Source organism: Aquabacter sediminis (genome assembly GCF_028863665.1).
In the GTDB taxonomy this organism is placed as follows: domain Bacteria; phylum Pseudomonadota; class Alphaproteobacteria; order Rhizobiales; family Xanthobacteraceae; genus L1I39.
Genome location: NZ_JARBFX010000003.1, coordinates 457,024 through 512,424, shown reverse-complemented (window position 1 = coordinate 512,424; position 55,401 = coordinate 457,024). Strand labels below are relative to the sequence as shown.

General features: G+C 67.3%; 53 protein-coding genes (2 of these 53 cut by a window edge). 30 read left to right on the top strand and 23 right to left on the bottom strand.

The window, feature by feature from the left end; all coding sequences use genetic code 11:
• Positions 1-588 carry the 3' portion of a methylated-DNA--[protein]-cysteine S-methyltransferase gene (locus tag PV781_RS08025; RefSeq protein ID WP_425532370.1) on the top strand. The gene continues 393 nt to the left of window position 1, outside the view, so only the last 588 of its 981 coding nucleotides appear in the window; its start codon lies off the left edge, out of view; its stop codon occupies positions 586-588.
• Between the two features lie 10 nt (positions 589-598).
• On the opposite strand, the gene PV781_RS08020 is transcribed toward PV781_RS08025, so the two are convergent.
• The 4 genes from PV781_RS08020 to PV781_RS08005 all read right to left on the bottom strand — a co-directional run bounded on the left by PV781_RS08020 (position 599) and on the right by PV781_RS08005 (position 5,344).
• Positions 599-1,666: an esterase-like activity of phytase family protein gene (locus PV781_RS08020; protein WP_274775105.1), complete on the bottom strand. Its 1,068-nt coding sequence runs from the start codon at positions 1,664-1,666 to the stop codon at positions 599-601.
• Positions 1,667-1,671: 5 nt separating this feature from the next.
• Positions 1,672-3,576, bottom strand: a complete 1,905-nt coding sequence (gene cobT / locus PV781_RS08015; protein WP_274775104.1) for a cobaltochelatase subunit CobT — start codon at positions 3,574-3,576, stop codon at positions 1,672-1,674.
• 68 nt (positions 3,577-3,644) lie between these two features.
• Positions 3,645-4,628, bottom strand: coding sequence for a cobaltochelatase subunit CobS (gene cobS, locus PV781_RS08010; protein ID WP_209103279.1), 984 nt, complete (start codon positions 4,626-4,628; stop codon positions 3,645-3,647).
• Between the two features lie 125 nt (positions 4,629-4,753).
• Positions 4,754-5,344, bottom strand: a complete 591-nt coding sequence (locus PV781_RS08005) for a J domain-containing protein (protein ID WP_274775103.1) — start codon at positions 5,342-5,344, stop codon at positions 4,754-4,756.
• A gap of 290 nt (positions 5,345-5,634) precedes the next feature.
• Here PV781_RS08005 and PV781_RS08000 point away from each other — a divergent pair, with 290 nt between their 5' ends.
• From PV781_RS08000 to PV781_RS07990, 3 genes are read left to right on the top strand one after another with little or no spacing between them, the layout of a single operon-like run.
• A complete protein-coding gene (locus tag PV781_RS08000) occupies positions 5,635-5,916 on the top strand; it encodes a BolA family protein (RefSeq protein WP_274775102.1) in 282 nt (93 codons plus the stop codon).
• 11 nt (positions 5,917-5,927) lie between these two features.
• The gene (gene queC / locus PV781_RS07995) at positions 5,928-6,644 is read left to right on the top strand and encodes a 7-cyano-7-deazaguanine synthase QueC (protein ID WP_274775101.1); all 717 of its coding nucleotides are present in this window, start codon (positions 5,928-5,930) and stop codon (positions 6,642-6,644) included.
• On the top strand, positions 6,644-6,985 hold the full coding sequence (locus PV781_RS07990) for a lysozyme inhibitor LprI family protein (RefSeq protein WP_274775100.1): 342 nt from the start codon (positions 6,644-6,646) through the stop codon (positions 6,983-6,985). Before queC ends, PV781_RS07990 begins: the two co-directional genes overlap by 1 nt.
• Here the strand turns inward: PV781_RS07990 and PV781_RS07985 are convergent.
• The 3 genes from PV781_RS07985 to PV781_RS07975 all read right to left on the bottom strand — a co-directional run bounded on the left by PV781_RS07985 (position 6,964) and on the right by PV781_RS07975 (position 9,528).
• Positions 6,964-7,974: a sensor domain-containing diguanylate cyclase gene (locus PV781_RS07985; RefSeq protein ID WP_274775099.1), complete on the bottom strand. Its 1,011-nt coding sequence runs from the start codon at positions 7,972-7,974 to the stop codon at positions 6,964-6,966. The genes PV781_RS07990 and PV781_RS07985 overlap by 22 nt on opposite strands.
• A gap of 92 nt (positions 7,975-8,066) precedes the next feature.
• Complete coding sequence (locus PV781_RS07980; protein ID WP_274775098.1) at positions 8,067-8,588, bottom strand: GNAT family N-acetyltransferase; 522 nt, start codon at positions 8,586-8,588, stop codon at positions 8,067-8,069.
• Between the two features lie 151 nt (positions 8,589-8,739).
• Entirely contained in the window at positions 8,740-9,528 is a 789-nt protein-coding gene (locus PV781_RS07975) for a Bax inhibitor-1/YccA family protein (protein ID WP_274775097.1), read from the bottom strand.
• A gap of 319 nt (positions 9,529-9,847) precedes the next feature.
• Between PV781_RS07975 and PV781_RS07970 the strand changes: the two genes are divergently transcribed.
• Positions 9,848-10,564, top strand: a complete 717-nt coding sequence (locus PV781_RS07970) for a hypothetical protein (protein WP_274775096.1) — start codon at positions 9,848-9,850, stop codon at positions 10,562-10,564.
• On the opposite strand, the gene PV781_RS07965 is transcribed toward PV781_RS07970, so the two are convergent.
• The gene (locus tag PV781_RS07965) at positions 10,558-11,175 is read right to left on the bottom strand and encodes an arylesterase (RefSeq protein ID WP_274775095.1); all 618 of its coding nucleotides are present in this window, start codon (positions 11,173-11,175) and stop codon (positions 10,558-10,560) included. The two genes, PV781_RS07970 and PV781_RS07965, sit on opposite strands and share 7 nt — an antisense overlap.
• A gap of 145 nt (positions 11,176-11,320) precedes the next feature.
• Here PV781_RS07965 and PV781_RS07960 point away from each other — a divergent pair, with 145 nt between their 5' ends.
• Both PV781_RS07960 and PV781_RS07955 read left to right on the top strand, forming a co-directional pair.
• Positions 11,321-12,025, top strand: coding sequence for an ABC transporter ATP-binding protein (locus PV781_RS07960; RefSeq protein WP_274775094.1), 705 nt, complete (start codon positions 11,321-11,323; stop codon positions 12,023-12,025).
• Positions 12,022-14,613 carry an ABC transporter permease gene (locus PV781_RS07955; RefSeq protein ID WP_274775093.1) on the top strand — a complete coding sequence of 864 codons (2,592 nt, stop codon included), beginning with the start codon at positions 12,022-12,024 and terminating at the stop codon, positions 14,611-14,613. The genes PV781_RS07960 and PV781_RS07955 overlap by 4 nt, the downstream gene beginning before the upstream one ends.
• Positions 14,614-14,704: 91 nt before the next feature.
• On the opposite strand, the gene PV781_RS07950 is transcribed toward PV781_RS07955, so the two are convergent.
• The gene (locus PV781_RS07950) at positions 14,705-15,928 is read right to left on the bottom strand and encodes a hypothetical protein (RefSeq protein WP_274775092.1); all 1,224 of its coding nucleotides are present in this window, start codon (positions 15,926-15,928) and stop codon (positions 14,705-14,707) included.
• 243 nt (positions 15,929-16,171) lie between these two features.
• On the opposite strand from PV781_RS07950, the gene PV781_RS07945 reads away from it, so the two are divergent.
• The 7 genes from PV781_RS07945 (at position 16,172) to PV781_RS07915 (ending at position 22,576) form a co-directional block, all read left to right on the top strand.
• Complete coding sequence (locus PV781_RS07945; protein WP_274775091.1) at positions 16,172-16,480, top strand: hypothetical protein; 309 nt, start codon at positions 16,172-16,174, stop codon at positions 16,478-16,480.
• 97 nt (positions 16,481-16,577) lie between these two features.
• The gene (locus tag PV781_RS07940) at positions 16,578-17,192 is read left to right on the top strand and encodes a histidine phosphatase family protein (RefSeq protein WP_274775090.1); all 615 of its coding nucleotides are present in this window, start codon (positions 16,578-16,580) and stop codon (positions 17,190-17,192) included.
• Between the two features lie 92 nt (positions 17,193-17,284).
• Positions 17,285-18,622 carry a DUF3422 family protein gene (locus PV781_RS07935; RefSeq protein ID WP_274775089.1) on the top strand — a complete coding sequence of 446 codons (1,338 nt, stop codon included), beginning with the start codon at positions 17,285-17,287 and terminating at the stop codon, positions 18,620-18,622.
• Positions 18,623-18,765: 143 nt separating this feature from the next.
• Positions 18,766-19,602, top strand: coding sequence for an alpha/beta hydrolase (locus tag PV781_RS07930; protein WP_274775088.1), 837 nt, complete (start codon positions 18,766-18,768; stop codon positions 19,600-19,602).
• Entirely contained in the window at positions 19,583-20,608 is a 1,026-nt protein-coding gene (locus tag PV781_RS07925; RefSeq protein ID WP_274775087.1) for a hypothetical protein, read from the top strand. The genes PV781_RS07930 and PV781_RS07925 overlap by 20 nt, the downstream gene beginning before the upstream one ends.
• A 160-nt stretch (positions 20,609-20,768) precedes the next feature.
• The gene (locus PV781_RS07920) at positions 20,769-21,803 is read left to right on the top strand and encodes a class I SAM-dependent methyltransferase (protein ID WP_274775086.1); all 1,035 of its coding nucleotides are present in this window, start codon (positions 20,769-20,771) and stop codon (positions 21,801-21,803) included.
• A gap of 110 nt (positions 21,804-21,913) precedes the next feature.
• Positions 21,914-22,576 (top strand): MBL fold metallo-hydrolase, encoded by a 663-nt coding sequence (locus PV781_RS07915; RefSeq protein ID WP_274775085.1) that lies wholly within the window; start codon positions 21,914-21,916, stop codon positions 22,574-22,576.
• A gap of 5 nt (positions 22,577-22,581) precedes the next feature.
• On the opposite strand, the gene PV781_RS07910 is transcribed toward PV781_RS07915, so the two are convergent.
• The 3 genes from PV781_RS07910 to PV781_RS07900 all read right to left on the bottom strand — a co-directional run bounded on the left by PV781_RS07910 (position 22,582) and on the right by PV781_RS07900 (position 26,286).
• Positions 22,582-23,364, bottom strand: a complete 783-nt coding sequence (locus PV781_RS07910; protein ID WP_274775084.1) for an SOS response-associated peptidase — start codon at positions 23,362-23,364, stop codon at positions 22,582-22,584.
• Between the two features lie 15 nt (positions 23,365-23,379).
• The gene (locus PV781_RS07905) at positions 23,380-25,032 is read right to left on the bottom strand and encodes a sensor domain-containing diguanylate cyclase (protein ID WP_274775083.1); all 1,653 of its coding nucleotides are present in this window, start codon (positions 25,030-25,032) and stop codon (positions 23,380-23,382) included.
• A 144-nt stretch (positions 25,033-25,176) separates the two neighbouring features.
• A complete protein-coding gene (locus tag PV781_RS07900) occupies positions 25,177-26,286 on the bottom strand; it encodes a site-2 protease family protein (RefSeq protein WP_274775082.1) in 1,110 nt (369 codons plus the stop codon).
• A gap of 137 nt (positions 26,287-26,423) precedes the next feature.
• On the opposite strand from PV781_RS07900, the gene PV781_RS07895 reads away from it, so the two are divergent.
• Both PV781_RS07895 and PV781_RS07890 read left to right on the top strand, forming a co-directional pair.
• A complete protein-coding gene (locus PV781_RS07895; RefSeq protein ID WP_274775081.1) occupies positions 26,424-26,870 on the top strand; it encodes a MarR family winged helix-turn-helix transcriptional regulator in 447 nt (148 codons plus the stop codon).
• Positions 26,871-26,872: 2 nt separating this feature from the next.
• Positions 26,873-28,189 (top strand): multidrug effflux MFS transporter, encoded by a 1,317-nt coding sequence (locus PV781_RS07890; protein ID WP_274775080.1) that lies wholly within the window; start codon positions 26,873-26,875, stop codon positions 28,187-28,189.
• Between the two features lie 88 nt (positions 28,190-28,277).
• Here PV781_RS07890 and PV781_RS07885 read toward each other — a convergent pair whose 3' ends face one another.
• Both PV781_RS07885 and PV781_RS07880 read right to left on the bottom strand, forming a co-directional pair.
• The gene (locus PV781_RS07885) at positions 28,278-29,507 is read right to left on the bottom strand and encodes an argininosuccinate synthase (protein WP_274775079.1); all 1,230 of its coding nucleotides are present in this window, start codon (positions 29,505-29,507) and stop codon (positions 28,278-28,280) included.
• Between the two features lie 41 nt (positions 29,508-29,548).
• Entirely contained in the window at positions 29,549-30,379 is an 831-nt protein-coding gene (locus PV781_RS07880) for a phosphatase PAP2 family protein (RefSeq protein WP_274775078.1), read from the bottom strand.
• Positions 30,380-30,543: 164 nt separating this feature from the next.
• On the opposite strand from PV781_RS07880, the gene PV781_RS07875 reads away from it, so the two are divergent.
• A complete protein-coding gene (locus tag PV781_RS07875; protein ID WP_274775182.1) occupies positions 30,544-31,176 on the top strand; it encodes a 2-hydroxychromene-2-carboxylate isomerase in 633 nt (210 codons plus the stop codon).
• Positions 31,177-31,195: 19 nt separating this feature from the next.
• Here the strand turns inward: PV781_RS07875 and PV781_RS07870 are convergent, their stop codons facing one another.
• The gene (locus tag PV781_RS07870) at positions 31,196-31,711 is read right to left on the bottom strand and encodes a hypothetical protein (protein WP_274775077.1); all 516 of its coding nucleotides are present in this window, start codon (positions 31,709-31,711) and stop codon (positions 31,196-31,198) included.
• 7 nt (positions 31,712-31,718) lie between these two features.
• Complete coding sequence (locus tag PV781_RS07865; protein WP_274775076.1) at positions 31,719-32,123, bottom strand: VOC family protein; 405 nt, start codon at positions 32,121-32,123, stop codon at positions 31,719-31,721.
• A gap of 86 nt (positions 32,124-32,209) precedes the next feature.
• On the opposite strand from PV781_RS07865, the gene PV781_RS07860 reads away from it, so the two are divergent.
• Positions 32,210-32,986: a DUF1217 domain-containing protein gene (locus PV781_RS07860; RefSeq protein WP_274775075.1), complete on the top strand. Its 777-nt coding sequence runs from the start codon at positions 32,210-32,212 to the stop codon at positions 32,984-32,986.
• Between the two features lie 12 nt (positions 32,987-32,998).
• On the opposite strand, the gene rlmN is transcribed toward PV781_RS07860, so the two are convergent.
• Together rlmN and PV781_RS07850 are read right to left on the bottom strand one after the other, a co-directional pair.
• Entirely contained in the window at positions 32,999-34,207 is a 1,209-nt protein-coding gene (rlmN, locus tag PV781_RS07855) for a dual-specificity RNA methyltransferase RlmN (RefSeq protein ID WP_274775074.1), read from the bottom strand.
• 122 nt (positions 34,208-34,329) lie between these two features.
• Positions 34,330-34,851 carry an invasion associated locus B family protein gene (locus PV781_RS07850; RefSeq protein ID WP_274775073.1) on the bottom strand — a complete coding sequence of 174 codons (522 nt, stop codon included), beginning with the start codon at positions 34,849-34,851 and terminating at the stop codon, positions 34,330-34,332.
• A gap of 202 nt (positions 34,852-35,053) precedes the next feature.
• On the opposite strand from PV781_RS07850, the gene PV781_RS07845 reads away from it, so the two are divergent.
• Positions 35,054-36,034 (top strand): NADPH:quinone oxidoreductase family protein, encoded by a 981-nt coding sequence (locus tag PV781_RS07845; protein ID WP_274775072.1) that lies wholly within the window; start codon positions 35,054-35,056, stop codon positions 36,032-36,034.
• Between the two features lie 16 nt (positions 36,035-36,050).
• On the opposite strand, the gene PV781_RS07840 is transcribed toward PV781_RS07845, so the two are convergent.
• The 3 genes from PV781_RS07840 to PV781_RS07830 form a co-directional block, all read right to left on the bottom strand.
• Complete coding sequence (locus tag PV781_RS07840) at positions 36,051-36,449, bottom strand: YkvA family protein (protein WP_425532372.1); 399 nt, start codon at positions 36,447-36,449, stop codon at positions 36,051-36,053.
• 47 nt (positions 36,450-36,496) lie between these two features.
• Positions 36,497-37,027 (bottom strand): RNA 2',3'-cyclic phosphodiesterase, encoded by a 531-nt coding sequence (thpR, locus tag PV781_RS07835; protein WP_274775070.1) that lies wholly within the window; start codon positions 37,025-37,027, stop codon positions 36,497-36,499.
• Between the two features lie 103 nt (positions 37,028-37,130).
• The gene (locus PV781_RS07830; RefSeq protein WP_274775069.1) at positions 37,131-37,763 is read right to left on the bottom strand and encodes a GyrI-like domain-containing protein; all 633 of its coding nucleotides are present in this window, start codon (positions 37,761-37,763) and stop codon (positions 37,131-37,133) included.
• 233 nt (positions 37,764-37,996) lie between these two features.
• Here PV781_RS07830 and dapF point away from each other — a divergent pair, with 233 nt between their 5' ends.
• Genes dapF through ftsY form a run of 3 tightly spaced genes read left to right on the top strand, consistent with a single transcriptional unit; the run spans position 37,997 to position 41,117 of the window.
• A complete protein-coding gene (dapF, locus tag PV781_RS07825) occupies positions 37,997-38,848 on the top strand; it encodes a diaminopimelate epimerase (RefSeq protein ID WP_274775068.1) in 852 nt (283 codons plus the stop codon).
• The gene (gene mtaB, locus PV781_RS07820; protein ID WP_274775067.1) at positions 38,845-40,140 is read left to right on the top strand and encodes a tRNA (N(6)-L-threonylcarbamoyladenosine(37)-C(2))-methylthiotransferase MtaB; all 1,296 of its coding nucleotides are present in this window, start codon (positions 38,845-38,847) and stop codon (positions 40,138-40,140) included. The genes dapF and mtaB overlap by 4 nt, the downstream gene beginning before the upstream one ends.
• Before the next feature lie 32 nt (positions 40,141-40,172).
• The gene (gene ftsY, locus PV781_RS07815) at positions 40,173-41,117 is read left to right on the top strand and encodes a signal recognition particle-docking protein FtsY (protein WP_274775066.1); all 945 of its coding nucleotides are present in this window, start codon (positions 40,173-40,175) and stop codon (positions 41,115-41,117) included.
• Between the two features lie 32 nt (positions 41,118-41,149).
• Here the strand turns inward: ftsY and PV781_RS07810 are convergent, their stop codons facing one another.
• Positions 41,150-44,362, bottom strand: a complete 3,213-nt coding sequence (locus PV781_RS07810; protein WP_274775065.1) for a glycosyltransferase family 2 protein — start codon at positions 44,360-44,362, stop codon at positions 41,150-41,152.
• A gap of 115 nt (positions 44,363-44,477) precedes the next feature.
• Between PV781_RS07810 and mgtA the strand changes: the two genes are divergently transcribed.
• A complete protein-coding gene (gene mgtA, locus PV781_RS07805; RefSeq protein ID WP_425532369.1) occupies positions 44,478-46,997 on the top strand; it encodes a magnesium-translocating P-type ATPase in 2,520 nt (839 codons plus the stop codon).
• A gap of 34 nt (positions 46,998-47,031) precedes the next feature.
• Here mgtA and PV781_RS07800 read toward each other — a convergent pair whose 3' ends face one another.
• On the bottom strand, positions 47,032-47,532 hold the full coding sequence (locus PV781_RS07800) for an invasion associated locus B family protein (RefSeq protein WP_274775064.1): 501 nt from the start codon (positions 47,530-47,532) through the stop codon (positions 47,032-47,034).
• A 223-nt stretch (positions 47,533-47,755) separates the two neighbouring features.
• On the opposite strand from PV781_RS07800, the gene PV781_RS07795 reads away from it, so the two are divergent.
• The 7 genes from PV781_RS07795 to PV781_RS07765 all read left to right on the top strand — a co-directional run.
• Positions 47,756-48,106, top strand: coding sequence for a DUF971 domain-containing protein (locus PV781_RS07795; protein ID WP_274775063.1), 351 nt, complete (start codon positions 47,756-47,758; stop codon positions 48,104-48,106).
• Complete coding sequence (locus PV781_RS07790) at positions 48,103-49,839, top strand: fumarate reductase/succinate dehydrogenase flavoprotein subunit (RefSeq protein WP_274775062.1); 1,737 nt, start codon at positions 48,103-48,105, stop codon at positions 49,837-49,839. The genes PV781_RS07795 and PV781_RS07790 overlap by 4 nt, the downstream gene beginning before the upstream one ends.
• A 25-nt stretch (positions 49,840-49,864) precedes the next feature.
• A complete protein-coding gene (locus tag PV781_RS07785; protein ID WP_024277657.1) occupies positions 49,865-50,098 on the top strand; it encodes a 4Fe-4S dicluster domain-containing protein in 234 nt (77 codons plus the stop codon).
• Positions 50,099-50,108: 10 nt separating this feature from the next.
• Positions 50,109-51,071, top strand: a complete 963-nt coding sequence (locus tag PV781_RS07780; protein WP_274775061.1) for a HEAT repeat domain-containing protein — start codon at positions 50,109-50,111, stop codon at positions 51,069-51,071.
• Between the two features lie 1,335 nt (positions 51,072-52,406).
• A complete protein-coding gene (locus PV781_RS07775) occupies positions 52,407-53,183 on the top strand; it encodes a Crp/Fnr family transcriptional regulator (RefSeq protein ID WP_274775060.1) in 777 nt (258 codons plus the stop codon).
• A 200-nt stretch (positions 53,184-53,383) separates the two neighbouring features.
• Positions 53,384-54,844 (top strand): ABC transporter substrate-binding protein, encoded by a 1,461-nt coding sequence (locus PV781_RS07770; RefSeq protein ID WP_274775059.1) that lies wholly within the window; start codon positions 53,384-53,386, stop codon positions 54,842-54,844.
• 4 nt (positions 54,845-54,848) lie between these two features.
• Positions 54,849-55,401, top strand: partial view of an ABC transporter permease gene (locus tag PV781_RS07765; protein WP_274775058.1) — the 5' portion only. It continues 434 nt past the right edge of the window; the window shows 553 of its 987 coding nt (coding positions 1-553); its start codon is at positions 54,849-54,851; the stop codon falls past the right edge of the window.

Genomic DNA, 55,401 nt, shown 5'->3' with positions numbered 1-55,401 from the left:
AAGACGGGCGGCCAAGGGCTCGTCATTCGCTACGGCTTCCATCCCTCGCCCTTCGGCCGGGCGCTGGCCATGTCCACCGCGCGGGGCCTGTGCGGCCTCGCCTTCGCGGATCTGGGCGAGGAGGTGGAGGCGCTCGCCGACATGCGCCGCCGCTGGCCCAATGCGGATTATGTCGAGGACCCCGCCGCCACCGCGCCCCTGGTCCGACGCATATTCGATCCGGCCACCTGGAGGGAGGACCAGCCGCTGCGCATCGTCTTCATCGGCACCGATTTCGAGGTGCGGGTATGGGAGACGCTGCTGCGCATTCCCATGGGCCGGGCCACCACCTATTCCACCATAGCCGGCCATGTGGGCCGCCCCGCTGCCGCGCGGGCGGTGGGCGCTGCGGTGGGCAAGAATCCCATCTCGTTCGTGGTGCCCTGCCATCGCGTCTTGGGCAAGAGCGGGGACCTGACCGGCTATCATTGGGGCCTCACCCGCAAGCGCGCCATATTGGGCTGGGAGGCGGGGCAGGTGCAGGATCCGCGCTGCGGCCTCCTGACGCCCGAGAGCCCTCAGGCCCGCCTTCCCCTCTTCGGCAAGTAAGAGGCGACGCTCACGCCAGGGCGAAGCGCAGGAGCACGGTGCGCTGGAGCGGGCTGAAATTGTCGTCGGAGATCAGGGTCAGGAGCGTCTCCCCCGACGGCCCGGTGGTCACCGACAGGCATTCCATATTGTCGATCTCGAACCCCATGTCGGCGCGGATCAGCACCTCGCCGTCAATGGTGGCGCCAGGGCGCACCGCCTCCATGTCGAAGCGGCGGATCTGCATGGACACCCCGTCGGCGGGCGAATAGTGGCGCTCCAGCAGATAGAGCCGGCCGTCAGGGCCGACGTCCGCATCGGTGGCGTTGAATTTCCAGCTCTTCTTGATGAGGAAGCGGCCCGGCCGCGGCCCGCCGATGAGGAAGCCCGGCAAGTCGGGATTGGACGTGGTCCCGGCCTCGCCAATGGCGATGAGGGTGCCCGCGCGGGGACCTGATGGGATTACGGCAAGGCTCTCCACGCCGCGGTTGTTGGCAAGCGCTTTCACGCCCTCCGGCACATGAACGCTGACGCCGCGCTGGCCGAGCGGATCGGGGCCGGGAAAGCGCCAGACCTCGTTGACGCCCTCGATGCCCACATAGATGCCGTCCGGCCCGATGGCGAGGGATTCAGTGTCGCCCCGTCCGCTCTCGGCGAGCGGTTTTCCGGTCTCGTCCAGCATGGCGGCGGCACGGACATGCGAGAGGCCAACGGGACGCACGCCGTCGGTGTCCAGGCGCCCGGACACGAAAAGGCCGGCATCGGTAAGGGACAGGAACCGCTCCGGCCGCCCCTCGATCCGCAAGCCCGAGAGGCCGCCGAAGCCGGGAAAGCCAGAGGTCAGACGCAGGCCTCCCACAAAGGCGAGGGCGCCAAAGCGCCTCTCATCTCCGCCCGGCCGGAAACGGTCGATGGGGATGCAGGACACGTCGATGGAAACGGGCGTCGTCGGGAGGACGGTGGGCTTGGCGAAGGCCCGGGCCAAGGTGAGGGCCAGGGGCGGGGCCACCAGCCCGGCCGCAGCAAGGCCCAGGAGAAAACGCCGCCGCCCCGGCGCGGGCGCACCGGGGCGGGGCAGGTTGGGGAAAAGACGCGCCATGCGCGTCAGTGCAGCTTCCGCCGGGCGCCGCCGGTGGCGCGCGCCGGAGCGGGGCCATTCTCGGAGAACAGCTCCGCCAGCTTCTCGGTCATGACGCCGCCCAGCTCCTCGGCATCCACGATGGTTACGGCGCGCCGGTAATAGCGCGTCACATCATGGCCGATGCCGATGGCGATCAGTTCCACCGGCGAGCGGTTCTCAATCTCGGCGATGACATGGCGCAGGTGCCGCTCCAGGTAATTGCCGGGGTTTACGGAGAGGGTGGAATCATCCACCGGCGCGCCGTCGGAGATCATCATCAGGATCTTGCGGGCCTCGGGCCGGCCGAGCAGGCGCTCATGGGCCCAGGCGAGCGCCTCGCCGTCGATATTCTCCTTCAGGAGACCCTCACGCATCATCAGGCCCAGATTGCGCCGGGCCCGGCGCCAAGGCGCGTCCGCCGCCTTGTAGATGATGTGCCTGAGGTCATTCAGCCGCCCCGGATTGGCCGGCTTGCCGGCGGCAAGCCAAGCCTCGCGGGACTGGCCGCCCTTCCAGGCGCGCGTCGTGAAGCCCAGCACCTCAACCTTCACGCCGCAGCGCTCAAGCGTGCGGGCGAGAATGTCGGCACAGGTGGCGGCCACCGTGATGGGGCGACCGCGCATGGAGCCGGAATTGTCGATCACCAGGGTGACGACGGTGTCGCGGAACTGGGTGTCTTTCTCTCGCTTGAAGGAGAGGGCGGCGGTGGGGTCGGTCACGACGCGGGACAGGCGGGCGGGATCGAGGACGCCCTCCTCCAGGTCGAACTCCCAGGCGCGGTTCTGCTGCGCCAGGAGGCGCCTCTGAAGGCGGTTCGCAAGCCGCGAGACCACGCCCTGGAGATTTGACAATTGCTTGTCCAGGTAGGAGCGCAGGCGCGTCAGCTCCTCGGCGTCGCAGAGGTCTTCCGCATGGACCTCCTCGTCGAACTTCACCGTGAAGGCGCGATAGTCAGGCCCCTTTGAATCCGCGTTCTGGGGCTGGCGGGGCTGCCACGGCTCGGCCGCCTCGTCCGCATCGCCCATGTCGCTTTCGTCGGGCATCTCGGCGGGCGGGCCGGCCTCGCTCTCCATGGCGCTTTCGGGCAGTTCGTCCTCGGAGAGCTCGGCTTCCACCTCGGTGGCGCCCTCCTGGCTCTCATCCTCGGACTGCTCGCCCTCCTCGCCCGCCTTGTCGTCGCGGCCGCTGGATTCGTCCTCGCTTTCCTGGTCCTCGTCGCTTTCCAGGTTGCTTTCCTCGCCCATCTCAAGGGAGGAGAGCAGGTCGCGGGTGATGCGGCCGAAGGCTTTCTGGTCTTCCAGGCTGCCCGCGAGGCGGGAGAGGTCGCCCTCGGCGCGGCTCTCGATATAGTCGCGCCACAGCTCGACGATCTTGCGCGCGGCGGGGGGCGGGGCCTGCCCGGTCAGGCGCTCGCGCACGAGGAGCGCGACAGCATCCTCGATGGGCGCGTCGGCGCGGTCGGTGATGTCGGCGAAGGGACCGCGGTGATAGCGGTCGGAGAGCATGGCAGTCAGGTTGCGCTGAACGCCCAACATGCGGTTGGAGCCAACCGCCTCCACCCGCGCCTGCTCCACGGCGTCGAACACGGCGCGGGCGACATCGCCGGTGGGCACCATGCGGCGGTGGACCCCGGGATCATGGCAGGCGAGACGCAAGGCGAGCGAATCCGCGTGCCCTCGCAGGATGGCCGCATCCTGCTGGCTGAGGCGGCGCGGCGGCTCGGGCAGGCGTACCTTGTCGGGGCCGAGGGAGGGACGCTCGGAGGCGAAGGTGACATCGAACTCGGAGACGCCGGCAATGGCCTTGAAGCACCCCGCCACCGCCCGCTTGAAGGGCTCGACGGGCGCCTCCTTGGGCGCGGACTTGGCGGTCTTGTTGGACGGGGCCATCGCGAACAACCTTTGAACGGAGTGGGCCGCGCCTGCTTTCTGCGGGCGCGGCCGGTCCGGCGGACGGATCAGGAGAGGGCGACGTTCACCGCGCTCTCGGGCAGTTCCTGGCCGAAGCAGCGCTGGTAGAATTCCGCCACGATGGACCGCTCCAGCTCGTCGCACTTGTTGAGGAAGGTGACCCGGAGCGCGAAGCCGATATCCTTGAAGATATTGGCATTCTCGGACCAGGTGATAACGGTGCGCGGGCTCATCACAGTGGACAGGTCGCCATTGATGAAGGCCTGCCGGGTGAGGTCGGCGAGGCGCACCATGCGGTTGACGATGTCGCGGCCCTCGGGGTTGCGATAGTGCTTGGCCTTGGCCAACACGATCTCAACCTCCTTGTCATGGGGCAGGTAATTCAGGGTGGTGACGATGGACCAGCGGTCCATCTGGCCCTGATTGATCTGCTGGGTGCCGTGGTAGAGGCCCGACGTATCGCCGAGGCCCACCGTGTTGGCGGTGGCGAACAGGCGGAAAGACGGGTGGGGGCGGATGACCCGGTTCTGGTCGAGCAGGGTCAGGCGGCCGGAGACTTCGAGGACGCGCTGAATCACGAACATCACGTCCGGGCGACCGGCGTCATATTCGTCGAACACCAGCGCGATGTTGTTCTGCAACGCCCAGGGCAGGATGCCGTCGCGGAATTCCGTGACCTGCATGCCGTCCTTCACCACGATGGCGTCCTTGCCGATCAGGTCGATGCGGCTGATGTGGCTGTCGAGGTTGATGCGGACGCAGGGCCAGTTCAGGCGGGCGGCGATCTGCTCCACATGGGTGGACTTGCCGGTGCCGTGATAGCCGGTGACCATGACGCGGCGGTTGTAGGCAAAGCCCGCGAGGACCGCCAAGGTGGTCTGCCGGTCGAACAGATAATCGGGGTCGAGATCAGGCACGTGGGGGTCGGCCTCGGAAAAGGCCGGGACTTCCATGTCGATGTCGATGCCGAACACCTGGCGCACCGACACCTTCATGTCAGGGGTCGGGGCAATGGTCTCGGTGCCGCTCATAACGCCTCCGTCTGCGCAACGCTCCTGCGTGCGTTCCTTGTTGTCGGTCGGTGCGGAACCTTAAAGGTTTTCCGCTGGTGCAAAAACCGTTCGCATCGCACCCAATGTCGCGGGTGCGGTGTTCGTCAGCAGAAACCCGCCTGACGCAAGGTGTTGTAGGCCTGGATGACGTTGCGCAGCCGGTCCTCGGTGGACCGGTCGCCGCCATTGGCGTCGGGGTGGTGCTTCTTTACCAGTTCCTTGAAGCGCGTCTTGATCTCTTCCGCGCTGGCGGAAAGCTCAAGTCCCAGCTGCTCAAGCGCGCGGCGTTCCGCGGTGCGAATGGCCCGGCTCTCGGTGACCGGCTGCTCGAATCGCTCGAACCCGCCCATCTCGCCGCCAAAGCCGAAGGGGTCGCGATAGCTCTCGGTCTTCTCCTCGGGCCCGCGCGTGCCCATCTTCCAGGTGGGGCGATGGCCGGTCAGCGCGTCCTTCTGGTAGGCGTAGACGGCCGCGTCGCTCATGCCCGCGAAATAGTTGTAGGACTGGTTGTATTCCTTCACGTGGTCGAGGCAGTAGTGAAAATACTCCCCCTCCGCCTGGCGGCCCTTGGGCGCCCGGTGCGTGCCTTCGCGGTCGCACCCCGGCCATTGGCACGTGGGCAGGAGCCGGCGGCGCTGCCGGTCCACTTCGGGCTTGACCCGAATGCGATCAAAGAGAGGCGAGTGAATTTTCATGGCGAAGAGTATGGCCGCCGCACTGCGCTGCGGCAAGAAATCGCGAGTGAATTTGAAGCTTGGCTGACACCCGGTCCGACGCCTGAGGCGCCGCTGTCCGGGGCTGCCGCAGCGGGACACGGCTCGGAGGATGCCGCCGCTCCCATATAAGGTCACTCGCGCCTTTGCGCCATGGCCTGTGTGCAGGTCCGTGCATGCAGGTCCGTGCGTGCAGGACTGTGCGCGCGGTTCGATGCGCGCGAGTGCGCGTGGCATTGACGCTCGCGGTCGCCGGGCGCTACCCATAGGCCATGTCCAATTCCAATCTCGACGACATCCGCCGCGCCCTCACCGAGGGCCTGTCGCCTCTCGACCTCCACATTGAGGACGAGAGTGCCCTCCATGCCGGGCATGCGGGCGCAGCGGCGCGCTGGGATGGCGGCGTCACCCATCTGAAGGTGCGCGTGGTATCGGAGGCCTTCGCGGGCAAGAGCCGGGTGGATCGTCATCGCCTCGTGAACGCGCTCTTGTCGTCCGAGATGGCCAAGGGCCTCCACGCTCTCGCCATCGAAGCGAAGGCGCCGGGCGAGTGATGGCGGACGGCGTGCCTCATCCGTCGGGGGAGGGCGCGCTCGTCCTCTTCTCCGGCGGGCAGGATTCCACCACCACCTTGGCCTGGGCACTGGAGCGCTTCGGGCGGGTGGAAACGGTGGGCTTCGATTATGGCCAGCGCCACCGCATCGAGCTGGACTGCCGATCCTCCATCCGCACAGCCCTTACCGATCTGAATCCCGACTGGGCGGCGCGGCTCGGCGAGGACCACGTCCTTGGCCTGGACGCGCTCGGCCTCGTCTCCGAGACGGCCCTGACGCGGGCCACCGCCATCGAGATGGAGGCGAGCGGCCTGCCCAACACCTTCGTGCCGGGCCGCAACATCATTTTCCTGACCTTCGCTGCCGCACTCGCCTATCGGCGGGGCCTGCGCCACATCATAGGCGGCATGTGCGAGACCGATTTCTCCGGCTATCCGGATTGTCGGGACGACACCATCAAGGCACTGCAGGTGGCGCTGAACCTTGGCATGGACAAGCGGTTCGTGCTCCACACGCCGCTCATGTGGATCGACAAGGCGGAGACCTGGCGCCTCGCTGAAAGGCTGGGCGGGCCGGCCCTGGTGGAGGCCATCGTCGAGAAGACGCACACCTGTTATCTGGGCGAGCGTGGCGCGCGGCACGACTGGGGCTTTGGATGCGGCACCTGCCCCGCCTGCAGCCTGCGCGCCCAGGGTTATGCCCGTTACCGGGCCGAGGAGGTGGTGTGATGCGCCGCCTGCTTCCTGTCGTGCTCCTTTCGCTCGCCGGGCTTCCCGCCGCGCAGGCCGCGAGCTTCGACTGCACCCGCGCGCAGGCGGCGGACGAAAAGGCCGTGTGCGCGACCATGGCACTGTCCGACCTTGACGTGAGGATGGCCACGCTGTTCGAGGTGGCCGGGCATCTGGTGGGCATGGGCCAGCGTGGCCAACTCCAGGATGATCAGCGCCAGTTTCTGAAGGACCGTGCGTCCTGCGGCAGCGACACCGCCTGTCTCACACGGGCCTATGACGCCCGCATCAAGGCCATCAACCAGGTCCTCCAGTCCATCTATTCCCGCGGCCCGTTCTGAACCTCATCCGGGTGTGGCGGGCATTCCGCGTCGATGGAGACCACTTGGTTTCGTCCGTTCGCCTTTGCCGCATAGACGGCCTGGTCGGCCCTTGCGATGGCCAGCGTCACGTCCGCGTCAGTGTCCCGCAGCCGCGCGAGGCCGATGGAGACGGTCACTTCCGTCGGCTCGCCGCCCAGCGCCACCCGGTTGTCCGCAACGGCCCGCCGCATGGCCTCGGCCCGGGACATGGCGTCCGCGGCGTCGGTGCGAGGCAGCAGCGCCACGAATTCCTCGCCCCCATAGCGCGAGAGCAGTTCACCGGGTCTCAAGACAGATTGCATGGCCGCGCTTGCTGCCGCCAGGACGATGTCGCCCTGGGAGTGGCCGAAGCGATCATTGATCGTCTTGAAGTGGTCAAGGTCGATCATCAGGACGTGCAGCGGCGAACGCAGCGCCACAGCCTGTCGCCGCGCCTCCTCCGCCACCTGGAGGAAACTGCGGCGGTTGACGATGCCCAGCAGCGGGTCGAGGCTGGCGAGGCGCATGAGCTCTTCGTTCGCCGCTCGCAATTCCTGGGTCCGCTCCTCCACCCGGCTTTCCATCTCCAGCAGCAGGCGCTTCTGCTCGGTGACGTCGGTGAAGGTGAAGACATAGCCGCCTTCGCCCACGGGATTCCCGCTCACCGAAATGTACATGCCGTTGGGCCGCCGCCGGTCCAGCCGATAACGCTGGCGCTGGCGGATGGCCCGCTCGCGCAGGGCGATCAATTCTTCCGGGTCGCCTCCCCCATACTCGCCCCGATAGGCCAGATGGTGGTGGAAGTGGAGCGTATGGCAGCCGGGTCGCACCAGGTCGTCCGGCAGGCTGAACATGCGGGCAAACTGCGGATTGGCAAAAGCGATGCGCCCGTCATCTCCCAAAATAAGCACGCCCTGGTCGATCTGGCTCAAGGCGCCCAGAACGAGGTCAACGGTGAGCGTGCGGGCTTGAAGGGCGATGTCGGGCAATGGCGCCGCCGGGGTGAACAGACCAGTCCTGCGCACCGGAAGATGCGCTCAGACCATCGCACGTTTTCAGCGCCTGTCCAGTGGAGGGGAGGTCATCCACCCGGCAAGGTGGCGTCTCCGGCACCCAGTTCGCGCTGCATCAGCACGGTGTCGATCCAGCGTCCGAACTTGAATCCGGTGGCCGGCAGCACGCCGATGTGGCGGAAGCCGCATGCGCGATGGAGGGCGATGGAGCCGGCATTGGCGCTGTCGCCGATCACAGCCACCATCTGGCGGAAGCCCAGGGCTTCGCATTCGGCCAAAAGAGCCTCCATCAGGGCGCGCCCGACGCCGCGCTTATGGGCGGCGGGGGCCACATAGACCGAATTCTCCAATGTCCAGCGATAGGCGATCCGCGGCCGGAAAGCGCCCGCATAGGCATAGCCCAGCACCTCTTCGCCATCCTCGGCGACGAAATAGGGGAAGCCCCCGTCCTTCAGCGCCTGGTAGCGGCGCATCATTTCGGCAAGGTCGGGAGGCTCCAGCTCAAAGGAAGCGGTGCCGTGGCGCACGGCATCGTCATAGATGGCGGCGATGCCGGCGACATGGTCGGGAAGGGCGGGACGGATCTTCATGGGGCGGTCTTTGCGGGGACGAAACGCCCCCTTTTAGACCGATGGCCGCGCGGTGCGGAAGCGCGCGGCTACCATTGCCCTCATCAGAGAGCCCAAACGAAAAGGGCCCCGGCAGTCGCCGGGGCCCGATGGTGCGCAGAGCGGAAACCGGTCAGTTGCTGTTCCGGTTGCCGAAGAGCTGGAGCAGCATCATGAACAGGTTGATGAAGTCCAGGTAGAGGGTCAGGGCGCCCATGATGGCCTTCTTGCCGGACACCACGCTGTCGTCGCCCTCGAAATACATCTCCTTGATGCGCTGGGTGTCGTAGGCGGTGAGGCCAGCGAACACCAGCACGCCCACCACGGACACGATGAACTGAAGCATCGTGGAGCCGAGGAAGATGTTCACCAGCGAGGCGATGATGATGCCGAACAGGCCCATCATCAGGAACGAGCCCATGCCGGACAGGTCCCGCTGCGTGGTGTAACCCCACAGGCTCAGCGCGCCGAACGAGGCGGCCGTGATGAAGAACACCCGGACGATGCTCTCATGGGTGTAGACCAGGAAGATGGTGGCCAGCGACACGCCCACCAGACCCGCATAGATCCAAAAGGTCGCCTGCGCCGCGCCCACGCTCATGTTCTGGATGCGGAAGCTCAGGAAGAACACCGCGGCCAGGGGCGCGAGCATCACCACCCACTTGAGGGGGCTCACAAACAGGGCATAGCCGAACTGGGTCAGCATGATGCCACCGGCCACGCGGCCGACCGCCAGGCTGGGGTCGGACGTGACCGAGAGCATGAAGACGCCCAAAGCAGCAAGGCCCGTGATGGCAAGGCCCAGCGTCATGTAGTTGTAGACACTGAGCATATAAGACCGCAGGCCCTGGTCGATCGCGGCCTGCGAGCGTGTCGCCGTCGCGCCGAACCGCCCGGCGACGTTGCGATCATAATCGGACATCGTCTCTCTCCATTGGACCGAGGGGACGCAGCGATACCGCGCCCAGCCTCGGCTCGTGCCAAATATGGTGAGTTCCGAAATGCGGGGCAAGTGCACACGTGATGAAATTTCCGCAACGTAACGTAGGGACAGCCTCGCTTCCGTTGTGTCATGCTGTGCCCGTGGGGATTTCCTCCGCTGGTGGAAGGACATGCGGCGCAGTCAGGGGCGTCGTCGTCTGGCATCGGCCTGCGTCGTGCTGTGTGGCGTCGCGGGATGCCTTTTTGCGTCCGCGCAACCGGCCCGCGCAGGCGCCTGGACCTTGCGGGAATCAGAAGGGATGGCCTTCCTCCAGGCGACGGCCACCTGGTCCGACCATGCCTTTGACGGCGCCTCCAGCCTGTTCGCCGCCCAGACCTACGACAAGGTGACCACCCAGCTTTTCCTCGAATATGGCGCTGCCGACTGGCTTACCCTCATGGTTGCCCCCGAGGTCGTGCGCATCTCCGTCGGGGCACCCACCGACCAGTCCTATTTCGGCCCGGGCTACACGGATGTGGGCCTGCGCATGCGGCTCGCGGAGGGACACACCTTAGGGTCGGATTTTGTCGTCTCTGCCCAGGTGGTGGCGCGCTTTCCAGGCGCCAAGCCCTCCGAGGGCGAGGCGGTCATCGGCTATGTGAACGGCGAACTGGACCTGCGCCTGCTGGCTGGGATCTCCTTTGACCTCTGGGGCTATTCCAGCTTTGTGGACCTGGAGGTGGCCCAGCGCCAGCGCTACGGCGCGCCGCCCAACGAGTTCCGCTTCGACGCCACCTTGGGCGTGCGCGTCGCGCCGAAATGGCTGGCTTTGTTCCAGTCCTTCAACGTGATCTCGGAGGGGGCCGGAGACGGTCCCGTCTTCGACCTCTCCTATGAATATTACAAGCTGCAGATCGGCGGAATGTATGAGCTCAACCCCAGCGTCTCGCTCATGGCAGCGGTCGTCTCGACTTATTATGCCCGCAACGCCCCGCAGGAGAATGGCATCGTGCTGGGGGCACTGGTCCGCTATTGACCGGCTGGCTTGTCCTTTGCCCGCGCCAGCAGCTTCTCCACGTCCGGCAGGATGGCGGCGACGATCCGGTCGACGCCCGCCGCAGTGGGGTGGAGCCCATCCGGCTGGTTCAGGGAGCGGTCCCCGGCGACACCCTCCAGGAAGAAGGGATAATAGATGACCGGATAGGTGCGGGCGAGGTCCGGGAAGACCTTGTCGAACCGCGCCTGGTAGTCCGCGCCGAGATTGGGGGCGGCCCGCATGCCGGCGAGCAGAACCGGGAGGCCGCGCTTCTGCAGGCGGGAGAGGATTTCGGAGAGGGCCTTGCGGGTGACTTCCGGGTCGGTGCCCCGCAGCATGTCGTTGGCGCCCAGTTCCAGGATCACCGCATCGGCGTCCTTCGGCACGCTCCAGTCGAGCCGCGCGAGACCGCCCGAGGTGGTATCTCCGGACACGCCGGCATTGATGATGGCCACGTCATAGCCCTTGGCTTTCAGCGCCGCCTCCAGCTTGGAGGCGAAGCTGTCGGCCTTGGGCAGGCCGAAGCCGGCGGTGAGGCTGTCGCCGAGCGCCACGACGCGCAGCGTGCGCGCCTCCGCTGTGGCAATTGACGCGATCGTGAACGCAGCCATGGCCAGGATCAGCCCTTTCCGTGACGAAATGGACGGGCCATATGCCCGAATGTGTGCGGCGCACCGATGAAGCGCGCGGTGCATCCAGTCGAAGCGTCCGGCCGATAGCGACGATCCGGGCGGCACCGCAAAGCGTAAGGACCTCATGGACAGCCTTTCTTCTCCGCCCGCCATCGCCCTTCGCAACGTGGATCTGTCGCTGGGGGAGGGAGCCGCGCGGGTTCACGTGCTCAAGGATTTATCACTGACCATAGAAACGGGCGAAACCGTGGGTCTGGTGGGGCCGTCAGGTTCCGGCAAGTCGACGCTCCTCATGGTCATGGCCGGCCTGGAACGGGCCGACCGGGGCTCCGTCCGGGTGGCGGGAACCGAGTTGGTGGGCCTCAACGAGGATCGCCTCGCGCGGTTCCGTGGTGGCCATGTGGGTATCGTCTTCCAGTCCTTCCACCTCATCCCCACCATGACCGCCATCGAGAATGTGGCCGTGCCGCTGGAATTGGCGGGCCGTCCGGACGCGTTCGAGCGTGCCGCCGCAGAGCTGGAGGCGGTCGGCCTTGGCGGTCGGCTCACGCACTATCCGTCCCAGTTGTCGGGCGGCGAGCAGCAGCGGGTAGCGGTTGCCCGCGCGCTCGCGCCCCATCCTGCCCTCCTGGTGGCGGACGAGCCCACCGGCAATCTGGACGAGGCCACCGGCCGGCAGATCATGGATCTGCTGTTCGCCGCCCATCGGGCGCGGGGCACCACGCTGGTGCTCGTCACCCATGATCCCGCCCTCGCCACCCGCTGCAGCCGCGTTGTGCGGTTGCGGTCGGGGCATATCGAAGCCGACCAGGCGCGCGTGCCGGCATGAACGCGCCCGCGCCTCGCTTGCCGGTCTCGGCCCGGCCCGCTGGCCCCACCCGGACCTCGGCCTTCCCCGTCCCCTTCCGCCTCGCCGCCCGTGAATTGCGCGGTGCCCGGCGAGGCTTTGGCGTGTTTCTCGCGTGCCTCGTCCTGGGGGTGATGGCCATTGCCGGCATCGGCTCGTTCGCCCGCGCCCTCACCGAGGGGCTGGCCGGGCAAGGCCAGGCCATTCTGGGCGGGGACGCGGCCTTTGCCCTGGTGCAGCGGGAGGCGACGCCGGAGGAATTGGCCGTCCTCGGCTCGGCCGGGCAGGTCGCCCGCATCGCCTCGCTTCGCGCCATGGCCCGTGCTCCGTCGGGGGATGCGACGCTGGTGGAGTTGAAGGCCGTCGACGGGGCCTATCCGCTCTTCGGCACGCTGGAGACCCATCCCGCCGCACCGCTGGCGGAGCTTCTCGCCGTACGAGGGAGCGTTGCCGGCGCCGTGGCCGACGAGACCTTGATGGCCCGGCTGGACCTCAAGCCGGGAGACCGGCTGAAAGTGGGTGAGGCGGACCTGGAGATCCGGGGCGTCATCGCCGATGAACCCGACCGCCTCTCCTCCGGTGTCGGCTTCGGCCCACGGCTTCTCACCTCCATGGCGGGCCTGGAGGCCACCCATCTCATCCAGCCCGGCAGCCTGGTGCGATGGACCTATCGTGTGAAGCTGAATGATCCCTCGCCCTCGGCCCTCGCGGCCTTTGCCGAGCGCGTGAAGCAGGAGGTTCCGCACGCCGGCTTCGAGGTGCGCACCCGTGATGCGGCGGCCCCGCAGCTGGAGCGGAACGTGCGGCGCATCGCCCAGTATCTGACCCTGGTGGGCCTCACCGCCCTGCTGGTGGGAGGCGTGGGCGTCGCCAATGCGGTGGCGAGCCACTTGGCCACGAAGCGCGCATCCATTGCCACGCTCAAGGCGCTGGGCGCCAGCCGGGGCGTGATCTTCGCCACCTATTTCGCGCAGGTCTCCGCCCTTGCGGCCATTGGCATTGGCGGCGGGCTCATTCTGGGGGCGGCCTTGCCCTTCGCGGCCAGCGCGGCCATTTCCGGCTTCATCCCTTTCCCGCTCGCCCCGAAGCTGGACCCGCTGGCGCTCGTCCTCGCGGCCCTCTATGGCGCCCTCGTTACGCTGGCCTTCACCCTGTGGCCGCTTGCGCGGGCGCAGGAAGCCCCGGTGTCGGTTCTCTTCCGGGACGTGCCGGGTGCTGGCCGCCGCCGGCCGCCGCGTCTCTATATGGTGCTGTGCGCTGCAACGGTGTTGGCCCTTGCCGCCCTTGCGGTCGCCACCGCCGAGGACAAGCGGGCCGCTCTGATCTTCATTGGCGCGGCAGCCGGTGTGTTCGCCCTTCTGAGGCTTGTGGCCTCCGCCATCATGGCGACGGCAAAACGCCTGCCGCGTCCGCGCGGCACCATGGCGCGCCTTGCCCTTGCCAATATCCACCGCCCAGGCGCCCTCACGCCCACGGTGGTGCTGTCGCTGGGGCTCGGCCTGTCGCTCCTGACCACCATCGCTCTCATCGACCGCAGCCTCACCTCGGAGATCACCGGCACGCTCGCCGAAAAGGCGCCGAGCTTCTTCTTCGTGGACGTGCCCAACAGCGAAGAGGAGGCCGTCAAAAGCTTCCTGGCGGCGCAGGCGCCCGGATCGAACTATCGCTCCGTGCCCATGCTGCGCGGGCGCATCACGGCCCTGAAGGACGTGCCCGTTGAGCAGGCCAAGCCCTCCGCCGATGCCGCCTGGGTGCTCCAGAGCGACCGTGGCATTTCCTTCTCCAACGAGGTGCCGGAAGGTTCCAAGTTGGTTGAGGGCCGCTGGTGGCCGGAAAGCGAGACCGCGCCGCTTGTGTCCTTTGAACGCAAGCTGGCCCAGGGGCTCGGCCTCGCCATCGGCGACACCGTCACCGTCAATGTGCTCGGCCGGGACATCACCGCCCGGATCGCCAATCTGCGGGATGTGAACTGGCAGCGGCTCGGCATCAATTTCGTCATGGTGTTCTCGCCGGCCACCTTCGCCGGCGCGCCCTATACGGTGCTGGCGACGCTGACCTATCCCGATGGCGCCACCACCGCGCAGGAGACGGCGCTCCTCAAGGCCATGGCGGCGACGTTTCCCGGCGTGACGACGGTGCGCGTCAAGGAAGCATTGGACGAGGCGAACAAGATGGTGGGCGACATCGCCTTCGGCATCCGCATCGCCAGCCTGGTCACCTTGCTCACCTCCGTGCTGGTGCTGGCGGGCGCGCTGGCGGCGGGCCATCAGCATCGCGTCTATGACGCGGTGATCCTGAAGACCCTCGGCGCGACCCGCCCCCGCCTGATGGGCGCCTATGCCCTGGAATATGCGGCACTGGGTCTTGTCACGGCGGCCTTCTCCATCGCGGCGGGCAGCGCGGCGGCCTATGGGGTGGCCACGCAGGTGATGAATATCGGCTTCACCTTCTCCCCGGTGGCGGCGGGCGTGGTGATCGTTGTGGCCCTGGCTTTCACACTTGGCTTCGGCCTGATCGGGACCTGGCGGGCCCTGAGCGAACCGCCGGTGCGCGTGCTCCGGCACCTGTGAGCGCGTCGCGCTGCGAAGGGCAAGCCGGGCCCATTGGGGTCCGGCGCAGGGCGGAAAAAGCTGGGGGCCTCGATGTCCCAAGCACGGCCTGTCAGCGACGGCGCGGCTTGTCCTTTTCCTTCACCGTGCCGATGACCAGTTCGTCCACCTCCAGGCGGCGAACCTGGGCGCGGCCCACGGCGAGGCGCCCAATGGCGAGGGCGCCAATGGCCAAGGCGCCGATGGCCAGCGCCCCAAGCGCCAATGCACCAGCTTGTGCGGCGCCGATTTCCACCCCCCCGATGCGCAGGCGCTTCTGCCCACGCATGGCCGAAGCGCGGGCAGGCCGCGCCTTTGCCTTCGGGGGCGCGCGCACGGCCGGGGGCTCAGGCGGATTGGCCGGGACAGACTGGGGCGCGGGGACAGCGGGCGCAGTCCGTTCGGAAAGTGTGGCGTCGAGCGCGATCACCGCTTGCGTCGTCTCTGCCTTCCTCTCGCCGTGCAGGGCTCCTTCTTCGTCGACCTCCCCCAGGGGAGGTAACACCGCGGTGGCCGGGCCATCCTCCGTCGTCTCGGCGGTGCCCGCGGCCTCCAGACTGTGCGGACTGTCGGCCGGCTGGCCTGCGGGCTCATCCTCCGAGGGCAAAGCGTGCATGCGCACGTAATCCTTGTTGGCAGACCCATCCGGTTCCGTCACCGGAGCGGATACCTCGACCTGTGACTCCTCAGCTTCAGCCACAGCGGAGGCGGTTCCTTTGCCTGAAACCTCCTCCTCGCCTGCGCTGCCGTCGGGCGGCGCCTGCGCAGGCACAGCGTTTGTTCCTGCGGTCACGACCCGAGGCTCGGCCATGTCACCCGGCGTCACGAGCTCAGCGGAAGGGCTGGCCGCCGCAGGAGCCGCCAGGGCCGCGGACGAAGGCTCCGCTTCCCCCGCAGTGGCGGGCTCGGACTGAGGCTCTTCCTGATCGGCATCGGGAGGCGCGGCCGCTTCAACGGGGGCCGGGGCGGCCTTGGCTCGCTTTCTGCGCCGGGGCGGGGAGGGGGGCTCATCCTCAACAGGCTCTGCCGGCGCGGACGACAGGGCCGGGTCTTCCGTCTCGACGGCAGCGACGGGCGTTTCCACTTCGTGATGCGGCGCATCGGCGAGGACCGGTGCCGCCTCATTCATCTGCGCTGTGCCCTCGACGGGCGCTGCAGCGGCATCGTCGAAGGGAAGGAGCAGGGGCGCCGGCTTGCGGCGGCGGCGCTTCGGCGGAACGGAGGGGTCTTCAGCCATGTTCGTCCGCCTTTGCGATGCGCAGCGCTCGCGCCGAATGAAGAAGAGAGGCGCCGACACAGCCGGCACGCTCCCGGGACTCCGGCAGTGGCCGCGCGAGGCTGGCCGAATGCGGGCAATCGGAGGATCTCGACAGGTCGGCCAACTGGCCGGAGGGGAAGCAGAGGGGTCGCGGCGACATGAGGGAATCCCGTTGACGCCAATGTGAGCGACCACAGGCCCCGGAGCAAGGCTGGAGCCCGTTCCCCTTGGGAACCGCTGCCGGTCTGCCTCCGTTCTGATGCCAGAAAGGGAGATATGATCATGAAGACACGCATGATTTTCGTGGCCCTTGGCATCGCCGCGCTCACGGCTTCCCCCGTTGCGGCCCAGGGCGTGGTGCGCGGCGCCCAGCAAGGCGCGGCGACGGGGCAGGATGTGGCGGGGCCAGTCGGCGGGGCCGTGGGCGGCGTCGTCGGAGGTGTCGCAGGTGGCGTCGCTGGCGGCGTGAAGGGTGTGTTGGGCGTTCCCCAGAACACGTCCTATTCCACTGGCAAGGCCAAGCCCAAGACCCATCGCGTAACCGATCCGCATGGCGGCCCGGCCCACGACCCGACGCCCCGCACCCGATGAGAAGCCCTGGCGGCGCGGCGGCATCCGCGCCGCCAGGCTGCGAGACAAGTGTCATCGGCAAAGTCTAGGTTAAGCTCGCCATTGAGGGGAGTTTGCCTTGACCACCTTGATCCTGACCCGCCACGGGCTCGTGCCCGGCATTCATCCCGAACGGTTCCGCGGCCGGGTGGAAGTGGCGCTCTCGCCTGCGGGCGAGCGCCAGGCGGATGCCTTGGCCGCTCGCATTGCCACCGCCTTCCGGCCGGTGGCCGTCTATACCAGTCCCCTCGGTCGCTGCATCGCCACCGGAGCCGCCATCGCGGCGGCGTGCGGCATCGATGCCCATGCCCGTCCTGAATTTAGCGACATTGATTACGGCGCATGGCAGTGGAAAACCCACGAGGAGGCGGAGGCCGAGGACGGGGAGACCTATGCGCTCTGGCGCAGCGCCCCCCATCTGGTGCGCTTTCCCGGCGGAGAGTCGCTACAGGATGTGCTGGTGCGCGCGTCGGACCTCCTGCGCTATGTTCTCGCCCATCACGCTGGCGACAGCGTGGTGCTCGTCGGCCATGACAGCGTCAACCGCGTGCTGCTCTGCCATCTCCTTGGGCTGCCCCTGAGCGCCTATTGGCGCTTCAAGCAGGATCCCTGCACGATGAATGTGATCGAATGGACGGGCACCGAGGCTTGCCTCGTTCGCTGCAATGACACGGCGCACCTCCAACCCTCCTAGCCGCGACATCTTCTCACGCGTCGGCGCCCGCGCTTGCCAGTGCCGCTTGAGCATGTCAGCCCTTCTGCGGGGAGAGCAACAAGGGGGTGGTCATGGCGGAGGCCGCGGATCTCGGCATTGGCGAGGGGCGGGCGATGGCGGCGCATCCGCTGCGGGCGGCGGTGCTTGCCGAGCTTCATGCACGGCCCTTCTTTCCCGCCAGCACGCCGCGCCGTTACCTGCATGTGGCTTTTCTCACAGACGCGGCCCATCCGCACTCCGCCCGGGAGGGCGTGGAGGCCTTCTGCGCCGAGCGCGGCGTCGCCGGTCCCGCTCCCGGCGCCAAGCATCACAGGGTGGAACTGGGGGGGGCGATCCTGCGCTGGGAGAACCATGCGGAGTTCTCCACCTATACCTGGGATCTGCCTTCCACGGAGCTGGCGCCCGGCCTGCTGCCGTTCCAACCGCCAGCCCTTGCCCTTGCGAGCCCGCTCACCCAGATTCCCCAGCCCGGTCCGCTCCTGGTTGCTGTCGATCTGCACCTCGTCACAGACACGGCTGAGGATTTCCATCTCGAGGCGGTCTTCGATCCGGCGAGCCTTGCCCGCTCAGACGTGAATGACGGCGCCGCCGAGATCGCCACCGACTTCAAGCCCGATCCGTCGGGTTTTGTCCGCATCCTGGTGCGGGACCGGGGGCTGGGGACAGAGGCGGCGGGGGCGTTGGTCCAGCGCGTCCTGGAGATCGAGACTTATCGTCTGCTCGCCTTGCTCGGCCTGCCGGAGGCGCAGCGGCTTGGCCCGGACATCACCCGCATCGAGGCGCAGCTGGCCCGTATGACGGGCGAGATGCGTCATTCCGAAGGTCTGGCCGGCAATGCGCGGATGCTGGACGAACTGGTGGTGCTCGCCGCCGAGCTTGAGGCCGGAGCGACCGCTTCGCTGTTCCGGTTCGGCGCCAGTCGGGCGTATCATGACATCGTCAAGCTGCGGCTTGCCACCGTGCGGGAGCAACCCATTCCAGGCTTTCCCACCTGGCAGCAATTTCTTGATCGGCGGATGGCACCGGCCATGCGGACGTGCGCCGCAGTGGAGGCGCGGCAGGCGGACATATCGGCCAAGCTGGCCCGCGCCGCCGACCTGCTGCGCACCCGTGTGAACGTGGAGGTGGAGCAGCAGAACCGGGATCTGCTGGTGTCCATGAACGAGCGCACGCGTCTGCAACTGCGCCTGCAGCGCACCGTGGAAGGCCTCTCGGTCGCCGCCATCAGCTATTATGTGGCAAGTCTCGTCCATCTGACCGCGGAGGGCATTCACCAGAGCGGCATCGACCACCAACTGGGCTTTGCCCTCAATCCCGGCTTTGTGACGGCTCTGGCTGTGCCTGTTGCTGTCCTCTTCGTGTGGAACGTGGTGCGCCGGATCCGGCGCGCCCATGGCGATCACGACTGAAGATCCGGGTGCGGCACGCCGGAACGTTCGCGTGACATGGAGCATTCAAACCGGCCGCCCCGTTGGGCGGCATCTTCAGCAGGCATGGACGCGCACCAGGCGCATAAGCGCCGTCCGGCGTGCCTGTGACAGGAGGACAGGTCTTGGATTTTGAAGCCGAATACAACAACCGTGCCCGCGTTCCGAACTGGGCGGACATTTTCGCCGATTGGCATGCCCGATCGGCCCGCCTGCGGGGCGAGGCGGTGGCAGCGGACCTTGGCATCCCCTATGGGCCAACCGCGCGCCAGATCCTCGACATCATCTGGCCTGATACGGCGCGGGATGCGCCCGTGGTGCTGTTCATCCATGGGGGCTATTGGCAGTACATGCATCCCCGTGACCTGACCTTCGCCGCCGAGGGGCTGCTGAAGAATGGCATCGGCGTCGCGCTCGCCGGCTATGATCTTGCACCCGACGTGCCCCTCGACACCATCGTCAGCCAGGCGCGCAGCGCGGCCGTCTGCCTCACCCACCGCATCCGCCGCCGCTTCGCCGTGACCGGCCATTCGGCGGGTGGACATCTGGCCGCATGCCTCACCGCCACCTCCTGGAGCGACATCGATCCCCGCGTGCCGGACGACATCGTCCCCGCCGGCGCCGGCATCTCCGGCGTCTATGAGGTGGAGCCCCTGGTTCAAACCAGCCTCAATGACCGCCTGCACCTGACCGCCGACGAGGCCCGCAGGCTCTCCCCGGCTCTGTGGCCGGTGCCGAAGGGGCGGCGGTTCGAGACCTTCACCGGAGGACTGGAAAGCGCCGAATTCCTCCGCCAGGGACGGGACCTGGCGTCCGGCTGGGCCGCGCAGGGGGCCGCGACGGTGGCCCATGTGGTGGAGGGCACCAACCATTTCACCTTGGTGGAACAATTGGCGGACCCCGCTTCGCCCCTGGTCGCCTGTCTTGCCGACATGGCCCGAAATGCCGCCGCTCAGGCTTGACGGGAACTGGCGCCGCGCCCTCGGGACGGCGCTTCTCCTTGCGCTTCTTCCCGCCGGGTCGGAGGCGCAGGAGAGGGCCCTTCAGGAGAGCGCCGTCATTCCCCTCCTCGATCGGCCGGGAGACAGTGGCTTTGCCAATTTCGTGGCGGTGTCGGTGGCCGGCGGGCCGCCGGGCGGCGTGCTGCTGGACACCGGCTCGACGGGCCTGCGGATCCGCGCCGAGGCCATCGGTCCGAAGGTGCAACTCACCGACACGCCGCTGAACTATTCCTACACCAGCGGCAATGTGCTGACCGGGGTGCTCGGCTATGCCCGCGTCGCCTTCCCCGGCTCCCAGCCGGACGTGGCGACAGCGGCGCCCATCGCGGTCCATGTGGTGAGGTCCATCACCTGCAAACCTGAGGTGCCCCGCTGCCCCGGCTGGGCACCGCAGCAGATGGGCGTCATGGGCGTCGCCTACAATCCGCTGCCGGTCTTCAATCCGCTCGCCCAGCTGCCCGGCAACCTCGCGTCGGGCTTCATCGTGGTCGCGGACGATGTGGCCGACCCCGCCGTCCAGCCTCGCCTGGTGGTCGGCCTCACGCCTGAGAACACAGCCGGCTTCAAGCGTGTCCCCTTCGCAGCCGCGGACGGTGCGCAGCCCGCCGGCCTGAAAGCGTGGAACACCAAGTCCGTCCCCACCTGCTTTTCTGTGAACGGAGGGCCGGAGGGATGCTTCGGGACCGTCTTTGACACGGGAGCCGGCAGTGGCAGCTTCCAGACGCCGGACCTTTCACCGGCCTTGCTGCACAGCCCCGTCCCGCGCGGCGCGCTGGTGCGGACGCGGGTCGAAGGGGCGATGGACCTGACCGTGAAGGCCGGCCGCCAGCTCTGGGCAAATCGCTACCGCTACGCCCCGCCTCATGGCAGCGTGAAAGGCTTCAATTCCGGCGGCCTCGTCTTCCGCCACTATCAGGTTCTATTTGATGCGGTGCACGGAGAAATCGGCTTCAGGCAAGGCCCCTGAGCGGGGCCGGCGGGCCGTGCTTCCCCTCGTGCTTCCCCTTGGGACACACCGTCACTAGAGTGATGCGCTCAAGGCGAAAAAAATACCGCCCAAATGGCTTTGGCGTTCCGGCACCTTTTCCTGGATGCCGTAGTCGCGCTCCGGCAGAAAGTGGGAGACCATGCCCTTCTCCAAGTCCGCCGACACCGAAGCCAATCTGAACGTGCTCCTCGATCTGGTCCGCGCGGACGCCACGCCCAACATCAATCGCCTGTGGGCGATGGCCAAGGACATTGAAGCCATCAAGCTCAACGTGAAGTTCTTCGGCTACGAGCTGGCACGCGAACTCTACGAGGCTCGCGCCGGAAGGGTTCCGGCCGAACCGGGCTTTGTCGGCCTTGCCAGCAAGCCCTCCACGCAAGCGGACATCGAGGCCCCCTGGGTCGCGTATTGGAGCGCGCGCCTGGGCATGGCTCCGCTCTATCACCGCAAGGTCTGGGAGCTGTGCTACGTCATGCAGGCCCTCAGCGAACGCGGTGCGTTGGTGCCCGGCGCGCGGGGGCTGGGCTTCGGCTGCGGCGAGGAGCCGTTGCCCAGCGCCATGGCGGCCCTCGGCATCGACGTGACCGTGACCGACCTCGATCCTGCCGAGGCCCTGGCGCGGGGCTGGGTGAGCACAACCCAACATGCCAGCACGCTGGATCATGCCTTCAAGCCCCATTTGGTGGACCGAGCCACGTTCGACCGGATGGTTCACCTGAAGTTCATGGACATGAACGCCATTGACCGGAGCTTGCGCAGTTTCGATTTCTGCTGGTCCATCTGCGCGCTGGAGCACCTTGGCTCCATCGCCAATGGCCTTGCCTTCATCGAGGCCTCGCTCGAGACGCTCAAGCCGGGCGGCATCGCGGTGCATTCGACCGAATTCAACTTTCTGCGCGACGACGCCACCATCGACAACTGGCCGACCGTGCTGTTTCAGCGCCGCCACTTCACGGATCTCGCCGCCCGCCTCTCCGCCAAGGGCCATGAGGTGGCGCCCCTCGACTTCGATGTGGGCGCTGGCCGGTTGGACCGCTTCATCGACGTGCCGCCCTATGCGGACGACCTGCCCGCCAGCGTGCCCTCCTGGCGGGAGGCGCCGCAGCATCTCAAGCTCATGATCGACGGCTTCGCATCCACCTGCTTCGGCCTGATCATCCGCAAAGTGGGGTAGTGCATCCTCCTTTCAGCGCCCGCGTTCGACTGCGGTTGAACCCAGAGGCGTGAGGCCCTATGCGCATGAAAGACGTCCCGGCCGGCGCCGGGCACAGCCTCGGACACGCCATGCCCACCTCTTCCCCCGACAAGCCGCCGATCCAGATCGCCATCGTTCCGGTGACGCCTTTCCAACAGAATTGCTCCATCCTGTGGTGCACGGCCACCAACCGGGGCGCGGTGATCGACCCGGGCGGCGACCTCGACCGGATCCGCTCCGCCTTGGCGGAAACCGGCATCACGGTCGACAAGATTCTCCTGACCCACGGCCATGTGGACCATGCGGCGGGCGCCGCCGCCCTGGCGGAAAGCCTTGGCGTGCCTGTGGTGGGGCCGAACGCGGCCGACCAGTTCCTGCTGGACGACCTGCCCGCTTCCGCCGCCCGCTTCGCGCTCCCCGATGCCCGGCCGGTGACGCCGGACCTCTATCTGTCGGAGGGCGACACGGTTCAGCTGGGGGAACTGGTGCTGGATGTGCTGCAGGTGCCCGGTCATACGCCCGGCCACGTGGTGTTCGTCCACAAGCCCACGTCGGTGGCCATCGTCGGCGACACCCTCTTCCGTGGTTCGGTGGGGCGTACGGACTTCCCCTATGGCGACCATGATCAGCTGATCCAGGGCATCCGCGAAAAGCTGCTGCCGCTGGGCGACAATATGGTCTGCCTGCCCGGGCATGGGCCGGTGACGTCCATTGGTGACGAGCGGGCCTCCAACCCTTTCATCGCGGAGTAGACCGCCTAAAGGTCGAAGCCCAGCTGTCTGGGCTTCGCCGCGACAGGGGAGGGCGCGGCCGCCTCTGGCGCGGGGGCCCCCATGACGGAGGGTGTCGCGGTGGTGGGGGGCGGCTCCCCTGCGTCGAGGCCATCCTCGCGCTTGCCATCCGCGACGATCTGGAGCGCGCCGTCCGGCAGAGGGCGCTGCAGGTGGCGCGCCTCGTCCCAGGGGGCGCGCAGCCAGACCTCCAGCTCCTCCGGCGTGGTGAGCAGGACCGGCATCGCCTTGGGATGGATGGGCGCCACCTCTGCGTTGGGAGGGCAGGTGGCGAACGCAAAGAGTTGGTGCTCGCCCTCCTCTGGGGCAGCCTTCGGGCCTCGCGTGCCGGTCCAGGGCCGCCAGAGGCCGGCAAAGGCAAAGAGGGGCCGCGAGGGATCGAGCGCGAACCACATGGGCCGTTTCGAAGGTCCCTTCGTGGTCCCCTCGCTCGCCCGTTCATCATACTCGCAGAAGCTGGTGGCGGGGACGAGGCAGCGGCGCTCCGGCTTTGTCCAGGGCATCCAATAGCGGCTGACAAGGTTGCGGGCGTTGGTCACCGGACGCGTGCCGAGGCCGGGCGCCGGAGGAAAGCCCCAACGCATCCGGGTGAGCTCGCGCACGCCGTCAGGCGCGGTCCACACCACAGGGGCCATCTGGTCGGGAAAGATCGCCGGATGGGGCGGAAGGTTGCCCGTGGCGTCCCGCATTGCCCGGGCCCAGGCGAGAATGGCGGCCTGACCTTTCACTTCGCTGTAGAGATTGCACATCCCGCTCTCCCCCCTTTAGGAGGCGCGCGACGGTCGCCGTGCAAGCGCCACCTTATTCCGGCCTGAGGTCTTGGCATCATAGAGAGCAAAGTCCGCCCGTTCGATGATCGCGTCGAGATCGCCGTCGGAGGGGTCGGCAATGGCAACGCCGATGCTGATGGACACCCGGATGTCCTGACCCTCGAAGCGCACGGCCTGGGCATTGATGCTGGAGCGGATGCGCTCGGCCAGGGCCAGGGTGCCGGCTTCGTCCACATTCATCAGCAAGGCGACGAATTCCTCGCCGCCGAACCGGGCCACCCGGTCCTGCACCCGCAGATTGGCACCGATGGTGGCCGCCACATACCGGATGACGGCATCTCCCGCCGCATGGCCATAGGTGTCGTTGACGGCCTTGAAGTGATCGATGTCGGCCATGAGGATGCCGAGGCTGTCGGTGCTGCGGGTGCCCTGCAACGCCCCTTCGGCCATGGACAGGAAGGAGCGGCGGTTGAGAAGGCCGGTCAGGGGGTCGGTGTCGGCCAGCTGCCGCAGCGCCTCCACTTCCTCCTTATGGGCCTGCTGGGTCGTCAGGAACCGATGCTCGGCGATGTCCAGGCGGCGCAGCAATGCGCGCAAGGCACCGGACAGATGCAACACGTCGAGGCTGCCGCTGACGCGCGGCAGCATGGTTACGGAGGGGTCGCGACCGATGGCCTGGGCGGCGATGGTCAATTGCTTCAGCGGTCGGGACAGAAGACGGGTCAGGCCAAGCGCGAGAGAGATGCTCACCAGCAGCACCAGGGCGCCGATCCCGAGAATGGAGGCGGCGATGCGGTTGGCGCCGCCAAAGGCGATGGCAGCATCCTGGCGCGCCACGACCACCCAGCCCAGCGCCGCGATCTTTGGGTCGCTATCGATGCGGGAAAAGCCGACGAGGATGGTGGCGTCGCCGTCGGTTTCCTCAAACGTGCCGCTATTCTCCGCCCGGAAGCGGGCCATTTGTTCGGGACCAAAGGGCGAGGGACCGCCGTCGCGGCCAGACAGGATGGTGCCGTCTGCGCCAACGATCCACAATTCAAGCCCAGGCTCGTCGTCGAGCGCCCGCCGCCGGGCGGCATCCGCCCAGGCAAAGGACAGATGTGCCCCGAGCACGCCGAGCAGGTGATCCTCGGATGAGTGGACAGGAAAGGAGACGTCGACGAAGCGGTGCAGCGCCCCGTCCGGGCGTGGTGGAAGAAGCTTTTCCAGCGCCGGGGCCACGTTCACATCGCCGACAAACAGGCCTTTCATACCCTCGCTGAACCAGGGACGATGATTGACGTCCTCGCCTTCCAGCAGCCCTTGCGAAGCGGCCACCACAATGCCGCTGGGGCGGGCAAAGCCGATCCAGGCGTAGACCGGCATCATCCTCTGAAGCTGGCTGAGCACAGAGCGCAGCGAACTGACGCCCGATTCCCAGGCGGGCGTCAAGGGCTGCATGTCCGCCAGCTGCCGGATGTCGGACAGGCGCTCATTCAGATCCCGCTCCAGTTGCCCGGACAGGGACGCCGCGACCCGCTCCATGTCGGCGCGGACATGCCCGCTCATTTCCTGGCGGCTGACGCGGGCGGAGAAGAGCGCAAGGCCCGACAGACCGAGCATGCAGATGAGGGCCACCACCAGGCTGATCTGCTGCGCGATGGGCATGCGATCCTGCAGCCGGCGAAAACGATTGTTGAAGCCATCCAGCAAGATGTGGCCGCTCCCCCGCGCGGTGGGAATGTCATTTCCCTCGGTGAGCGACCGTGGGGGTTCGCCGCCTGTCCGTCAACGGCATGGATGGCGTTCCTCTCACACCTTGCGCGCCCAGGGTGTCGTGGGCCTTGCAGGCCGGGAGGCATGCACCACCATCAGCTCGCCCACATTTTCCGGCGTAAGCAGGCCGATCAGCCGCCCGGTGCTGTCGGTGACGCCAATGGCTGGCGCTCGGGACTGGGTGATAAGGGTCAATGCCGCGTCCAGGCGGGCGCGGGCGTCCACGGTGGGAATGTCCGCCTGCATCACATTGATGACGGCGGTGGCGGGACCAGGATCCTTCAGAGCGCGGATCATTGCGTCCCGGGTCAAGAGACCGCGCAGCCGGCCCGCACCGTCTACCACCGGGAATTCCTTCTGCGTGGTGCGGATCAGCTCCTCGACCGCGTCATCCACGGTCGCCTGCGGACCGAGCGTCTCGAAATGGGTGATCATGGCGTCGGACACGATGAGGCCGCGCGAGGCTTCCTTCAGCTGCACCTGGCCCGCCTCGCCGGAGGCCGCCAGGAAGACGAAGACGCCGATGATCATCAGCATGGGATTGGTGAAGATGCCGATGAGCCCCAACGCCACCGCCAGCGCCTGGCCGATGCTTGCGGCAGCGGAGGTCGCCCGGGCAAAGCCCATCCGCATGGCCAGCAGGGCCCGCAGCACCCGCCCGCCATCCATGGGGAAGGCGGGAATGAGGTTAAACAGCACGAGGAAGATGTTGGCGCCCGCGAGCTTGGCCAGCATGGAGGTGGCGGGGTCCTCGATCTTCATCAGTTCGTCGGGATTGGTGGTCGCTCCGAGCACGAGGATGAGCACCAGCGCGATGACCACGTTCACCGCCGGGCCTGCAATGGCCACCACCAGTTCCTCCGATGGCTTCTCCGGCATGCGCTCCAGGCTGGCGATGCCGCCGAACGGCCAGAGCGTGATATCGGGGGTCTTCACGCCATAGTGCCGGGCGGCGAAGGCGTGGCCGAACTCGTGCAACAGCACGCACAGGAACAGGAGCGCGACGAAGATCACGCCATCCCAGGCGGCCTGGGCGCCGCCCTGCCGGTAGTAAGCCGCCCAGATCCAGACGAGGAAGAGCAGGAAGGTGACGTGGATGCGAACGGCGGTGCCGCCGATCCGTCCGAGCGTGAGTGACCAGGGCATGCCGACCTCCGTGCCGTGTGGCCCCTGAGATAAGGCGTGGACCCTGTCCCGCCAATGCGACAGGTGACCCAAGGTGAAAATGAGGGGGGATGGGATCGGTTGATAGTAAGGCTAACTTACATTATGTTGTCCTGGCTATGACGGAACTTCCTCTCGGTTTCCTGCTTGTCGATGCCGCGCGCCTCTACCGTGCCCGCATCGACCGTGCCTTTGATCAGGCGGGCCTTGGCCTCACCGCCGGGGAGGCCCGCACCTTGGCCCACGTCAACATTAATCCGGGCCTGCGCCAAGGCGCCCTGGCGGTGCGGATGAATGTGGAGCCCATGACCATGGTGGGCTTCCTGGATCGCCTGGAGGCCCGCGGGCTCGTGGTGCGGGAGCCCGACCCCACCGATCGGCGCGCCAAGATCGTCTGCCTGACGCCGGAAGCCGAGCCGTTGCTGGAACGGGTGAAAGCCGCCGCCTCCCTTGCCCGCGAGGATGCGTTGGCGGGGCTCAGCCCGGCGGAGCGGGACATGTTCCGGGATGTGCTGACGCGCGTGCGCAGCAATCTGTGCCAGTCCAACCGGGGGGAGGAGCCTTGAGCATGCTTGCCCCCGCGCCGAAGCCGGTCATGACCGAGATGCGCACCGCGATCATCGGCGCGCTGATCATCGTGCTCGGCCCCATCAGCATGTCGCTGTACACGCCAGCCTTGCCGGCGCTGGTTCATGCGTTCGGGACCTCCGCCTCGGTGATGAAGCTGACGCTGAGCGTCTATTTCTGCGGCTTTGCCTTTTCCCAGCTCATTTGCGGGCCGCTCTCGGATGCCTATGGCCGGCGTCCCGCCGCCATCGGCTTCTTCTCTCTCTATGTGGCGGGCAGCATCGTGGCCGCCAGCGCTTCGGACGTGACGTGGCTCATTATCGGCCGGGGGTTGCAAGGCATAGGCGTTGCCGCCGGCCCGGCCATCGCGCGGGCCATCGTGCGTGATCAGTTCACCGGGCAGGCCTCCGCGCGCATCCTCAACCTCATCGGCACCATGCTCGCCATTGGGCCGGCGCTGGCGCCGACCATTGGTGGCGTCATCCTCAGCACGCTGGGCTGGCAGCCCATTTTCTATGTGATGGTCCTCTATGGCGTGCTGGCGATGGGCCTCCTGATCCTGGCGGTGCCGGAGACCAATGCGGCGCCCGACCCGGCCAATGCACGCCCCCTCCAGGTGCTGCGCAATTACGGCACGCTGCTGCGGGATTCCGGCTTCATGCGCGCCAGCCTGATGATCGGCTTCTCGCTGGGCGGCATCTATTCTCTGGCGGCCATCGTGCCGTTCGTGCTGATCGAGACGGTGGGCCTGACACCCACCCAGTTCGGCTATGCCATGGTGTGCCAGACCGGCTCCTTCATGCTGGGTACCATTGTGGCCGGCAAGGTCATGAAGCGCGGGGTGGACGCCAATCGCCTTGTGCCGGCCGGCCTCGCTTTGGTGCTCGCGGGCGGCGCCACCATGGCGGCCTTGCCCTGGTTCCTGCCCTACAGCTTTCCCAGCGTGATGGGGCCGGTGGCCTTGTGGGCCTTCGGCGTCGCGCTGCTTTTGCCCGGCGGCACCACGGCCGCGCTTTCCGGCTTTCCCACCATGGCCGGCTCGGCGGCAGCGCTCATGGGATGCATGCAGATCGGCGGCGGCTTCCTGGGGTCGGCGGTCGCGAGCCTGTTCTCCGATCCGGCACGTGCGCTTGGCGTCGTGGTTCCCGTGATGGGGCTGGTTTCATGCGCGGCTTACGTTTTCCTCAAGCCCAAGCCCATCCCAGCCTCCGCGCCGCCAATCGACGAAGCGGACCTGGAGATTGCCACCGACCCGGTGGGCCTGATCGGCGCCGCGGGCGACGAGATCGAGGCCGAGGTGTTTCGCAAGTCGGCGTGACCTGGGCTCGCATGAAACCTGGGCTCACATGAAAACGGCCGGCGCCGCAGATGCGGGCCGGCCTTCGTTCTGAGACGCGGGACGGGCGTCAGACGCCGGTCTTGCGGGCGCGCGCGCCATAGGTGCGCAGGCGCAGGGCGTTCAGCTTGATGAAGCCGGCCGCGTCGCGATGGTCATAGGCGACGGCCCCTTCCTCGAAGGTGACGAGGTCCTGGTTGTAGAGCGAATAGGGGCTGGTGCGGCCGATGACCGACACATTGCCCTTGTAGAGCTTCACCTTCACCGAGCCGGTCACATACTTCTGCGACAGGTCGATGGCCGCCTGCAGCATCTCGCGCTCGGGCGAGAACCAGAAGCCGTTATAGATGAGCTCCGCATAGCGAGGCATCAGCTCGTCCTTCAGGTGCGCCGCGCCCCGGTCGAGCGTGATGCTCTCGATGCCGCGATGGGCGGCGAGCAGGATGGTGCCGCCGGGGGTCTCATAGACGCCGCGGGACTTCATGCCCACGAAGCGGTTTTCCACCAGGTCAAGGCGGCCGATGCCGTTCTCCTTGCCGAGCGCATTGAGGCGCGCCAGCAGGGTGGCCGGAGAGAGGGCTTCTCCATTGATGGAGACCGCATCGCCCCGCTCGAAGCCGATATCGATGATGGTCGCCTGGTCGGGCGCCGCCTCGGGGGAAATGGTGCGCTGGTAGACATATTCGGGCGCATCGTCCGCCGGGTCTTCCAGCACCTTGCCCTCGGACGAGGAGTGCAGCAGGTTCGCGTCCACCGAGAAGGGCGCCTCGCCACGCTTGTCCTTGGCGATCGGGATCTGGTGGGCCTCGGCGAATTCCAGCAGGCGGGTGCGGGAGGTCAGGTCCCATTCGCGCCAGGGGGCGATGACGGTGATCTCCGGCTCCAGCGCATAATAGCCGAGCTCGAAGCGCACCTGGTCGTTGCCCTTGCCGGTGGCGCCGTGGGACACCGCGTCGGCGCCCACCTTGCGGGCGATCTCGATCTGCTTCTTGGCAATCAGCGGACGGGCGATGGAGGTGCCGAGCAGATACTGGCCCTCATAGACCGTGTTGGCGCGGAACATGGGGAACACGTAGTCCCGCACGAATTCCTCTCGCACGTCCTCAATGAAGATGTTCTCGGGCTTGATGCCGAGCAGCAGGGCCTTCTCGCGCGCCGGGGCCAGTTCCTCCCCCTGGCCGAGATCGGCGGTGAAGGTCACCACCTCGCAGCCATAAGTGGTCTGGAGCCATTTCAGGATCACGGAGGTGTCGAGCCCGCCGGAATAAGCAAGCACCACCTTCTTCACGTCGCGCGCCATCGTTTCTCTCGGATGGATAGGGGCCGGAAAAGTCGGGCGGACTATAGGCCGGAGCCGCGCCGTGGCAAGGGGATGCGCGCGATCAGCGCCCGCAGCCCGCGCCAGAGGTGCCTCAGGCTCCACCGCGCAAGTCGGAACAGCCGCAGGACGAGGCCGTGCAGCGCCCGCCCGCAAGACCCGAGGAACGCCTCCATCCGCGCATCGGTCGGGGCGCCGGGCCTTGTGAAGATCAGCCACCGGGCGAGCGCGATGATGAGGATGGTCAACACCCCGGAGAAGGCCACATCGGTGAAGAAATGTCCGCCGAAGGTGATGCGCAGTCCGCCGGCGGCGGTGCCAAATGCGGCGGCGGCCAGCAGGGCCGGGCCGCGATAGGGGGCGGGCACGAGGGTCGCCGGCGCGATCATCCAGAAGCCCAACGCCCCTTCGCCCGAGACGAAGGAGCAGTTGGTGGGGCAGGCGCCGCCGACGGCATACCAGGGATTGAACACGTCCTTGCCGCCGAAGGTCTCCACATGGACCGGCCGGGGGCGCCCCCAATTCTCCTTCAGGATGCCGTTGACCAGAAGCCCTGGGGCCAGCGCCATGGTGAGCGCCAGGAACACCGCCGCGCGCGCCGGCATGAACATGCGCCCGCCGGGAAAGAGCAGCTTCAGAATGATGGCGGCGAAGGCCGGGCCGGCGAACAGCCAGGGAATGATATTGCCCGCCTTGCGCAGCCCCTGGCCCCATTTCGTGCCGGCCAAATGGAAATTGCCGGCGGCCGCGTCCCAGAACCAGCCGGTGATGGCAAGGTCCCATTCCGGGAAGACCGTGAACAGGATGGCGATCGAGGCGCCGGCCACCAGGGCGAAGAAAACCGTCAGCTTCACCGGCGCATCCGCATCGTGTTCGCACTTTCCTTGATCTGCACCCTTGCGGGGGACCCGGTCGGGCCGCAAGACTTTCGGGCATATAGTGCGTGCTTGGCCCGGAGGGAAGTCGAGCCGCCGCGCTTGTGCCCGGCGCGGGAAAGCGTCGGCCAGTCACGGGGAGAATCATGGCCCAGGCCACGCTGGATTTCTATTATGAGTTCGCCTCGCCCTATTCCTATCTGGCGGCGGTGCGAATCGGCCCCCTGGCGGAGGAGGCGGGCGTCCATGTCCGCTGGAAGCCGTTTTTGCTCGGCCCCATTTTCGCCGCGCAGGGCTACACCACCTCGCCCTTCAATGCCTTTCCGCTCAAGGGCGAGCATATGTGGCGCGACCTGGAGCGCCTGGTGGTGCGCTATGGCCTGCCACCCATCCGCAAGCCCGAGCCTTTCCCCGTCAATGCCTTGCTGGCCGCCCGCGTCGCCACCTGGCTGAACGATGCCTCCCGTCCCGCTTTCACGGTCGCGGCCTTCAAGGCGGAGTTTGCTGAAGGACGGGACATTACCGATCGCACGGTGATCCACCAGCTTCTCGCCGGTCTCGGGCACTTCTGCGAGGATCTGTGCGCGGAGGCGGAAAGCCAGACGGTGAAGGATCGCCTGCGCGCCGCCACCCAGGAGGCAAGTGCCGCCGGCATTTTTGGCGCGCCGTCCTTCATCACCGCCGACAAGGAACTGTTCTGGGGCAATGACCGCCTGGAACATGCTTTGGAGCATGCCGCAAGCCTGGCCCATGGGCGCCCTGCGCCCGTCAAATAGGACGAGCTTCGCCGCCCCATCACGCGGCGCCGGTGGCTCCGGGCGCTCCGGGCGCCGGTGGTGGCGGGCGCTGGGGCGTCGACAGCACGGGCTTCCAGAAGCCGGCCGACCAGCCAGCGGTGAGCCAATAGGCCAGGCCGCCGGCAAGGCCGGCCGCCAGGATGTAGAACGGGTCCGCGATCGGCGCCAACTCGCCGGAGAGGCGGGGGAAGAGTGCGGCGCCGGCGAAGGCCGAGACCGCGCCATTCGCCACATGGAACATCCAGGAGCGCACGGCAAAGACCTCTGAGAAGAGCACGCCGATCGCCCCCACCAGCCACATGGTGGACACCAGGAACATCACCAGGAAGCCGGCCGCAAACAGCGCGTCCAGCAGGGCGAACATGGTTTCGGGATCTCCGCCCGGCACGGCGGCGAACAGGGCGCCGACCCGCCACTGGCCAAACAGGATCACCAGCGCTCCCGCTGTCAGCGCGGTGACAAAGCCTGCCGGCACAAGCACCAGACGCAGGAGAAGACGGAAGAAGCTGTCCATGCGCCCATCAGGCCGGGTGGTGGCAGACGGCTTCGATATTGTGGCCGTCCGGGTCGAGGATGAAGGCGCCGTAGTAATGGGGATGATAGTGCGGCCGCAAGCCCGGTCCGCCATTGTCGCGTCCTCCGGCGGCGAGGGCGGCCGCGTGAAAGGCATCCACCTGCGCCCGGCTCTCGGCCGCAAAGGCCACGTGCACACGGCTTTCCGAGGCTGGCTTCGGGTTGTTCGAGCCGCCTGACGCGATCCAGAAGAACGGCTTGCCCGTCTGCCCATAGCCGGCATGGGCCGCCGCGCCGGTCTCCTCCGCGCTGACCTCCATCACCAGCGAGAGGCCGAGCGGGGCGAGGGCGGCCGCATAGAAGGCGCGGGCGCGAGGGAAGTCCGACACCGGAAGTCCGATATGGTCAAGCATTGGGACATGTCTCCCGGCGGCGTGTGCCAGCCTCGCGCCAGCTTGCCCTGCTACGCGTGAAGGAACCGTGTGGCGTGAGGCATCCGATGAGCATCTATCTGGGTTCGACGACCCTCACCTACAACTACCTGAACAAGTCCGGCGCCAAGGCGCTGGACCAGCATGCCAAGGAGCCCCTCGTCAAGAACGAGATCGCCTATTTCGAGGCGCAGATGGGCAAGATCAAGACGGTGGATGCGTTCGTGAAGAATTACCGCGTCTTCAACTTTGCCATGAAGGCGTACGGGTTGGAGGACATGGCCTATGCCAAGGCCTACATGAAGAAGGTGCTGACCTCCGACCTGTCCGACAAGGCCAGCTTTGCCAACAAGCTCGCGGATTCCCGCTTCACCAACTTCGCCAAGGCGTTCGGCTATCTGAACGGCACCTCTCTCGCCACTGCCGCCTCGCCTTCCGATGTGGTGAAGGCCTATGTGCAGCAGAGCATGGAGGATGATCTCGGCGCCACCGACCAGGGCGTGAAGCTGGCCCTCTACTTCAAGCGCATGGCGCCCACCGTGAAGAGCGCCTACGGCCTTCTGGCCGACACCGCGCTCTGGAAGGTGGTCAAGACCGTCTATGGCTTCCCGACCGAGATGGGCACGGCGGATATCGATCAGCAAGCCAAGGCCATAAAAGCGCGGATGAATGTGGCGGATCTCCAGGATCCCGCCAAGGTGGACAAGATGCTGAAGCGCTTCACCATCATGTGGGATGCCACCGAGAACACCGCCAGCACGCCGGTGCTGCAACTGTTCACCGGCGGCAGCACGGCCAGTTCGGGCTTCACCAGTTCCCTGATCAACCTGAAATATGGCGGCTGAGGCCCCGGAGGGTCATTCCGCCGCCGCCGCCATGGCGCGCAAGGCCAGTCGCTCGCGGGCGGAGAGCTTTTCCGTCTCGCTCTTCAACTGCCCACAGGCGGCGAGGATGTCGCGGCCGCGTGGCGTGCGGACGGGGCTGGCATAACCTGCGCGGAACACGATGTCCGAGAAGCGCTCGATGGTCTCCCAGTCCGAACACTCATACTTCGTGCCGGGCCAGGGATTGAATGGGATCAGGTTGATCTTGGCCGGCACGCCTTCCAGCAGCTTCACCAGGGCGCGGGCGTCCGCCGGGCTGTCATTGACGCCCTTCAGCATCACATATTCGAACGTGATGCGCTTGGCGTTGGAGGCGGGCGGATAGGTCCGGCAGGCCTCCATCAGCTGGGCGATGGGATACTTCTTGTTGATCGGCACGAGCACGTCGCGCAGATCGTCCCGCACCGCATGGAGCGAGATGGCGAGCATGGGGCCGACATCGCGGCCGAGCCGCTCGATTTCCGGCACCACGCCGGACGTGGACACCGTGATGCGCCGCTTGCCGAGCCCGAGCCCGTCTCCGTCCGCCAGAATCTCAATCGCTTCAGCTACCGAATCATAGGCATAGAGCGGCTCGCCCATGCCCATGAAAACGATGTTGGTGACGAGCCGGTCGCCTTCCGTGGGAAGGCCCGGGCCCACGGCGCGCTCCTGGCCGGGATAGTCGCCCAGCCGGTCGCGGGCCACCAGCACCTGCCCGATGATCTCGGCGGCGGTGAGGTTGCGCACCAGGCGCTGGGTGCCGGTGTGGCAGAAGGAGCAATTCAGCGTGCAGCCCACCTGGCTGGAGACGCACAGCGTGCCCCGGTCGCGCTCGGGAATATAGACCGCCTCCACCTCGTGCGGGCGTTCGCCGGGGGTCTCGGCGGGCAGGCGCAGCAGCCATTTGCGGGTGCCGTCCTGGGACACCTGCTCGACCACGATCTCCGGCCGGGCAAGACCATAGCTGTCCGCAAGGCGCGCCCGCAAATGCTTGGAGACGTTGGTCATCTCGTCAAACGAGGTGGCGCCGCGCAGATAGATCCAGTGCCAGAGCTGGTTGACGCGCATGCGCCGCTCGCGCTCGGGAACGCCGATGGCGCCGAGGGCAAGGTTGAGCTTCTCGCGGCTGAGGCCGGCGAGGCTCGGCAGTGCGGCGCCGGCCGGAACCGGCGCCGAGAATTCTTCGATCATGCGCGTCATGGGGCCACACATAGCGTTTTCCGGCCGCCGCCGCCACTGCGGCGCGCGCCCGGCACGCATGCCGGACACACAGAACCGGGCCTCACCCCGCTCTCAAGGCGTCCACTGTCGGGTGAGCGCGATCACTTGCACTCCTGGGCCACCCGGTCGAGCGCCTGGCTGATGCCGGACAGGCCGTATTTGTCGGTGGTGGGGTTGCCGCGCACTGAAGTCGAGACCACCGTCACGTCCTTGCCCTTCCGGATGGCGTCCACCAGCTTGCCCTCGTCCGCAACGTTGCGAACCCAGGCGCCATCTTCCTTGGTGTAGAGCATGAAGGACTGGGAGCCGACCGTCAGCTTGGCCTCGCTGCCATCCTTCAGCGGGAAGCCCATCTTCAGGCTCACCTCGTTGGTGACCTTCTCGCCCGGACGGGTGGAGATGAAGAAATAGGCCGGGTCGCGCTTCAGCCCGCCGGGCTGGCGATCCTTGGGCTGGGAGATGGCGTAGCACACCCTGGAATTGCCGCTGCCGCTGGCATAGACGCTCCAGTCACCGAACTGGGCCACCGCCTTGGGCTGGGGCGCCTGGGCAAGAGCGCCGCCGGTGGCCGCCAGGAGGAGAGCGGCGCCAAGGGCGGCGGAACTTGCACGGAAAGGAGCCATGACGTCACCTTGTTGGCTGGAGGGGCGGCCGCAGGTGTCCCCGCCAGCTCGCCCGCTGCGTCTCTGGGACGTCCCCTAACGGTGGACGCCGACCAAAAAATGGCACACAGACAGTTTGCCGTTTCCTTAACACAAGTCGTGCCAATGCCTAGCGCCATGCTGTGGATGGCGCCCATAGGGCCAAAACGGGAGTAGAATCACGATGAAGGCCGTGCTGTGCGTCCGTCATGCCCCCGCCGAGGACCTGGAGTTCGTCGACCTGCCTGATCCCGTCGCGGGGCCTGGCGAGGTGGTGGTGACGGTGGCCGCCATCGGGCTGAATTTCTTCGACACCCTCATCATCCGCGACCTCTACCAGACCAAGCCCGATCTGCCCTTCTCCCCCGGCGGCGAGTTTTCCGGCGTGGTGAGCGCGCTCGGGGACGGCGTCACGGACCTCGTCCTGGGCGACCGTGTGGCGGGCTATGTCACGTATGGCGCGGCGCGCGAGAAGGTGGTCGTGCCCGCCAACACGCTGGCGCGGGTGCCTGACGGGCTCGACATGGTGCGCGCCGCCGGCCTCACCGTGACCTATGGCACGTCGCTTTATGCCCTGCGGGACCGGGGCGAATTGAAGCCCGGCGAGACCCTGGCGGTGCTGGGAGCAGCCGGGGGCGTGGGCCTTGCGGCGGTGGAACTGGGCAAGATCCTCGGCGCGCGTGTGATCGCCTGCGCCTCCTCGCCGGACAAGATCGACTTTGCCAAGTCGCACGGCGCGGACGAGGGCATCGACTACACGCAGGAAGACCTGAAGGCGGCGCTGAAGCGGCTTGGCGGGGAGAAGGGCATCGACGTCATCTATGATCCGGTGGGTGGGGAGCAGTCGGAGCAGGCGGTGCGGTCGCTGGCCTGGTTCGGGCGCCTCCTGGTCATCGGCTTTGCCGCCGGTTCCATCCCGAAGCTGCCGCTGAACCTGCTCCTGTTGAAGAATTGCGATGCCCGCGGCGTTGCCTTCGGCACCAATGCCCGTCGCAACCCGGCCTGGATGCGCGCAGCTCTGCAGGAGTTGTTCGGCTACGCGGTCGAGGGGCGGATCTCCGCCCACGTGGACAAGACCTTCCCGTTGGAGCGCTGCGTGGAGGCGCTTGGCGAAATCTCCGGACGCCGTGTGAAGGGCAAGGTGGTACTGACCACCGGCCTGTGACGCTTGCGGCCGGCGATCAGCCGCCGGCCTTCACCTCGTCCAGGGCCTCCCGCGCCGCGTCGCGGTGCGTGGGGGTGATGTGGGACGACAGGAGCTTCAAGGCGGTGAACAGAACGGCGGCGTCGTCGCCGAAGCCGATCACCGGCAGGATGTCCGGTGCGAAGTCCGCAGGCAGCACGAAATAGGCGAGCGCCGCCAGAAGCCCCGCACGCACCTTCAGCGGCGTGTTGCGATCAAACGCGGCGAAATAGGCCGCGACCGCATCCTCGGCAAAGGGGACGGAGGCTGCCGTCCGGCGGATCTTCTGCCAGAAGCCACGCTTGACGCGGGCCTCGTCCGCCCGCGCACGGGCAGCCTCGGCGGCATCCTCCGCCTCAAGGCGGCTCCAGTCGGTGGGGTCGGAAGACGAGTGCATCATGGATTTCAGATGGGGACGTCCCGCACCGGCGCAAGAGGCCCCCGTCAGGCCAGCGGATAGGCGGCTTCCACGAGGTAAGGCCCGCCGCCCACCGAATCGCGGGAGGAGAAGAGAACGAAGCGGGGCACCTGGAATGTCGGGCTGCGATAGGCCCCCCGCATGGACAGATAGTCCGCCACCTGCCGGCTGGAGGCGTCGCGCAGCCGGGCGAGTGTGACGTGCGGCTTGTAGGAGCGGTCCGGAGACAGGCCGAGGCGCTGCATGATGCGCTCGTGCTCCGCCTGGAGTTCCAGCAGCGCCGGGTTGGTCCGCACGGTGGCAAACAGGGAGCGGGGCCGGTTGCCGCCGAACTGGTCGAGGCCGTCGAGCGCCATCTCGAACGAGCGCCGCCGCACCTGGCCCAGGGAATACATGATCTCGCGGCCAAGCCCGTCATCCACGTCGCCGACGAAACGCAGCGTCACATGGTAGTTTTCCGGATCGATCCACCGCGCCCCCGACAGGCCGCCGCGCAGCATGGACAAGTCGAGGCCGATCGGGGCGGGGACCTCGATGGCGGTGAAGAGTCGCGGCATGTGCGCCTCCTACTCCCCCCGCCAACCGGCCGCCCGGATCACGGACCGCTTCGACGGGGCAATGCGTCCAGTGAATGAGATTCGCCCGCTTGTGGGAAGACGATCACTTCAAGGGAACGAAGATGTCCACGTCGAGGGCATCCGGAGACGCGGTCATCGGGTCGGTCAGGTACTTCTCCACATAGGCGTCCTGCGCCTGGAGGTTCTTGCTGTCGAGGTAATTGGCGATGGATTCGTAGGTTTCATCCATGTCGGCGAAAGAGCCGTGATGGGTGAATTTCAGCACCTTGCCGCTGAAGGAGGCGCCCAGCGTCACGCCATCCTTCGGCTTGTCCTGGGTGGTGCCGCTGAATGGGATCTGTGCCTCGAACTCGAAGCCAGCATCGTCGCTGGAGGTGTAGAGCACCATGACATCACCGTCCCGCTTAAGACCGAGGCGGTCAATCTCGGCGGTCAGGGCCTTCAGGGTGCCGACGATGATCTCGAACCCGCTCTCCCAGCTGGCTTGGCCGGTCTTGCTGAGGATCGGCACGGGAGAGAGGACCACCTCCTCGGGCGACATAAGGTCCTGCACGGGAGGCGGCTGCTGGCCCGGTCCGGGGGCGGCGCGCGGCGCACCGAGGGATGGCGGGCCACCCGGCAGGGGCGCGACCTCGGCAGGGGAGGGGGCATTCTGCGCAACGCCGGCCGTGACGCCGAGAAGGGCAAGGATCGCCCCCAGGGCGCCTGCACGCATCGTGTTCCACCAACCGGCGCGAAGGCGAGACGACCCGCTCATTGCTTGCTCACTCCTGCCGGATCGTGCCGGCCCTGGCTATTGCGGCGCACTTTTATCATGTTCTCATCGTGTGCATACGCCCTGCGCATGGCGAAGGGGTGGCGCAAGGGCGGGTGCCCGCCATATAAGGCGGAACGCGCTTGAGGCCGCCACATCGGGCGGCCCCGCGGCGGCAGGATTTGTCGGACATCATGGCCAGGCTTGCGGATCGCCAATTCGTGAAGATGAACGGGCTCGGCAACGAGATCCTGGTGCTCGACCTGCGTTCGGATCCCGTTGAGGTCACCCCTGCCGAGGCGCGCGCGCTCGCCCGCCCGCAGGCCGTTCCCTTTGACCAGGCCATGGTGCTCTATCCGCCCCGCCGGCCGGAGACCGCGGCCTTCGTGCGCATTCTGAATTCCGACGGCTCGGAAGCCGCCGCCTGCGGCAATGGCACGCGCTGCATCGCGGCCTATGAAGCGGCTCGGGCGGGGTCGGACCATGTGGTGTTCGAGAGCCCGGCCGGCCTTCTGATCTGCGACGTTGAGGGCGATGGTACCATCACCGTCGACATGGGCGCCCCGCGCCTCCATTGGGCTGAGATCCCGCTGGCGGCCCCGGTGCCCGACACCGCATCCTACGTCATTCCCGGCTACGAGGCCCTCGGGCCAGCCAGCTTCGCCAGCATGGGCAATCCCCATGCGGTCTTTTTCGTGGACGCAGAGGTGGACGTCGATCGCCTGGGCCCGGCTTTGGAGCATCATGCCCTCTTCCCCGAGCGGGCCAATATCTCCTTCGTGCGCCAGGCGGGCTCTGATCATCTGATCGTCGATGTGTGGGAGCGCGGCGCCGGCCGCACCCGCGCCTGCGGCACCGCCGCCTGCGCCGTCGCCGTCAACGCCGTGCGCATGGGGCGCACCGGGCGCACGGTGCGCATCACTCTCCCCGGCGGCGACCTGACCATCCAATGGCGCGAGAGCGACGCGCATGTCCTCATGACCGGCCCGGTGGCCCATGAGTTCGAGGGCGTCCTGACCGCCGCCATGCTGACGGAGGCCGCGTGACCGTTCCGGGCGCGGCGCCCGAGGCAGCACGCGAAGACGGGATTTCCATCCTGACCTTCGGCTGTCGCCTCAACGCGTTGGACTCCACCCAGATGGAGGCGGCGGCCCGCGCGGCGGGCGTCACCGACGCGGTGATCGTCAATACCTGCGCGGTGACCGCCGAGGCGGTGAACCAGGCACGCCAGGCCATCCGAAAGGCCAAGCGCGAGCGCCCCAGCGCGCGCATCATCGTGGCCGGCTGTGCCGCCCAGGCCGACCCTTCGCGCTTTATCGCCATGCCCGAGGTGGACCGGGTGATCGGCAATGTCCGAAAGACCGATCCTGGCCTCTGGCGCGAGACGCGGGCGGCGCTTGCTGTGCCCACACCGTCGCGCCTTGCGGTGGACGACATCATGGCGGTGCGCGCCATCGCCCCGCACATGGCTGACGGTCTCGACCGGCGCACGCGGGCCTTCGTGCAGGTGCAGGACGGCTGCGACCATCGCTGCACCTTCTGCATCATTCCCTTCGGCCGCGGCAATGCGCGCTCGGTGCCCATGGGCGCGGTGGTGGCGCATATCGCGCGGGTCGTGGAGGCCGGCCAGCGGGAGGTGGTGCTGACCGGTGTCGACCTCACGTCCTATGGCTGCGACCTGCCCGGTACTCCGACGCTCGGCCGTCTGGTGCGCTCCATCCTGCGACATGTGCCGGCTCTGGAACGGTTGCGCCTGTCCTCCATCGACATGGTTGAGGCGGACGACGAGCTCCTGACCGCCTTGGCGGAGGAGGAGCGGCTGATGCCGCACCTTCATTTGTCGCTGCAATCGGGCGACGATTTGATCCTGAAGCGCATGAAGCGGCGCCACAGCCGCGCGGACGCCGAGCGCCTCGTCGCCGAGATGCGCCGACGTCGGCCCGACCTGGTCCTGGGTGCCGATCTCATCGCCGGCTTTCCCACCGAGACCGAGGCGCAGTTCCGCAACACGCTCACTTGCGTCGACGGTCTTGGTCTCTCTTTCCTGCATGTCTTCCCATTTTCCCCCCGCCCCGGCACACCGGCCGCCCGCATGCCCCAGATCGCCCGTCCGCTGGTGAAGGAGCGGGCGCGGCGTCTGCGGGAGAAGGGCGAGGCCGCTCTGCTGCGCCATCTGGCCGCCCAGGTGGGACGCAGCCGGGCGGTGCTGGTGGAGGCTGACGGCGGTGGACGCACCCCCCATTTCACTCCGGTGCGGGTGGCGCGCGCGGCGCGCCCTGGCGCTATTCTCGACCTGCGGATCTCGGGCCATGACGGCGCCCGGCTGATCGCGGCCTGACACCCAAGCCCCAAGGACTGCCAAGGACCCCCATGAGCGAGAGCGGAACACCGGAGAAGAAGGGCTTCTGGAAGCGCCTCACCAGCGGCCTGGCACGCACCGCCCAGAGCCTGACCCAGGGCATCACGGACCTTGTCACCAAGCGCAAGCTCGACACCGCCACCCTGGAGGATCTGGAGGACATCCTGATCCGGGCAGACCTCGGCACCGCCACCGCCGCCCGCATCGTGGAAGAGGTGGGGCGCGGCCGGCACGACAAGATGATCTCCGCCGACGAGGTGAAGGAGCTGATCGCCGCCGAGGTGGAGACCATCCTCTCACCGGTCGCCAAGCCCCTGGTCGTGGATACGGCCGCCCACAGGCCCTTCATCCTGCTGATGGTGGGCGTCAACGGTTCGGGCAAGACCACCACGATCGGCAAGCTTGCCTCCCAATGGCGGTCGGAAGGCCGCAAGGTGGTTCTGGCGGCCGGCGACACCTTCCGCGCCGCCGCCATTGAGCAATTGAAGGTGTGGGGCGAGCGCACCGGCGCCCATGTGATCGCCCGCGCGCCCGGCGCGGATGCTGCCGGCGTCGCCCATGACGCCATCACCGAGGCCCGCGCGCTGAACGCCGACATCCTCATGATCGACACGGCCGGCCGGCTTCAGAACCGCACGGAGCTGATGGCCGAGCTGGAGAAGGTGGTCCGCGTCATCAAGAAGCTTGAGCCCACCGCCCCCCACGCGGTGCTGCTCGTGCTGGATGCCACGGTGGGCCAGAATGCGCTCTCCCAGGTGGAGGTGTTCTCGCGCATTGCCGGCGTCACCGGGCTTGTCATGACCAAGCTGGATGGAACCGCGCGCGGCGGCATCCTGGTGGCCATCGCCGCCAAGCACGGCATTCCCGTGCACCTGATCGGCGTCGGCGAAGGGGCGGACGATCTCCAGCCTTTCGCCGCCCGGGACTTCGCCCGGGCCATTGCCGGCCTCAATTAAGGCGTTCGCCCCGACCGAGGCCGTAGCGGCACCTACCGGAAGGCGCGGGCTGGCTGCGGTGGCGGCGCCGGATTGGGGCGCGGCGGCTGGGGCTGGGGCGGGCGCGGCGGCTGCCCCGTTTGGGGTGGTTGCGGGGGCCGAGGCGGTTGACCCGGCCCCGTCGGCGGACGCCCAGGGGCAGGCGCGGCGCCTTGGCCCTTCTGTGTTGGTGCGCGGCGCTGGAGGAGCCCGCGGCGGCGGGCAAGAATGGCCTCATAGAGACCGGCATAATCATCCGCCATGGCCTGCGCCGTGCGGTCCGTGCCTTCGGTTTCCTGCCAGCGATGGACTTCCGCGCGGCGCTGCTCCATCTCCTCCGGCGTATCGCGAATGAAGCGCACGGCGTCGGCGAGCAGGCTCGCATCGGCGGCGTCGAAGAGCCAGCCGGCCCCATGCTCGGCGATGCGCTCGCCCACCGCGCCAAGATCCCGCCCAAGGACGGGCAGGCCCGCGGCCCAGGATTCTGTCAGCACATGGCAATAGGTCTCCGCCCAGAGCGGGGCGACGAGCGCCATATGGGCGCCGATGGCTTCCGCCCGCGTCACGAATTCCTCGCGTGCATACGGGCCGTGGGCGGTGACAACGCTGGTATCCAGCCCGTCATCATAGCCGCCCAGTTGGTGGATCTCGACGCCCTCGTCCCGCAGCAGGTGCGCCAGCTCGCTCACCAGCGCCGAGCCCTTGGCCCGGGAGAGGTCGCCGGCCACCAGGATGCGGAAGGGCGTCCCCGGCACATAGGGCGTCGCCCGGCCGAAGCGGGAGAAGGTGCGCCCGTGGGGAATGACCTTCAGCCGCCCGGCGACGGCCGGCATGATGCGCCCGATGAGTTCCGCCACGGAGGGCGCGGTGGTCACCAGGGCATCGCAGGTGGCGATGGCCGCCTGGAAGCGCGCCCGCCAGCGCTCCACATAGGCATTCTTGATGTCCGGCATTTCGCTCTGGTCCCATAGCTCTGAGGCGCAGGGACCGGGCGTATGAGTGCAGCGGCCGGCGCAGAATTGGCCGGCCTCGTCGATCAGTTTCACGCTGGGGCAGAGCGTATAATAATCGTGGAAGGAATAGACGGTGGGCAGCGCCAGCGATGCGCACACCGCTGGCAGGCCGAGGCTGTGATAGGCGAGGTGTCGGATGTGCACCAGTTCGATGGCATATTTTGCCAGCCAGCCGCGCACCGCAATGTCATAGGCGTCCGAGGTGTGCAGCACCGGGTCGATGCGCCGGTCGAGGACCTTGCGCTCCAGGAGGCGCTGCTCGTCCCCGTCCGCCGACCACAGTTCCAGGACGTGACCATTGCAGTAGAGCAGGTAGGGCTCGTAGCGGTCGCGCAGAGTTTCCATCAGGTCGCGGTTGGTCTGGGGCGTGCCGCCGCTCAGCGTCGAGATCACGAACAGCATGCGCGGCCGCACCTTGGCCGGGGCCGCGCTGAAGGCGCGGCGCACCTGGTAGCGCACGGTGTTCAGATCGGTGCGGCGGGTGAAGCTCTCGACAATGACGTCGAACTCGGAATGGCGCTTCAGCGTCTCCCGCGCTTCCTGCTTGAGGGCGGCCGCGCGGGCGCCGAAGCTGGCCTCGCGCTCGTGCAGCACGTAGGTGCGGTCGTCGATGACGTGTTGCCAGCCCAGATGCATGGCGCGCACGCAGAAGTCGTTCTCTTCCCCATAGCCTTTGGCAAAGGCCTTCAGGTCGAAGCCGCCCACCGCGTCATAGCAGGCGCGGCGGATGAACATGCAGAAGCCGTTTCCGGTGCCCACCGCCGGATAGAGGCCCAGCGCCGCCTGGTTGACGAGGCGCGACACGTCGGCGGCGGACAGATGGTCCGGCAGCGCGTTGGTGCCGTTGATGTCGGGTGCCGAGAAGGCACCGGCGCGATTGGACAGGGCCGTCACGGTGCCGATGCGGGGCGCCTGCCAGGAGGCGGTGAGCAGGTTTTCCAGCCAGCGCGGACCGACTTCCGTGTCCGCATTCAGGATCACCACATCGCCCTGAACCGCCTTGATGCCGGCGTCTACGGTCCGGGCGAAGCCCTCATTCTGGCGGTTGCGCCGCACGATGACATTGGCGAGACCCTCCAGGCGCTGCAGCACGGAGAGCACGGCAGGATCGGTGCTGGCATCGTCAAGCACCGCAAGACGCGCCCGCGCCGTGGTATGCCGCAGCAGTGCCGTCAGACAACGCTCAAGCGCGGCCGGCGCGTTGAAAACCGGTACGATGATGGTCGCCAGATGTCGGTCGAGGCCCGGATTTCGCAGTTCGGGATCAGGCAAGGCGGGGGCCTCGATCTCGACCGGTGAGCCGCGCAACTCCGTACCCGCCTCCGCGTCGCGCACGGACACCGTGAAGCGGCCGCCGCGCACCGGCGGGCGCCCCCAGTGCAGCGCGAAGCCGCCCCCCGTGTCGGACAGGCCGGCCAGACGCAAGTCCATGCGCTCCCGGTCCGCCGGAAGGTGCGCAAAGGGGATGCCGTCGATGGAGATGTCGACGGAGGCGGTCTCGCTGGGCAGCCCCTCGCGCACGGCCCATCCGCTGAGCCCATGGGCGTCGGCCGAATCGATGCTGCCGAGTGGCCGGCCCGAGCCGAACAGGGCCGTGTCCAGTTCCACGTCTCCGGCAAACAAGACCACCGGAACCTTGCTGGGAACGCCGCCCAGCTCGGCAAAGGCGGGGGCGAGGTCCTCGGCTGTCAGCTCGAATCCCCATTGGAGGTCCAGCCCCATGCCGGCCGCCGCCAGGTCCGGACGGGGCCGGTCGGCGGGGATCGTCGCGTTCAGGCCGGCAAAGGTCAGCGTCGCCAGCGGCTCGGGAGCATCCGGGTCGAAGATCCAGCCCGTGATCCCTTCGGGACCTGCCCGCTCGATGCGCCCCCTGGGCGCAAGGCGGTGGATGTCCAGGGCGCGGGGCAGCAGCTCCACGGGGCGCCCCTCGCCGTCAGACACGTCGATCCGGGCGACTGTGCGGGCATCAAGCGCTGCGGGGACGGAGACGACGAAGCCGCAGGCCACGTTCTCCAGGCCCACGACGGTCAAATCCGGGCGCAGGGTGAAATGCCCGGTCCTGCCAAGCTCCATTCCGCCAACGCGCAGCACGACCTCGCCCGGCGGCGTCCGATGGCGGGAGGCGATGCACCATCCGATGACGAGCGAAACATTGCGGCCCGATTCGATGCGATCGACGGCCCCTATGAGGCCCGCTTCTTCTTTGGTGGTCATTCAGTCTCGCCGGCGCATTTGCGCTGAAGCATATCACCCCACCCTGACGCAGTGCGATAGAGGCGAAATCACGCTGGATGACGCTCCATTTCCGAATGCGGAGAGGGATGGTTCCATGATGCCGCCCGCTTTGGCCGAGCCGCCTCCGGGGGACTCAACTGCTGGCCTCAGCGCCGCCGAAGCGGCCGTGAGGCTGCGTCGGTTCGGCCCGAATGTGGCCGCGGGCAGAGGACGGCGATCCCTCCTTGCCATGCTCCTGCGCAAGATCGCCGATCCCTTGGTGGCCATCCTGCTCATTGCGGCGGCCATCTCTGGGGCGACGGGCGACTGGCAGAGCCTTGTGATCATTGTGCTGATTGTCCTGTTCTCCATCGGCCTCGACGTGGTCCAGGAGCACAAGGCGGAGCGAGCCATCGAGGCGTTGAAGCAGTCGGTGGCAGTGACGGCGCAGGTGTGGCGCGACGGCGCGCTGGTGCGCGTTCCGGTCCGCGAGATCGTGCCGGGCGACGTGGTGGAGTTGAGAGCGGGCGATCTGGTGCCCGCCGACGGCACCATCCTGCGCCAGAAGGATGCTCTGGCGGACGAGGCGCTCCTGACCGGCGAGCCCTATGGGGTCGAGAAGCGCGCCGCCTCGCCTGGCGCCGGCGACCCGGGGCACGATGCCTCCACCTATAGTCTTTATGCGGGCACCAGCCTGGTGGGCGGCGCGGCGACCTTGCGCGTCGATGCCACCGGTCGCGCCACGCGCTTCGGCGCCATTGCCGCCGCTTTGGATCAGCGGGCCGGACCGACGGCCTTCGAGCGGGGCGTGCATCGCTTGGGCATGCTGATCCTGCGGCTCACCGGATTCCTGGTCCTGTTCGTGCTCCTCACCCAATTGGCCCGCACCGGCCTGACGCTGGACAGCTTCCTGTTCGCCGTTGCGCTCGCGGTGGGGCTGACGCCCGAATTGCTTCCCATGGTGATGACCGTGACCCTCGCCCGCGGCGCCCTGCGCATGGCGCAGCGCCAGGTGGTGGTGAAGCGGCTGTCCGCCATTCACGATTTCGGTGCCATGGACGTCTTGTGTACGGACAAGACCGGCACGCTGACCGAAGCGCGCATCGCGCTGGTGGAGACGTTCGACGCCTCGGGCGCAGCGAGCCCCCATGTGGCGGAGCTCGCACGCCGCAATGCCCGATTTGCCAGTGGCATGCGCTCGAACCTGGACGAGGCCCTCCTCGTGGGCGCGGCGGATCAGGAGACGTGGCGGCTTTTGGCCGATCTGCCGTTCGATTTCCAGAGGCGGCGGTCGTCGGTGCTGCTGGCGCGGGACGGCCTCTGCCAGATGGTGGTGAAGGGCGCCCCTGAAGAGGTCCTCGCGCGGTGCGACAGGGTGGAGGACGCAGCCGGCGACGCAGTGCCCCTCGGCGATGAGGCCCGCGCCCGCATCGCCGCGCTCCTGGCGGCCAAGGGGCAGGAAGGCTTGCGCCTCCTGGGCGTTGCCTGGCGGGTCATGCCGACCGATTGCGCGGCGCTGACCCTTGAGGACGAGGTGGGCCTCGTCTTTGCCGGCTGCGCCGCGTTCCTCGATCCACCCAAGGCATCCGCCGGGGCCGCCGTGGAGCGGCTGCGGCGAGCGGGCATCGCCGTCAAGGTGATCTCGGGCGATGCCGAGCCGGTGGTGCGCCATCTCATGACCAGCCTTGGCCTGCCGGTGCGCCGGGCGCTGACCGGGGCGCAGATTGCCGAACTCTCGGACATCGCGCTCGCCGCCCAGGCGCCGCAGACCGACCTGTTCGTGCGCGTTTCCCCCGACCAGAAGATGCGTGTGGTCCAGGCCCTGCGGCGGCGCGGGCACACGGTTGGCTTCATGGGAGACGGCATCAATGATGCCCCCGCCATCCATGCAGCGGATGTGGGGCTTTCGGTGGAAGGCGGCACTGACGTGGCGCGGGAGGCCGCCGACATCATCCTGCTGGCTCCGGATCTCGGCGTGCTGGCCGATGGCGTGGCCGAGGGACGGCGGACCTATGCCAACATCATGAAATATGTCCGCATGGGCACCAGCTCCAATTTCGGCAACATGCTCTCCATGGCGTTTGCCTCCCTTGTCCTGCCCTTCCTGCCGCTGGCGCCGCTCCAGATCCTGGTCAACAACCTGCTCTATGACCTCTCCGAGATCGGCATCCCGTTCGACCGCGCGGACCCCGCCGATCTCGAGCGGCCGCGCAGTTGGGACATGCGGGACGTCCTTCATTTCACGCTGGTGATGGGGCCGCTCTCCTCGCTCTTCGACCTTGCCACCTTCGCGGTCCTGCGCCTTGGCTTCGGAGCGTCGGAGGAGATGTTCCGAACCGCCTGGTTCGTGGAGAGCATCGCCACCCAGATCCTGGTGATCTTCATCGTCCGCACCGCCGGGTGGCCCAGTACGAGCCGGCCGCATCCTCTGCTGGTGGCCAGCTCGCTCGGGGCGCTCGCCCTGGCGCTTCTCATCGCGCTGACGCCTTTGGGCCATGCGCTGGGCTTTGGGGTCGTCCCCTGGCCGGTGCTTGGCGCCATCGGGCTCATTTGCCTGGCCTATCTGGCCAGCGCCGAGGTCCTGAAGCGTTTCGCCATGCGCCCGGACCGGCCACATTCGGGCCGGCGCCGCTGAGGGACATCCGGCGGCCCACGGCCGCCGGCCGACGTCACGGGCAGGCGGACTGCATCCGGTTCATGGCGGCGGTGACGCCGTCCAGGGAGAAGATGTAGTTGGTGGAATTGCCGCGTCGGGACTTCGCGGCGATCTTCAATTCATCGCCACGCTTGAGCGCCGCGAGGAAGTCCGCCTCCTGGGCGGCCGAGGACAGCCAGGCATTGGAGCCGCCCACCATCATGGAGAAGTCCTTGCCATCCACGTCGGCCGTGACGGTGGAATTGGGAGCAAGGTCATAGCCGGTGGTCAGGCTCGCCTCGGTGCGATTGGCGCTCTTGCCGACCATGCGGACAAAGAATGAGACATCGCCGTGGTTGAGAGTGGAAGGCATCTCCCGCTTGGGTGCGGAATAGATGTAGCAATGGGAGGCACCATTGTCCTGGTATGTCCAGACGCTCCAATCATTGTAGGTGCCGAGTGACTTGGGCACAGCAGCGTGAGCCGCTCCGCACGAAAGGATCAGAACTGCTGTCAGGGCCATACGTGGCAGCATATTTCTCTCCGATGCTATGCAAGATGTGGCCATCTAGCCGCCGTGGAGGTTAACGAAAGGTGGAGCTGGCGCCAAATTCGGCCCCTTCGTGGCAGCGTGGCGCGAAATTGGGCGAAGCCTTGCGCCGCAAGGCTTGGGCGTGGCCGTGGGGCGGATTTTGGAAATAGACCAGTTCAGCAACTAGTTGCTATCTGGCGCGGCGGGGTCGGTGTCCAATCGACCCATGATCAACGCCCTTGAGACCTCCTCCTCCCTCTTCGACCCCTCGGCGGTGCCGCAGGAGATCCGCCTGAATGCCGGCCGGGATGAGCTGGTCGTCACCTGGGATGACGGGCGCCCCCACACCTTCCGGGCCTCCACCCTGCGCACCGCCTGCCGCTGCGCCTGGTGCACCCGCGCCCGGGCCGAGGAACGTCTTCCCACGGGCTTCCCCGGCATCGCCATCACCTCGCTTTCCCCCATCGCCGACTATGCCCTGAACCTGCATTTCTCCGATGGGCATGAGCGCGGCATCTACCCCTTCAGCTATCTGCGCGCCCTCGCGGGGGCCGACCTTGCGGAGCACAGGCCATGAGCGACATCCCCACCGAGATCGTCGAATGCGACATCCTGGTCATTGGCGGCGGCACCGGCGGGCCCATGGCCGCCATCAAGGCCAAGGAGAAGAATCCCGGCCTCAAGGTCGTGCTGATGGAGAAGGCCAATGTGAAGCGCTCCGGCGCGGTCTCCATGGGCATGGACGGGCTGAACAATGCCGTCATCCCCGGCTATGCCACCCCTGAGCAGTATGTGAAGGAAATCACCGTGGCCAACGATGGCATCGTCCATCAGAAGGCGGTGATGGCCTATGCCACCGGCTCCTATCCGATGATCCAGTATCTGGATTCCATCGGCGTGAAGTTCGAGAAGGACGGCTCCGGCGAATACAATGTGCGCAAGGTTCACCACATGGGCACCTATGTGCTGCCCATGCCGGAAGGCCACCACGTCAAGAAGGCGCTCTACCGCCAACTGCGCCGCCTGCAGGTGAACGTCACCAACCGCTACATGGCCACCCGCCTCTTGAATGCGCCGGATGGCCGGATTGCGGGCGCCATCGGGGTGAACACCCGCACCTCCGAGTTTCTGGTGGTCCGCGCCAAGTCGGTGATCCTGGCCTGCGGCGCCGCCGGGCGCCTGGGCCTTCCGGCCTCGGGCTATCTGTTCGGCACCTATGAGAACCCCGCCAATTGCGGCGATGGCTATGCCATGGCCTATCATGCGGGGGCGGGGCTGGCGAACCTCGAATGCTACCAGATCAACCCGCTCATCAAGGACTATAACGGCCCGGCCTGCGCCTATGTGACCGGTCCGTTCGGCGGCTACACCGCCAACAACAAGGGCGAGCGCTTCATCGAGTGCGACTATTGGTCGGGCCAGATGATGAAGGAGTTCTTCGGCGAGCTGGAGAGCGGCAATGGCCCGGTCTTCCTCAAGATGAACCATCTGGCCGAGGAGACCATTTCCGAGATCGAGACCATCCTGCATTCCAACGAGCGGCCCTCCCGCGGCCGCTTCCACGAGAAGCGCGGCACCGATTATCGCCAGCGCATGGTGGAGATGCACATTTCCGAGATCGGCTTCTGCTCCGGCCACTCCGCCTCCGGCGTGTGGGTGGACGAGAATGCCCGCACCACGGTGGACGGCCTCTATGCCGCCGGCGACATGGCGAGCGTGCCGCACAATTACATGCTCGGCGCCTTCGTGAATGGTGGCATTGCCGGGCGCGATGCGGCCGATTACTGCGCCTCCCTCGATCTGCCGGCCTATGACCCGGCCGATGTGCGCGCCGAGCAGGAGCGGGTGCTCGCCCCCACCCGCCGGGCGGACGGGCTGACCCCGTTCGAGATGGAGTTCAAGACCCGCCGCCTGGTGAACGACTATCTCCAGCCGCCGAAGGTCACCGCCAAGTATCACATCGCCCAGGAGCGCTTTGCCGAGATCCGCGACGACCTCCGGCACATGGTGGCGCGTGATCCCCACGAGCTGATGCGGGCGCTGGAGCTGCAATCCATCCTCGACTGCGCCGACATGGCCGCCGCCGCCTCGCTCTATCGCACCGAGAGCCGCTGGGGCCTCTATCACTGGCGGGTGGATCATCCCGCCACCGACAATGAGAACTGGTTCTGCCACACCCTTCTCTACAAGGATGCCAATGGCCGCATGGCCCATCGCAAGCGCGCGGTGGACCCCTATGTGGTGGAGATCCCGGAAGAAGAGATGGGCGCCTACCACCAATTGCGCACCCCGGCCATCGCCGCCGAGTGATCCCCTCGCCCTTTCGGAGCCCGCCATGCCGTTCGCCAACCACACCACCTCCGTTCCCGTCACCGTCGACGACGACAAGTGCATTGCCGAGAAGGGCTGCCGCGTGTGCATCGATGTGTGCCCGCTCGATGTGCTCGCCATCAACCCGGCCTCCGGCAAGGCGCACATGAAGTACGACGAGTGCTGGTATTGCATGCCCTGCGAGGTGGATTGCCCCACCGGCGCGGTGAAGGTCGAAATCCCCTATCTGCTGCGCTGAGGAGGCGGACATGGCGGTCTTCGAGACCTTCGACGACGAACTGGACGAGATCGCGGAGCGCGCCCGCAGCGCTGATGCGGGCATCCGCCGGGTGGCCATGCTGGAGCTGGCTGAGGCGGTGGACCCCGCCGCGGTGGACCTCCTGCTGGAGGGCGTCGTCGATCCCGACGCCATGGTGCGCGAAGCCGCCGCCAAGGCGCTGGACGAGCACCAGGGCGCGCCCGTCGCGCTCGCTCTGATCACGGCCCTCGATGATGACGTGGAGGCGGTGCGCCTTGCCGCCGCCGAGAGCCTGGCCGACAAGAAGGAGCCGGCCAGCGCCGGCGCCCTCATCGAACGGGCGCGCACGGGCAATGCCTTCGTGCGGGCTTCGGCGCTTCGGGCGCTGAAGGAGATGCAGGTGGAGGCCGCCATGCCGGTGGCCCTGTCCGCGCTCTCCGACCCGGAAGTGGCGGTGCGCCGCGAGGCGCTGGGCGTGCTCGGTTATCTGAAGGCCGAGGCGGCCCTGCCGGCGCTCATGATGGCGGCGGGCGATGCTGAGCCCTCCGTGCGGCGCTCGGTCATGGCCTCCCTCGTCTTCGTGCGGCCGGGAACGGCGGGCGTGCCGGCGCTCCTGAAGGGCCTCACCGACCCCAACTGGCAGGTGCGCGAGGAAGCCGCCTTCTCCATCGGCAAGGCCAAGCTGCCGGAGGCGGTGGGCGCGCTGGTCACCGCCGTCGGCGACGAGACCTGGCAGGTGACCGCCAAGGCCATCAATGCCTTGGGCAAGCTCAAGGCCCGAGAGGGCGTGCCGGTGATCGCCGGGACGCTCGGCCACGATCTGTCCAATGTGCGCAAGGAGGCCGCGGCGGCGCTGGGCGAGATTGCCGATCCGGCGGCGGTCGTGGCGCTGGAAGGGGCCTTCGACGATCCCGATCCCGACGTGCGCAAGCTGGTGCGCTGGGCCCTGGAGCGCTGCCGCGCGGCGGCCTGAGGGGCCTGCGGCGCTGGCGGCTTTAGCCTCTAGGATGGTCCTCGCGGCGCTCTTGTGTCGCGGGGATTTTATTTTTTGAAACAGGATGTTGCGCCTCGCTTGCACGGTTGGGTGCCCGGCATGTCTCCCTCCGGTCGGTGGCATCTCCCCTCTCGTCCGCGCTCCGGTTTTGCTCCTCTGACCCATCTTTCTCCTCTGACCCCTCTGCCCCCTCCCTAACCCTCCCCCGCTTTGCGGGAGAGGGGACTGTGGTGTGCCCAGGCGGAACGGTGGCTCTGGGCGTGATGGGCGTCTGTCGTCTCGACCTCTCCACCCGCGTGACAACCTCCCTCTCCCGCGAAGCGGGGGAGGGGCGGGGAGGGGGAAAGGGCGGATGGTGAAGCCCTCTCCTCGCCCAAGCCGTGCTTCGCCCCTTTCCTCAACTCTTCCCGTCACCCCCGGCCCTGCCGTTTTGCCCCCTCCCTAACCCTCCCCCGCCTTGCGGGAGAGGGGACTGCGGTGCGTTTGGTGGGGTGGTGGCTCTGGGCGTGATGGGCGTCTGTCCTCCCGACCTCTCCCCCCGCGCGACAGGCTCCCTCTCCCGCGAAGCGGGGGAGGGGTGGGGAGGGGGAAAGGGCAGGCCGCAAACACTCCAGCACCGACATCCCCGCCATCGGCAGGGGTGGAGGGATGCGGGAGCGGCCAGCGCGCGGCGGCGCGCCAGTTTGGGTAGGGTTAGACGTCGGAGCCGCGCTCCGTCCGCTCCCGCGCGGGGATTTATGGCCTCGGCCCTGCGCCGCGTGGGCAACAGGTTCTCCCATCAGCACCGGCCGAACCAGAACCGGATCGGTGCGCCTGGGCCTTCAGCCTCCTCTGCTAACGGGCGCGAGGTGCGTTAGGCCTCGTCCCGTCGGACACCCGCGCCCGACACCACCCGTCAGGCCGCTCCGGACGCGCCCCTCCTTGGTGCCAGGTGAGACCACCATAGCAGAGGCACGAGGAATTAGGAATATGGTCTAGGATATATTTCTTAAAAAGCCATCTTCGACGGCCCGGTCTCTGTCGCTGCTGCACGAGAGCGATAGGCCCGCAGGCAGTTCGCCAGGGGCGGGCAAGTCCCGGCGCCCGCCCCCCCGGCGTTTCCCCAAAGCCATCCCCGCACGCGGACGTGGATCTGGGCGGGGGCCGGCGATGGGGCCGAGCCCGCAGCGTCCTTGCCTGACATGGGCCGGTGGGAGAAGGCGCCTCCCTGGCGGTTCACTTTTCCCCATTTATTATACTAAACAGATAGACATTATGTAAAAATGATTGGTATGGTTTTTGCGATTGTTCCAGAAAGGAATCTGGAGAGCCGAAATGTTGGCATCGCAAGCTTCGGGAGGGTCCCGGTCCGCGGGTTCCGTCCTTCTGAACGGCAGCACACCGGCCCAGGCCCTGCTGCTGACGGAAAATGCCGCCCTCACCAACGGCCCGCCTCTGCTTTTGCAGCGGCTCAGCCTGAAGGAGCGGGAGGATGTGCTCAAAGAGGGGCAGCGCCGCGTGGTCTATCGCGGCAAGATGCTGTTCTCGCAGGGCACGCCCCATGACGGCATCTTCCTGATCGAGAGCGGGCGCATCCGCGTCTTCTACATCGCCCCCTCGGGCCGCGAGATCACGCTCGCTTATTGGCATGCGGGCAATTTCGTCGGCGGGCCGGAGCTGTTCGGCCAGGGCACCCATGTGTGGTCGGGCGTCGCCGCCGCCAATTCGGTGGTGCTGCATTTGAGCGGCAAGGCCTTGCGCGGCCTCATCACCCGCATTCCCGCTCTGTCCTTCGGGCTCATCGAGGGCCTGACCTTCAAGGGCAAGTGTTATTCCGCGCTCGCCCAGATGCTCGGCACCCGCTCGGTGACGGAACGGCTCGCCCACCTGCTGCTTCACCTGTGCGATGCCTATGGGGTGGAGGAGGGCGGTAAGGTGGTGATCGGCACCGCGCTGACCCATGCGGACCTTGCTCATATGGTGGGCGCCACGCGCCAATGGGTGACCATTTCCCTGAAACGGCTGCAGGCCCAGGGCGTGCTCAGCGCCGAAAAATCCAAGATCGTCGTGCACGAAATCGAGGCGCTGCAAGCATTGCGGGGCGGAAGCTGATCTGACGGCTCTGCGCGCACGGCCTGCCGCATTCAGTGGCAGGCCCCGCTTTTAGGCAACTAATCCACCATCGGGCGCCGTCTTCCTTTGAACCACTCGAAGGAGGGGACGGATGATGAAGGCAAGGCTGGAACAGCCGAGCCTGCGGACCCTCCGCGCATGCCGCAACGCCGGCGCCCTTCCTGAAGAGGTGACATGACATGATCGAACGTGCCCGCTCACCCCTCTCCCGCGTGCCCCTGGCGCTGGCCGCCGGCCTCGCCGCCGGTGTCACCCTGACCGCCGGCACCGTGCTTCCGGCCGCCGCGCAGACCGCGGTGACCATCGGCATCGGCACCCAGGACACCACCACCAATACGGTGACCACCGGCGTCGTCATCCGCGAGCTGAAGCTCCTGGAGAAGTACCTGCCCAAGGATGGCAAATACGCCAATATCAACTTCAAGATGGATTGGCAGAACTTCACCTCCGGCCCGCCCGTGACCAACGGGATGATGGCCGACAAGCTCCAGTTCGGCGGCATGGGTGATTATCCGCTGGTGGTGAACGGCTACACCTTCCAGTCCAATCCCCAGTCCAAGAGCCAGCTGATCGCGGTCGCCGCCTACAACATTTACGGGTCCGGCAACGGCCTGGTGGTGCACAAGGATTCGCCCTATTACGAACTGTCCGACCTGAAGGGCAAGGTGGTCAGCGTGCCGTTCGGCTCCGCCGCCCACGGCATGTTGCTGAAAGCCATGCAGGACAAGAATTGGCCGGCCGATTACTTCCAGCTGGTGAGCCAGAGCCCGGAAGTGGGCTCCACCAACCTCCAGGAAAAGAAGATCGACGGCCACGCCGATTTCGTTCCTTTCGCCGAGCTGCTGCCCTTCCGCGGCTTCGCCCGCAAGATCTTCGACGGCGTGGAAACCAACGCCCCCACCTGGCACGGCGTGGTGGTGCGCACCGACTTCGCGGAAAAGTATCCCGAAGTGGTGGTGGCCTATATCAAGGCCGTCATCGAGGCCAATGACTGGGTGCGCAAGGATCCCAAGGGCGCCGCCGAGAAGATCGCCAAGTGGACCGGCATCGACAAGGAAGTGGTCTATATCTTTCTCGGCCCGGGCGGCATCATGACCATGGACCCCACCATCAAGCCGCAATTGGTGGAAGACGCCGCGCAGGATGCCGCCGTGCTCCAGAAGCTCGGCCGCATGAAGGAATTCGACGTCAAGGCCTGGGTGAACGACACCTATGTGCGCAAGGCCTATGCCGAGCTCGGCCTGGATTATGAAAAGCAGCTGAAGAGCCTCGACAATTACGAGGTCTCCGGCACGGACGAATTCTGCAAGGTGGCGATCTCCGATCCCCGCAAGTCCGGCGAGATCTGGGTGGAAGGCGAGGGCATCAAGCCCTATTCCAGCCCCGCCTGCACACTGGGGGCGCTGGCCGAGCTGAAGGGCCAGGGCAAGAAGATCGCGGTGGCCTATCTGTTCGACACCGCCCGCGGCATCAAGCTGTTCGCCGACCAGGCCTTCTACGCTTCCGCCACCAAGGACGGAAAGACCGTCATCGAGCCCTTCCTCCTGAAGAAGGACGCGGAGGCGGCCGCCGCCAAGTCCGGCGGCAAGGTGCTGGGCTTCGACGAAGCGCTCAAGAGCGCCACCTCCGGACGTGGGTGAGACCATGCTGCACACTGCCCCCACGGCCGTGGCGCCGGTGCCGTCTAAGGACGGCGCCGGGTTGGGCCCGGCCTCCCACGCCACCGTGGTGGCGCCCTCCCGCTTCCAGCGCGCCGAGCCCGCCGCCGGCGCCATCCAATTGCGCCCGCCGCGCCCCGTGCGTCCGGCGCCGGTGGTGGACATGGGCTTTCCCGCCCGCGCCGGCCGCTGGCTGCGGCTCAACCGCGAGGGCATCCGCGCCACCGTGCTCGGCCTCCTGTCCATCGCCTTGTTCGTGGCGCTCTGGCATGTGCTGACCATCAACCGCATGATCGTCTATGTGCGGTTCGTGAACGTGCCCTCGCCCGAGCAGGTCTGGGAGAGCGCGGAGACCGCTTTCCGCAGCACCCGCTTCCTGGATCACATCCTGATCTCCTGCCGCCGCATCCTCATCGGCTTTGCCATCGCCACGGTTACGGCGGTGCCGCTCGGGCTGCTGATGGGGCGCTACAAGATCCTTAAAGAGTTCGTCTTTCCCGTCACCGAGGTGCTGCGGCCCATCCCCGCCATCGCCTGGG

What these genes read in the sequence shown, in the direction of transcription:
- PV781_RS07960 (WP_274775094.1), top strand. Translation starts at nt 11,321, where the DNA reads ATGGACAGCCTTTCTTCTCCGCCCGCCATCGCCCTTCGCAACGTGGAT.
- PV781_RS07860 (WP_274775075.1), top strand. Translation starts at nt 32,210, where the DNA reads ATGAGCATCTATCTGGGTTCGACGACCCTCACCTACAACTACCTGAAC.
- PV781_RS07915 (WP_274775085.1), top strand. Translation starts at nt 21,914, where the DNA reads ATGCCCACCTCTTCCCCCGACAAGCCGCCGATCCAGATCGCCATCGTT.
- cobS (WP_209103279.1), bottom strand. Translation starts at nt 4,628, where the DNA reads ATGAGCGGCACCGAGACCATTGCCCCGACCCCTGACATGAAGGTGTCG.
- PV781_RS07800 (WP_274775064.1), bottom strand. Translation starts at nt 47,532, where the DNA reads ATGCTGCCACGTATGGCCCTGACAGCAGTTCTGATCCTTTCGTGCGGA.
- PV781_RS07890 (WP_274775080.1), top strand. Translation starts at nt 26,873, where the DNA reads ATGCTTGCCCCCGCGCCGAAGCCGGTCATGACCGAGATGCGCACCGCG.
- PV781_RS07770 (WP_274775059.1), top strand. Translation starts at nt 53,384, where the DNA reads ATGATCGAACGTGCCCGCTCACCCCTCTCCCGCGTGCCCCTGGCGCTG.
- PV781_RS07775 (WP_274775060.1), top strand. Translation starts at nt 52,407, where the DNA reads ATGTTGGCATCGCAAGCTTCGGGAGGGTCCCGGTCCGCGGGTTCCGTC.
- PV781_RS07955 (WP_274775093.1), top strand. Translation starts at nt 12,022, where the DNA reads ATGAACGCGCCCGCGCCTCGCTTGCCGGTCTCGGCCCGGCCCGCTGGC.
- PV781_RS07910 (WP_274775084.1), bottom strand. Translation starts at nt 23,364, where the DNA reads ATGTGCAATCTCTACAGCGAAGTGAAAGGTCAGGCCGCCATTCTCGCC.
- PV781_RS07810 (WP_274775065.1), bottom strand. Translation starts at nt 44,362, where the DNA reads ATGACCACCAAAGAAGAAGCGGGCCTCATAGGGGCCGTCGATCGCATC.
- PV781_RS07830 (WP_274775069.1), bottom strand. Translation starts at nt 37,763, where the DNA reads ATGCGTGCAGGCGCCCTGGGGGCGATCCTTGCCCTTCTCGGCGTCACG.
- PV781_RS07920 (WP_274775086.1), top strand. Translation starts at nt 20,769, where the DNA reads ATGCCCTTCTCCAAGTCCGCCGACACCGAAGCCAATCTGAACGTGCTC.
- PV781_RS08005 (WP_274775103.1), bottom strand. Translation starts at nt 5,344, where the DNA reads ATGAAAATTCACTCGCCTCTCTTTGATCGCATTCGGGTCAAGCCCGAA.
- PV781_RS07840 (WP_425532372.1), bottom strand. Translation starts at nt 36,449, where the DNA reads ATGCACTCGTCTTCCGACCCCACCGACTGGAGCCGCCTTGAGGCGGAG.
- PV781_RS07850 (WP_274775073.1), bottom strand. Translation starts at nt 34,851, where the DNA reads ATGGCTCCTTTCCGTGCAAGTTCCGCCGCCCTTGGCGCCGCTCTCCTC.
- mgtA (WP_425532369.1), top strand. Translation starts at nt 44,478, where the DNA reads ATGATGCCGCCCGCTTTGGCCGAGCCGCCTCCGGGGGACTCAACTGCT.
- PV781_RS07935 (WP_274775089.1), top strand. Translation starts at nt 17,285, where the DNA reads ATGGCGGAGGCCGCGGATCTCGGCATTGGCGAGGGGCGGGCGATGGCG.
- PV781_RS07970 (WP_274775096.1), top strand. Translation starts at nt 9,848, where the DNA reads ATGGCCTTCCTCCAGGCGACGGCCACCTGGTCCGACCATGCCTTTGAC.
- rlmN (WP_274775074.1), bottom strand. Translation starts at nt 34,207, where the DNA reads ATGACGCGCATGATCGAAGAATTCTCGGCGCCGGTTCCGGCCGGCGCC.
- ftsY (WP_274775066.1), top strand. Translation starts at nt 40,173, where the DNA reads ATGAGCGAGAGCGGAACACCGGAGAAGAAGGGCTTCTGGAAGCGCCTC.
- PV781_RS07965 (WP_274775095.1), bottom strand. Translation starts at nt 11,175, where the DNA reads ATGGCTGCGTTCACGATCGCGTCAATTGCCACAGCGGAGGCGCGCACG.
- PV781_RS07885 (WP_274775079.1), bottom strand. Translation starts at nt 29,507, where the DNA reads ATGGCGCGCGACGTGAAGAAGGTGGTGCTTGCTTATTCCGGCGGGCTC.
- PV781_RS07925 (WP_274775087.1), top strand. Translation starts at nt 19,583, where the DNA reads ATGCCGCCGCTCAGGCTTGACGGGAACTGGCGCCGCGCCCTCGGGACG.
- PV781_RS07895 (WP_274775081.1), top strand. Translation starts at nt 26,424, where the DNA reads ATGACGGAACTTCCTCTCGGTTTCCTGCTTGTCGATGCCGCGCGCCTC.
- PV781_RS07865 (WP_274775076.1), bottom strand. Translation starts at nt 32,123, where the DNA reads ATGCTTGACCATATCGGACTTCCGGTGTCGGACTTCCCTCGCGCCCGC.
- PV781_RS08020 (WP_274775105.1), bottom strand. Translation starts at nt 1,666, where the DNA reads ATGGCGCGTCTTTTCCCCAACCTGCCCCGCCCCGGTGCGCCCGCGCCG.
- cobT (WP_274775104.1), bottom strand. Translation starts at nt 3,576, where the DNA reads ATGGCCCCGTCCAACAAGACCGCCAAGTCCGCGCCCAAGGAGGCGCCC.
- PV781_RS07785 (WP_024277657.1), top strand. Translation starts at nt 49,865, where the DNA reads ATGCCGTTCGCCAACCACACCACCTCCGTTCCCGTCACCGTCGACGAC.
- PV781_RS07945 (WP_274775091.1), top strand. Translation starts at nt 16,172, where the DNA reads ATGAAGACACGCATGATTTTCGTGGCCCTTGGCATCGCCGCGCTCACG.
- PV781_RS07990 (WP_274775100.1), top strand. Translation starts at nt 6,644, where the DNA reads ATGCGCCGCCTGCTTCCTGTCGTGCTCCTTTCGCTCGCCGGGCTTCCC.
- PV781_RS07905 (WP_274775083.1), bottom strand. Translation starts at nt 25,032, where the DNA reads ATGCCCATCGCGCAGCAGATCAGCCTGGTGGTGGCCCTCATCTGCATG.
- dapF (WP_274775068.1), top strand. Translation starts at nt 37,997, where the DNA reads ATGGCCAGGCTTGCGGATCGCCAATTCGTGAAGATGAACGGGCTCGGC.
- PV781_RS07845 (WP_274775072.1), top strand. Translation starts at nt 35,054, where the DNA reads ATGAAGGCCGTGCTGTGCGTCCGTCATGCCCCCGCCGAGGACCTGGAG.
- PV781_RS07975 (WP_274775097.1), bottom strand. Translation starts at nt 9,528, where the DNA reads ATGTCCGATTATGATCGCAACGTCGCCGGGCGGTTCGGCGCGACGGCG.
- thpR (WP_274775070.1), bottom strand. Translation starts at nt 37,027, where the DNA reads ATGCCGCGACTCTTCACCGCCATCGAGGTCCCCGCCCCGATCGGCCTC.
- PV781_RS07900 (WP_274775082.1), bottom strand. Translation starts at nt 26,286, where the DNA reads ATGCCCTGGTCACTCACGCTCGGACGGATCGGCGGCACCGCCGTTCGC.
- PV781_RS07790 (WP_274775062.1), top strand. Translation starts at nt 48,103, where the DNA reads ATGAGCGACATCCCCACCGAGATCGTCGAATGCGACATCCTGGTCATT.
- PV781_RS07795 (WP_274775063.1), top strand. Translation starts at nt 47,756, where the DNA reads ATGATCAACGCCCTTGAGACCTCCTCCTCCCTCTTCGACCCCTCGGCG.
- PV781_RS07980 (WP_274775098.1), bottom strand. Translation starts at nt 8,588, where the DNA reads ATGAAGATCCGTCCCGCCCTTCCCGACCATGTCGCCGGCATCGCCGCC.
- PV781_RS08000 (WP_274775102.1), top strand. Translation starts at nt 5,635, where the DNA reads ATGTCCAATTCCAATCTCGACGACATCCGCCGCGCCCTCACCGAGGGC.
- PV781_RS07870 (WP_274775077.1), bottom strand. Translation starts at nt 31,711, where the DNA reads ATGGACAGCTTCTTCCGTCTTCTCCTGCGTCTGGTGCTTGTGCCGGCA.
- PV781_RS07780 (WP_274775061.1), top strand. Translation starts at nt 50,109, where the DNA reads ATGGCGGTCTTCGAGACCTTCGACGACGAACTGGACGAGATCGCGGAG.